This window comes from Pseudomonas sp. NPDC087598 (genome assembly GCF_044743525.1).
Taxonomy (GTDB): Bacteria; Pseudomonadota; Gammaproteobacteria; order Pseudomonadales; family Pseudomonadaceae; genus Aquipseudomonas.
Window position 1 is genome coordinate 1 of the sequence record NZ_JBIUWQ010000035.1, and the last position, 55,989, is coordinate 55,989.

The window sequence follows — 55,989 nt, forward strand, 5'->3', positions numbered from 1 at the left end:
TAGTGTGGGGTTTCCCCATGTGAGAGTAGGTCATCGTCAAGATTAAATTCCGAAACCCCAATTGCGAAAGCAGTTGGGGTTTTGTTTTGCCCGTAAAAAAGTTTTGCTTACGACAGCGAACAAATTTGCACAGTTATTTTCGAATCAGAACACTAGAATAGTCCCACCTTTTTCGGAGCCAGAGCCTTTATGTCAGAGTCGGTTGACGCCCCTGGGCTGTCAGATTTACCGCTGGAAGACTTGGTGGCCTGTCACGAGTGCGACCTGCTGATGCGCAAGCCAACACTTGCTCACGGCGAAAAAGCCCTCTGCCCACGCTGCGGTTACGAGCTGTACGCCCATCGCCATAATGTGGTGCAGCGCAGCCTTGCCCTGGTCATCGCGGCATTGCTGTTGTACATCCCTGCAAACTTTTTACCCATCATGCAGCTCAATATCCTCGGGCAATCCTCGCAGGACACTGTCTGGAGCGGCGTGCTCGGGCTGTTCAACACTGACATGCAGGGCGTTTCGATCGTCGTATTCCTGTGCAGCATGGCGATACCGCTGCTCAAGTTGCTCTGCCAGTTGTTCGTCTTACTGACGATTCGCTTCAATGTCGGCCGCAGCTATGGTCTGTTGCTCTACCGCATTTACCACCACCTCAGAGATTGGGGAATGCTCGAGGTCTACCTCATGGGCGTGCTGGTGGCGATCGTCAAACTGGCGGACATGGCGGCGATCACCGTCGGCCTTGGCCTGGTGTGTTTCATCGGTTTGTTGTTGATTCAGGTCTGGCTGGAAGTGGTGATGTCACCGCATCAGATCTGGCAGGCGTTATCGGGGGAGGATGCTCATGCGGGCGATTGATGCGGGCATTCTGATTTGTACTGAATGCCACGAATTGAACAGGCAAGAAGAGGACGGCGACGGACAAACCTGCACCCGGTGCGGGGCACTCGTTCACGCGCGCCGTCCCAATAGCCTGGCCCGAACCTGGGCCCTGCTGATCACCGCGGCAATTATCTATATTCCGGCCAATGTCCTGCCGATCATGACTGTCAGTTCTTTGGGGCAGGGTGACCCGAGCACCATCATGTCCGGCGTTATCCAATTGGTGCAGCACGGGATGATTCCGATTGCCGCCGTGGTGTTCATCGCCAGTATTCTGGTGCCGACCTTCAAACTGGTCGGCATAGCTCTGCTGCTGTTCTCGGTGCAACGACGCCAGCCGTTGTCTGCGCGCCAGCGCATCTGGATGTACCGCTTTATCGAGTTTATTGGCCGTTGGTCGATGCTCGATATTTTTGTGATCGCCATTCTGGTGGCGGTCGTCAACTTCGGCCGGCTTGCCAGTGTCGAAGCCAATCTTGGCGCCATCGCCTTCGCCACCGTGGTGATTCTGACGATGCTTGCCGCAGTAACTTTCGATCCCCGACTGATTTGGGATAACACGGAGTCGGACGACGACCATGACTGATTTGCCCGTAGCGAAAACCCGACCGGCCTCGAACTGGTCTGCCATTTGGGTACTGCCTTTGATCGCACTGATCATCGGTGGCTGGCTCGGCTGGCGTGCCTACTCCGAAACCGGTATCGAGATCCAGGTGCGCTTCGAAAGCGGCGAAGGCATCCAGGCCAACAAGACCGAGGTCATGTACAAAGGCATGTCGGTCGGTAAGGTCAAGGCGCTCAAGCTCGACGATGAGGGCAACTCCAAGGGAGTGATCGCTACCGTCGAGATGAATAAAGACGTCGAGCAATACCTCAAGACCAGCACGCGCTTCTGGCTGGTCAAACCGAGCGTGACCCTGGCCGGTATTACCGGGCTGGAAACTCTGGTTTCGGGCAACTACGTAGCCATCAGCCCCGGCGAAGGCGAGCCTGCGCGCAAGTTCAAGGCGCTGGCCGAAGAACCGCCGCTGTCGGACTCCAAGCCTGGTTTGCACTTGACCATCAAGGCTGATCGTCTCGGTTCGCTAAGCCGGGGCAGTCCGGTGTTCTACAAGCAGATCAAGGTTGGCCAGATCAAAAGCTACGTGCTTTCGGAAGATCAAAGCACTGTCGAACTCAAAGTGTTCATCGAGCCGACCTACGCCAAACTGGTGCGCAAGCACACGCGATTCTGGAACGCCAGCGGCATCAGCATCGATGCCAACCTGTCCGGCGTAAAAGTGCGCAGCGAATCGCTGGCAAGCATTGTCGCCGGCGGTATCGCCTTCGCTACGCCGGAGAACCGCAAGGACAGCCCACCCACGGATCCAAGCCTGCCGTTTCGTCTCTACGAAGACTTCGATGCGGCCGCTGCGGGCATTCGCGTGAAGGTCAAACTCAGTGACTTCGAAGGATTGCAGGCCGGGCGCACCCCGGTGATGTACAAAGGCATTCAAGTCGGCAACATGAAAGCGCTGAAAGTTGATCCTGACCTGAACAGCGCCACTGCCGAGCTCACCCTCGATCCATTGGCAGAAGACTACCTGGTCGATGGCACTCAGTTCTGGGTGGTCAAACCGTCGATTTCCCTGGCCGGTATCACTGGCCTGGAAGCCTTGGTGAAGGGTAACTACATCGCCGTACGCCCGGGCGACAAAGGTGCGGCCCCGAAACGTGAGTTCGAGGCCCGGCCAAAAGCGCCGCCGCTGGATCTGCGCTCACCGGGCTTGCACCTGGTGCTGTTCACCGATGCGCTCGGCTCTATCGATGTCGGCAGTCCGATTCTGTACAAACAGGTCAAGGTCGGCTCGGTGCAGAGCTACCAATTCTCCAAGACCAAAAAGCAATTGGTCATCGGCGTGCACATCGATAAGGAATACGAAAACCTGGTCAACGCTTCGACGCGTTTCTGGAACGTCAGCGGTATCACCCTGACCGGTGGCTTGACCGGCGGCATTCAAGTGAAGAGCGAATCGCTGCAGACACTGATGGCCGGCGGCATCGCCTTCGAAACGCCACAAGCCAAGGCGCCGTTGCAGAAGCGTATTCCGCGCTTCCGCCTGTTCGCCAACCATGATGAGGCCAATCAAAAGGGCGCGGTGGTGACGATCAAGGTTGATCGCGCCGACGGTTTGCGCAGCGGCACGCCGGTTCGCTTCAAGGGGCTGGATGTCGGCAAGATCGAAAGTGTTGATCTGACTGACGATCTGCAATCGGTCATCCTCACGGCGCGTATTACTGAGGTGCCGGAAAAGATTGCCCGGGTCGGCAGTCAGTTCTGGGTGGTCAAACCCGAGTTGGGCCTGATCAAGACGGCGAACCTGGAAACCCTGGTGACCGGACAGTACATCGAAGTCCAGCCAGCGGCGAAGAACCTTGGCTCGCAGAAGAATTTCGTGGCTTTGGCCAATGCACCGGAAGTGACCAAGCAAGAGGCGGGTTTGAGTCTGGTATTGAGCGCTGCTCGTCGTGGTTCGCTGAAACCGGGTGTACCGGTGACTTACCGCGAGATCACTGTGGGTAAGGTTACCGGCTACGAATTGGGTCAGACCGCCGACCGGGTGTTGGTGCACATTCTGATCGAGCCGAAATATGCGCCTCTGGTGCGCAGCGGCAGCCGTTTCTGGAACACCAGCGGTGTCGGTTTCGATATCGGCTTGTTCAACGGACTGACGGTGCGCACCGAGTCGTTGGAAACGGCGATTCAGGGCGGGATCGCTTTCGCCACGCCTGACGGTGAGCGCATGGGCAACCCGGCGCGGGCTGAACAAACCTTCCCGCTGTTCGACAAGTTCGAGGACGAGTGGCTGACCTGGGCGCCGAAGATTTCACTCGGTAAATAGTTCTGTGGTGTCTGAAGTGAAGCCATCGCGAGCAGGCTCACTACTACAGGGGAATGCATTCCAACTGTAGGAGTGAGCCTGCTCGCGATAGGGCCCGCAAAATCAGTACAAACCCCAAGCCATAAAAAAGGGCCGCGATCCCATCAGATCGCGGCCCTTTTTTTTGCCTTCAGTTAACGCCGATCAAACCGCATCCAGCTCCGGTTCATCCGCCTCAACATTGACGGTCGCCTTCACCACATCATGGCGGCGGATGTATTTCCAGTCCGCCTCATCGATGTAGATCCCGGCCGGGCCGCTGCCGCCTTCCAGGTCGATGGCGACACTGGCGCAGACTTGCGGTTTCACACTCGCCAGAATCGGCACGAAGCCCAGTTGCAGGCTGGTTTCCAGCAATGCCGCCTGGTTCTTCTCGTCGATGTCCGCAGCCTCGTCGAGGTAGTACGGCAGACGTACGCGACCGGCAAGGTCGCGGTCCATCAAGTGCAGCAACAAGTACATGTTGGTCAGCGCCTTGATGGTCATGGTCGTACCGTTGGATGCCGCGCCATCGATGTCGGTGTGGATCACCGGCTGACCGTTGACCTTGGTGATCTCGAACGCCAGTTCGAACAAGTCCTTGAGGCCGAGCTGGTTGTGGTTTGCCGCCACCAGCCGTGCCAGATATTCCTTGGCCTCTTCGTTCTTGTTGTCCTGCTCGGCGCTCTGGCTCAGGTCGAACACCGACAGGGTTTCGCCTTCTTCGTACTGACCGGCGCTGTGGATGATCTGGTCGATGTGCTTGAGTGCTTCTTTATTCGGCGCGAGGACGATGCGGAAGCTCTGCAGGTTGGAGACCTGACGCTTGTTGATCTCGCGGTTGAACAGCGCCAGTTGATGTTCGAGGCTGTCGTAGTCGCTGCGGATGTTGCGCAGGGTACGCGCGATATCGGTGACCGCCGCGCGACGGGCCTTGCCCAAGGTCAGCGCTTCATCGGTGCGGTGTGCGTACGCGTTGATCAACAGTGACAGACGGCGCTCCATGTCGTCCTCGCTGTCGAACTTGGCCACGCCTTTCAGACGCACCTGCGCGTAGAGCGCTTCGATCTGGCCATCGGCACGCAGCAAGCCTTGCCAGCTGTCCTGATAGTCGTTGAGCAGCGGCAGCAGGTTGTCCATCGAATCGTCAACCGGATCCATGAATGGCGTGCCGAACGGCAGATCCGCCGGCAGCAACTGACGGCGACGCAGGGCGTCGTCGAGGGTGCGTTGCTTGGCTTCCATGTCGGCGATCTGCCGACCGACCAGTTGCAGCTTGGCCGACAGTTGCTGGACGCGCTCGGTGAAGGCATCGCTGGAGCGCTTGAGTTCGTCCTGCGCGCCTTCCATCTGCGCCAGTTGCTCGAGCTTGTCACCTTCTTCAGCACTCAGGGTTTGAGTGCGGCGGAAGTCTTCCAGGGCTTTCTGCGCGTCCAGCACTTGCTGATACAGCGCTTCGGTCTGGGTCTTGCTCGCGGCGCGGTCGGCAGCGACCGCCTGTTGGGTTTTCAGTTGCTTGAGCTCTTTTTCCAGACGCTCTTTCTGATCGCGCAATGCGGCGCGGTCGGCCAACGCTTGCAGGGCCGGCGGCTCGATGTGCGAGATGTCGATCGACAGGCCCGGGACTTCGAAACGCTCGCCCTTGAAGCCATCAAGAATCAGCTCGACCGATTTCACCCACTCGCCATCGTCGTCGAGGGTGATGCCGTGTTCGCCCAGCGGCAGGCTGAACAGTGCGCTGTTGAACAGGCGCATCAGGCGTTCGACGTCCTGTTGCGAAAACTCTTCGCGCAGGCGGGCGTAGCTGTTGTTGTCAGCGTGATCGAGTTGCTGCTTCACCGACTTCAGGCGTTTTTCCAGATCGCGCAGGCGCTCTTCCAGATCCTCGGCGCTGAATTGACGCGATTGCGCCAGGGCACCGGCCAGTTCGTCGTGGGCATCTTTGGCCGCGAGCAATTGTTGCTCCAGCACTTTGACGTCGTCGACCAAAGCAAAGCGATTCTTCAGGACCGACAGTTCGCCGAGCCAGCGCTGGATGCCGGAAATTTCCCGTTCCAGACGCATCAGTTCTTGAGTGCCGCCGCGTTGATCGTTTTGCAGGCTGTCCTGCTCGCCACGGTAGTGGTCGGCCTGAATCATCAGCTCTTCCTTGCGCGCACTGGCGTAGTCCGACCAGGTGCCGAGCAACGAGTCGAGCAGCGGCGACAGGCGATGCAGTTTGCCGCGCAGCACGTCGCGCTGTTTCACGCCGTTGGCCAAGGCCTCAACCAATGGACCGGCAGCGACCAGCGAGTTGTAGTCCTGTTCCATCCGACGCACATCGCGGAAGGCTTCTTCGCAGGCGGCGATGTAATCGACGCTGCCGGAACGCAGGCTGTGTTCGAAGGCATCAAGGAACAACTGCTTCAACTTGGCCGCAGTGATTTCGCGCATGTGCAGCAGGTTGATAAACAGCGCACGGAAAGTCTTCAGGCTCTGCTCGCTGGTGGAACGCAGCGGGATCAGTGTCAGGTCCAGTGGGATCGACGTGTGACCGCCGACCAGCAAGCGACGCAGTTCATCAGGCTTGAGTTCGTAGGCTTTCAGGCCTTCTTTTTCAAGGTTACTGAACAGCTCTTTTTGGCGCAGGCAGGTGTCGTTCTTCTGGTAATGCGCCAGATCGAGCTTGCCGGCGTAGGCGAAGAACTGGTGACCGAAACCACCGCCCGGGCCGCGACCAACCACGCCGATTACGTGCGGGCCGTGGGGCAGGTTCACTTCGACGAGGATGTAACTGGTGTCGGAAGCGAAGTAGAAACGCCGCGATTGTTCAAGGCTGTACTTGCCGAAACTCATGTCCGACATGCGCGCCAGGATCGGGAACTGCAAGGCGTTGATCGACGCCGACTTACCGAGGTTGTTCGCGCCGTAAACCGACAACGGTTCTTCCAGCGGGAACAGGCCGAGGCTGTAACCGGCGGTGTTCAAAAGGGCGAAGCGGCGGATGCCGTAGCGTTCCTGGCTCATGCGTCGGACTCCTGTTCTTCGGCAATGGCGCGAGCCAGTGCGTCTTCTTCGCTTTCCTCTTCAAACTCGGAGAGATCGAGCGGATCGTCGGTTTCGAGGAATTTGGCTTCGGCGGCTTCGTCGATCAGCACTGGCGCCGGCAGCGGCAGAACGCTGTGCACGCTGGCCGCCAGATCGCGGTCTTGCTGCACCGACAGGCACACATCGAGGAAACGGTGCATCGGCGGCAGGAAACGATACACGCCATTTTCTTCGCCAGCGAAACCGAGTTGAGTCATGCGGCGCATGATCTTTTCTTCGAGTTCTTCAACGGTTTGTACTTCGGCCTGAATGAACAGATCGCGGTATTTTTCCAGCAGCGATGGCAATTCTTCACGGCCAAGGCTGCCGCCATCGAGCACGGCGATCGGGTCGCGGCCCTGATCAGCCAGATGTTCAACGAGAATAAAGGTGAACAGCGCCAGACGCTGGGCAGTCTTGTTCACCGCCGCAGCGGCCATGTCCGGGACGAAGTAGTAGAAGCCACGAGTGTCGCAGACCAGTTCAAAACCCAGCGCCTTGAACAGCGTGCGGTATTGATCCTGGAAGTTCGACAGTTGCGCGTACAGCTCCGGGTCGCGGCGGCTGACGTGGTAGCCCTTGAACAACTCGCGGAAGATCGGCGCGAGTTGCGACAGTTCGGAAAGATCAAGTTGCATTTGAAGTACCTGCAGAGAGGGCGCTCGCAGAATCCTCGGCGGCACTGGCGCTGGCCGAGAGCAGGGCGAAGGAGCGCAGGCTGACCTGATGCTCATGAGTGTGGTATTCGCGGCGTTCCAGACGCTCGCGCTTGAAGCGTTTTTCCCGCGACAGGCGCGAGAACCAGTAGAGCAATTCGTCGGTAGCGCCGTCCGGTTCCTGCTCCAGCAGCCAGGTCATCAGGTCCGGCATCGGCAGCGATTCTTCGCAACGGTCGACCATCTCGCGCACGGTGCGTGGCGCACGTGGGGCTTCGCCTTTCTGCGTTTTGTGAGCCTTGGGGAAGCGCGCCGGTTTCGGCTCGAAACGCGCCAAGGCATAAACGTAGGCTTCGACCTGACTGGCGCTGCCGAGGAAGGTGCTTTGCGGGCGGGTGAACAGCGGCATCGCGGCTTGCGGTACGGCATCAATGCCTTTGCGGCGAATCGCTGCCAACGCCAACGCGGCGCCACGGGTCACGGCGTTGTGCCGACGCGCTTCTTCACGCAGCGGCAGCAGCAGTTCACGGGCATGACGCAGGGTCAGTTGCGCGCTGGTCTGCATTTCGAGGATGCGCGCATGGGTGCGCAGCAACATGTCGTCGTCGACCAGATGGCCGAGGCGCTGCTGTTCGCTGAGCATCTTCAGCAATACGGTTTCGACCTTGCGCACACCTTGTTCGAAGGCGCCGTCGGCATTGACCAGATCGATCATCGGCTCGACGTATTCGTCCCACGTCGCCAACACTTCGGCGTAGCGCTGGCGCAGCGGAATCTGCCGGTCGCTGGTCTTCGCGCGTTCGGCTACAGCCACCAGTGCCTGTTCGTCGTTGTCGAGTTTCTTCAGCACGTCGCGCACGCGCATGTCGAGCAAGCGCAACTGGCGGGCGAGGTCGTGGCCGTCGCGGATGTCGAACGCGTCCTGAATGTAGCCGGCCAGACGCTCGAGGTGACGCAGATAGGCTTCGATTTCCAGGCACAGGCCCAGCCGGTGCTCCCTGCGCAAGTAAGCGAGGAAGTCGTGAATCTGCGCGTTCAGCTCGAAACGGTTCGGGCTTTTCGCCACCGGAATCAGAATATCCAGGCGAATCCACACGTCGAGCAGGCTGGTGATGTCCTGCGGCGTGCTGTCCAGTTGTTGGGCGGCCAGTTGCGAGCGCAGTTCGTTGAGGCTCAATGTGCCTTGGTCGAAGTGCTCACACAGTGGCTCAAGCAGTGCCCAGTGTTCAGCGAGGGCGCGCAAGACGCGCTTGGGTTCGATCATCGGAATGCCCGGCTGGTTGGCAATGAAAAGCGGCGATTGTACTGCATCACGAAGGATGCGATTCACTCTCGGGACGGACTGTCGCTTTTCTCCCTGTGGAAGACGTTGATCAAGTCTATCGATCAACAACGGGCGATCTTGAGCGAAGGGCGGTAGAATCAGCGCACTTCAGTTATCCACAAGTGGCCGACCCTTGCTTATCGAGTCCCGCCGCCGCGCCTATTTGAACGCCATGCAGGTGGTCAACTGGCTGCCGCGCACCGAATTGCCTTTCGCCGCGCCGTCACGGCCCGAGCTGCTGGACATGCCCGAGCCCGAGGTAGAGGCGCAGGTTATGCCCGCGCCTCAGGCTGAAACGCCCGCGCAGCCTGCCGCGCGTCCGAGTGAACGGCCGAAGATCGAAGTGCCGCGCCCTTCGCCGGCGAGTACGCAAACCAACGCCAAACCGGTGGAAGAGGCCGACGGCACACCCGTCGTGGCCAAACCGGCACCGGTGCCGCCGCCGCGTTTCGCCCTGCAATTGCTGCGCACCGGGCGTTGTCTGCTGCTGGTCGAGTTACCCACAGGTGAACCGTTCCAAAGCCGCGATCCCGCCTATTTGCTGCTTAAAGACATGTTGCGCGCCGCCGGTCTGCCGGATGCGCCGCAAATCGTCGGCGAGCCCGTGCGCTGGCCTTGGCTCAATCGCGGCACCATGGACCAAGGTCCGGAGGCGGCGCGCGACTTCGTCCAGGGTTTCCTTTCGGTACAGATGGAAGCGGCGCCGTGCGCCTGCCTGTGGCTGATCGGCCTGCCGGCGGTGCGCTTTGCCGGTGAGGCGGACGCCGAGGCGTTTAATCGTGAATTGCAGATCGAAGGTCTGGGCTCGGCCTGGGCCATTCCCGGTCTGGAGTTGTTAATGGAAGAGCCACAGCGCAAAGCCGCTGTGTGGCAAGCCATGCGTCGGCTGATGGCGCGCTGGAAAGAATCGAATGAGTGAAGCTGTATCGTTCCGCCCGATGACCGAGGCGGACCTGGACGCTGTATTGAAGATCGAATACGCGGCGTACAGCCATCCGTGGACTCGCGGCATTTTTCTCGATGGGCTGGGTAAATACCAGATATGGCTGATGTTCGAAGGTCAGCAGCAGGTCGGTCACGGCGTGGTGCAGATCATTCTCGATGAGGCGCATCTGCTGAATATCACGGTCAAACCGGAGAATCAGGGACGTGGGCTGGGGCTGACGTTGCTCGAGCATCTGATGTCGCGAGCGTATGCCGCCGAGGCTCGGGAGTGCTTTCTCGAAGTGCGTGACAGCAATACCGCGGCGTTCAAGTTGTATGAGCGTTATGGCTTCAACGAGATTGGCCGGCGTCGGGATTATTATCCGGCTGTTGGTGGGCGTGAAGATGCCGTAGTCATGGCCTGTACCCTGGTTGATTAGAGCTAAAAGCATCGCGAGCAGGCTCACTCCCACACTGGATTTGATTCGCACACAAATTTTGTGATCAATCCAAAAAACTGTGGGAGCGAGCCTGCTCGCGAAAGCGTCCTGTCAGGCGGCGGAGATCAGCGGTTGCCGTCCAGCGGATCCCGCCGCGCCAGCTCTGCCTCATCCAGGCCATTGCCGCCGCCGATGTCATCCTCGTCGACAATACTCAAATCCCAATCCGCCTGATTACCCTCGCCGATTTCTTCGGCATCCCGGGCGCCATCCTCATGGATCAAGGTTTCCGGGCTCATATCATCGTCAGTCGGCTCATGATCACTGACCGAAGCTCCGGTCATGCCCGCCTCGCGCACACGTTCATTGGGCATCAACTGTTCGCGTTCACGCTCGGGGATCTCATCGCCAATCTTCGCGCTGGGCTCTTCGTCGTCGAAATCCAGTTCGTGCACCGATCCCATGCGGTCTTCGTTATCATCGATGGGCTCCGGTTGCACCGCATCGTAAGGGCGTCGTGAATCAGTCATGGCAAATCCTCATACTGTGGGCCTTACTAGGTGGACTCACCGGGCACACGAGAATTCCAACGAAAACACTTGCGATCCTTTCGTGACCCCGACGGGTGGTCGTCTGTCATACCTGCGCATCTTTCTTGAGGCCTTACACATGCACGACTTACAAGACCTGATTGATAACAACGAGCGTTGGGCTGACGCGATCACCAAGGAAGACCCGGATTTCTTCGCCAAACTGGCGCGCCAGCAAACGCCTGAATATCTGTGGATCGGCTGTTCCGACGCACGGGTGCCGGCCAACGAAATCGTCGGCATGTTGCCGGGCGATCTGTTCGTACACCGCAACGTCGCCAACGTGGTGCTGCACACCGACCTCAACTGCCTTTCGGTGATCCAGTACGCGGTGGACGTGCTCAAGGTCAAACACATTCTGGTCACCGGGCACTACGGTTGCGGCGGTGTGCGCGCATCCATGCAGGATCGCCAGTTCGGCCTGATTGATGGCTGGTTACGCTCGATTCGCGACCTGTACTACGAAAAACGCGAAGAACTGGCCAAGTTGCCGACCGAAGAAGAGCAGGTCGATCGCCTGTGCGAACTCAACGTGGTCCAGCAAGTGGCCAACGTTGCCCACACCAGCATCATTCAGAACGCCTGGCATCGTGGACAGAGCCTGTCGATCCACGGCTGCATCTACGGCATCAAGGATGGCCGCTGGAAAAGCCTGAACACGACCATCAGTGGTTTCGAGCAACTGCCGCCGCAATACCGTTTGCGTCCGGTAGGTGCGTTGTAACCCGAGTTTGAAAACGCTGCTCAACGCAGGCCATGCCCTCGCCAGCGTTGTAGATAATGCTGACCTTCAAGGGTCGGTGGTTCGTTGTAACCGGTGATCCACCCACGGCAGCGCGAAGAACCGCAACCGCAGGCGAACTGGCGCAGCAGTTTGTCTTCGGTGGCGGTGTAATCCATGGTCAGCCGCTCGCCCTTGTGGATATCTTTCACTGCCCACAGCCAGAGTTCGCTCATGTCGAGAAACACGTTCGGGTCGCAGGCGTGTTCGAGTAATCCACAAAAGCGTGGATCGTAGATATGGATGCCGGTGAGCAGTTGTCGGGTCTGGCGACAGCGGTAGGGCAGCAGTTGTCCCGAAACCCGGCACATCCGGCTGTTACGCAGAAACTCCCGGCGCGCCGCGATCCCTGTAGGGGTGGCCTGCTCATCGTGGAGGACTTCAAAGTCGGCGCGGGCAGGAAAACCCAGACGTACGGGCAGCCCGGCAAAAGGGTAAATGCCTTCGGTATCGCGAGGTGCGGATCCTGCAAACGCTTGGCTATTCATAACAATCCCTGTCGGAAGATGTTGCGACTCCCTTGCTCTGACGTCCTGTCAGATCTGCAACATGGATGCTTGGATCCAATCCTGTCGTAAAGATAATGCCCGGTCTACTGTCAGATCTGACAGGCGAAATAGACGCTTTCCCGCGTCAGTGATGACTGACGCGGGAATGGCGTTTGAGTGGTTACAGGTGCGGAGCGGGCACAGCAGCTTCTGGCATCGGCGCCTTCAACTGCTGCAGTTGCGCCTTGATCGGCGTGGTGGCGCATTTGGCGGCGGCCTGTTCCTGCGTCAAGTTGCGGATCGAGGTGTAGAACAGCTCGCAGGTTTTGGCTTTTTGCGTGACCTGCCAGGTCTGCGTGCAGTTGTTGAGGGTGGTCTGCGCATCGCTGCTCGGCCTGCTGCCCATATCGGCCTGCCAGCAGGCGGCGCTCAAATCCTGGCCCATGACTTTCAAGCCTGCGGCATCAGCCTTGGCCTGGGCATCGTCGCCGGTGTAGCTTTTGGGATCGGCGGCGTACCAGATGTAACTCGGATGGTTCGATCCCAAAACCGGCACGTTCACGCCCGCGCTGGGGCTGATGGTCGCCAGGCCCAGTACGTTGACCGTCGGCCCATATTGCTGCTTGATCCAGTTTCGTACTGGCGCGCCGAAAGCCACCATCGGCAGTGTCTTGCCGCTGGAGGTCTGGCTGAATTGCTTGACCAGCGTGGTCTGGTAGTCCTTGAAATAGTCATAGACGCCTTCCAGATCACTGCCGGCATTGGACGGCGCAGCAATCGGGGCGATGTCGATGATGGTCTGAAACGCCGGGGTCTGCTCGGCGGGAATGCCATTGACCGTCAACAGCGTTGCCCAACGGTCGGTGGTGTTCGAGCGCAGGTAATCCTGAGCCTGGGTCAGCGAGTAATCCGGCGGGAAGTGCAGCAACTCGACGCTTTTGCGATTCTCCAGAGCCATGCCCAGCGGCAGGAACAGATACCAGCTGTACGCCCATTTGCCGTCGGCGTTGAGTTTGCTGGCGCCGGCGTAAGCGAGATCACCGGCATCAAGCAGTGCGGACAGCGGTTTGTCGTATCCGGCCGGCACGCCGCTGATTTCGGCGTAGAGCTGGTCGTTATCGTTTTTCACCAACACCTTCGCATTGGCATAACCGTCGCGTTGCACGCTCTGGCTCAGGTAATGCGCGACGGTCTGCTCCAGCGTCCAGTTGCGAAAGCAGATCACGCTGCAGTTGTTGGGGTAGGCGAAGAGGCGGGTGACGCGTTCGGTGCTGCCCAGTTTCAAGTCGACATCGGCGTGGGCGGCCGCGCTCAGTGTGAGTGCGGCGAGGGCCAATGCAGTGGGGGCCAGCGTTGTGGGAATAAGCCCTGCGAGTTTGAACATGCTCAGATCCTTTTCAGCGTGGGTTCCCCGCGTATCGGGGGCGCCTCATAGTGGATCAGCTGTGTTTTACAGAGAAGCCGTCATTCGCAGTTTTTTGCGCCAACGCGCAGGGCTCATTCTCAGGCTGGAAAATGCAGGGCGTTGGTCAGATCGCCCATGGGTTTCTGGCCGCGGGCAATCATCGCGTCATCGCGCTGCTTGAGGCCGTTGAGGGTCTCAAGCTGGAACACCCGGGTGATCAGCCGCAGGATCGACGCCGTGTCGTAAACCGTGTGATCCACCGTGCCCTTGCGCGCAAACGGTGACACCACCAGGGCTGGCACCCGCGAGCCCGGGCCCCAGCGGTCGCCCTTGGGCGGCGCGACGTGGTCCCACCAGCCGCCGTTTTCGTCGACCGTGACGATCACCACCATGTTTTTCCATTGCGGACTTTCGCGCAGCACCTTCAGCGCACGGACGATGTGCCGGTCACCGGAGGCGACGTCGGCATAACCGGCGTGCATGTTCAGGTTGCCCTGCGGTTTGTAGAAGCTCACGGCCGGTAGCTTGCCGGCCTCGGCGTCGGCGAAGAACTTGTTGGTACTCGACTCGTCACCCAAACCGGCGTCGCGCAAGCGTTTATTGCGCTCGTTCGGGTTTTCCGGGCCTTGCTGCTTGAAGTAGTTGAACGGCTGGTGGTGATACTGAAAGTTGGGGATTTTCGGAATGCCACCGGAATCCTTGTACTGCTCCAGCGTCGCCTGCCATGCACCGGCATACCAGGCCCAGTCGATGTTCTTCTTCGACAGTTTGTCGCCGATGTGTTCGTGGGTCTGCGGCACCATGACGTTGGGCAGGTCCGGTTTGGAATACGCCGGGCGCTCCGGGTCACGAATCCAGGTTGGCCAGTAGGGCGGGGCGAGGGTGTTGACGCCAAAACCGTCCGGGGTCAGCGCACTTGGGCCGAATTGCGGCGGGCCGGTCATGGCGCTGGCCGGAGATTGCTCCAGCGGCTTGAGGCGCGGATCGGCCGGATCAGCGCTTTGCAGCGCGGCGATCTGCGACTTGGCGACCGAATTGGCAGCGTCAGGATAGAACGGCGCGGTGGCGCTGATCAGGTATTGGTGGTTGAGGAACGAGCCACCGAAGGCGCCCTGGAAGAAGTTGTCGCACAGCACGAATTCCTGCGCGACGTCCCACAGACGCAGGGAGTAACGGCTCTGCGCATAGTGGCCCATGGTCAAACCACCGGCGTCGGCCCAGGCGACGAAACCGTCATTCTTGCCGCCGTTGATCTGCATCTGGTTCTGATAGAACACATGCCACAAATCGCGAGTCACCAAGCCGAACGGCAAGTCTTCACCGTTCGGACCTTTGAGGGCGAACGGTGCGTTGGGCAGGTTTTCCTGAAACTGTGTGGCACTGGGATAGGTCACGCCATCGAGGGTTTGCGGGCCGATCTGCAACACACCGCCCCAGGCGGGCGGCAAGGTTTGCAGCACGCTGCCGTCGCGGTCGCGTTGTTGGTAGTCGGCAGGCTTGAGCGCCGACAGCGGTTTTTCGACACCAGGGAAATCACCGAACAGGTTATTGAAACTGCGGTTCTCGGCGTAGATCACCACCACGGTTTTCACCTGATCGTGCAGGGCTTTGTCCAACTCGGTCGGGGAAAGCGGACGCTCGACCGGCTTGCCGGGAGGATCGCCTGCATGACTGCACCCCGCCAGCGTTGCGCCCACTCCGAGCACCGCGACACCCCCGAGAAAGCGGCGACGACTGGTGTCGGTGGGGTTATCGGAAGCAACGGAGGGTGCGTCGGTGCCGTCTGTATCGTCGATCATGTCTCAGCCCGTTTTGCTTAAATGTTTCAATATGTTTCGGGCGGACGCTAGCAAGGAGATGTGACGGTTGGGTTACAAGTGGTGCGGTGTTTACTGCTCTCAAGCGCTGCTAGACTGGCGCTACATTGAATCTGGCAGGGGTAAACCATGAAGCCTTCCATTGCACTTGATTTGCAGCGATTAGCCGTTCGCGAGGTTGTCGGCCGCTTTCGTGTGGCAAACCCCCGTGTTTTCGGTTCGGCATTGTTGGGGACAGACACGGACGGGAGCGATCTCGATCTGTTGGTTGATCCGCTGCCCGGAGCCACCCTGTTTGATCTAGGTGGTCTTCAAGTTGAGCTGGAGGACTTGTTGGGCGTTACCGTTGACCTGCTGACGCCGGGAGATCTCCCGCTGAAGTTTCGTCAGCAGGTTCTTGATCAGGCCCGTCCCGTATGATCGAGAACAGGCTCGGCGACTACCTTGACCACATTCGCCAAGCCGCGAGTGATGCTTTGATTTTTGTCGAAGGCTTGAGTAAAGAAGAGTTCGCCGACGACAAGCGCACGCAGCAGGCGGTCATCATGAGTCTGGTTATCATTGGTGAGGCGGCAACCAAAGTGATGGATCGATATCCTGAGTTCACCGCCCTGAATTCGCAGGTTCCATGGCGTGCAATGCGCGGAATGCGCAATCGGATAGCGCATGGCTACTTCGATATCAATCTGGATGTGGTATGGGAAACAGTTCAGGTCGCTTTGCCTGAACTGCTTCAGGTCCTTCCCACTGAAAAAAGCTGATTGCACCTGCACTGAAACAAATGCAATTCCATCAATTTACGGCATCACCGGCGGTGTATACGCCAGCGTCGTCCCCAGCGCCCATAGCAACAGCAGCACCAGCGGCGTGTGCACCAACAGTTGCACGAACGAAAAGCCGATCAGATCCCGCGCCTTCAGGCCAAGTACGCCCAGCAACGGCAGCATGTAGAACGGGTTGATCAGGTTCGGCAGCGCTTCCGCTGCGTTGTAGATCTGCACCGCCCAGCCGAGGTGGTATTGCAGATCGTTGGCGACTTGCATCACGTACGGCGCTTCGATGATCCACTTGCCGCCGCCGGACGGAATGAAGAACCCGAGAATCGCCGAGTACACGCCCATCAGCAGCGCATAGGTGTCGTGGGACGCGATGCTGACGAAGAACGTCGAGATGTGGTGCGCGAGGGTTTGCGCATCGGCGCCTTTGACGGTGGTCATCAGCGCGGCGATCGAGCCGTACAGCGGGAACTGGATCAGCACACCGGTGGTGGTCGGCACGGCACGGGCCACGGCATCAAGGAAACTGCGCGGACGCCAGTGCAGGAGTGCCCCGAGCATGATGAACAGGAAGTTGTAGGTATTGAGCCCGGAAATCGCGGTGATCGCCGGTTTGGTCGAAAACTCGTGGAACAGCCATCCCGCCGCCAGCAGCACCAGCACGATGATCAGCAGCGGACTGTGTTCCAGCCATTCGCCCGGCCGGGTGCGCGGTTGCAGTGGCGGCAGGTTGAAGGCCGGGTCGATGCCGCAGGCCTTGGCGTCGCGCGCGGAGTTCGGCCCGGGCGCGGTGGCGTAGGCGATGATGATCGAAACCACGATCAGCGCCAGCAGCATGACGCCGGATTGCCAGAGGAAAATCGTTTCGGTGAACGGAATCACCCCGGTGATCGACAGAATCGACGGCGGCAGGCTGGCGGGGTTGGCCTGCAACTGCGCGGCCGACGAAGACAGACCCAGCGCCCACACCGCACCAAGGCCCAGATAGGCCGCGGCACCCGCTGCGCGATAGTCCATTTTCAGATCGGTGCGTCGGGCGAGGGCGCGGACCAGCAAACCGCCGAACACCAGCGACAGGCCCCAGTTGAGCAGCGACGCGACCATCGAAATCAATGCGACCCAGGCCACGGCGGAGCGGCCGTTTTTCGGAATGCGCGCCAGGCGATCAATCAGTTTGACAGCAGGTGGCGAGCTGGCGACCACATAACCGCCAATCACTACGAAAGCCATCTGCATGGTGAACGGGATCAGGCTCCAGAAGCCGTCACCGAAGGCCATCGCGGCATCCGTAGGTTTGGCGCCCATGGCCAGTGTGGCCAGTGCAACGATAATGACGGCCAACGCGGCGAAGACCCAGGAGTCGGGAAACCAGCGTTCGGCGAAACTTGAACAGCGCAGGGCAAAGCGCGCAGAGCGGCTATCTTCGATATCAACGGCCACGGGAGTACCTCGGATTTTTATGGTTATTGTGGTCCGCGGAAACAATCGCTCATCTCGACATCGCAGAGATTCCCTGTGGGAGCGAGCCTGCTCGCGAAGAGGTCGGCACATTCAACATCGAGGTTGCCTGAACTGACGCTTTCGCGAGCAGGCTCGCTCCCACATGGGGTTCACTGCGGTTGGCCGGCGTTGGCGTCGTCCCGCTGGACAGGCCTCAACAGTAAATCAAGCGAAGACGATTTGTGAGCAGGTTTTGCAAAACCATGACTATGGTCTAACGGGTTGTCCATCCGGCCATTTGCGTAGACCATGGGCGCCTTGGTTTTTTGCCTGCCAGAGTTCTTTGCCATGACTGCCCAAACCACGGCCAAACCTGCGCCGTTCAGCCGCTCCGACTACAAGACCCTCGGCCTTGCGGCCCTTGGCGGGGCGCTGGAGATTTACGATTTCATCATTTTCGTATTCTTCGCCCTGACCCTCAGCCAGTTGTTCTTCCCGCCGGAAATGCCTGAATGGCTGCGCCTGCTGCAAAGCTTCGGGATTTTTGTCACCGGTTATCTGGCGCGGCCGCTGGGCGGGATTCTGATGGCGCATTTCGCCGATCGCCTCGGGCGCAAGAAAGTCTTCAGCCTGAGCATCCTGATGATGGCGCTGCCGTGCCTGCTGATCGGGATCATGCCGACCTATGCCCAGATCGGTTACTTCGCGCCGCTGCTGTTGCTGGCGCTGCGCATCCTGCAAGGTGCGGCGGTCGGTGGCGAAGTGCCGAGTGCCTGGGTGTTTGTCGCTGAACACGCGCCAACCGGGCATCGCGGTTATGCCCTGGGCTTTTTGCAGGCCGGTTTGACCTTCGGTTACCTGATCGGCGCGCTGACCGCGACGTTCCTCGCGCAAGTCTTCACCCCGGCGGAAATCCTCGATTACGCCTGGCGCTATCCGTTCCTGCTCGGTGGCGTGTTCGGTGTGATCGGCGTCTATCTGCGCCGCTGGCTGAGCGAGACCCCGGTGTTCATGGCCATGGAAGCGCAACGTGAAGCGCGGGTCGAACTGCCTTTGCGCACGGTGCTGCGCGAACATCGGCTGGCGATGCTGCCGGCGATGTTGCTGACCTGCGTGCTGACCTCGGCGGTGGTGGTGTTCGTGGTCATTACGCCGACCATGATGCAGAAAACCTTCGGCATGACCGCCAGCCACACCTTCGCCCTGAGCGCCTTGGGCATCGTTTTCCTCAACATCGGCTGCGTGATCGCCGGTCTCCTGGTCGATCGCATTGGCGCCTGGCGCACGGTCATGCTCTATAGCCTGCTGCTGCCGCTGGGCATCGCCGTGCTTTACGGCTGCTTGATCATGGGCGGCAACTGGGTCGGGTTGGCCTATGCCATCGCCGGTCTCGCTTGCGGGGTTGTCGGCGCGGTGCCGTCGGTGATGGTCGGCCTGTTCCCGGCGCGCATTCGCGTGTCAGGCATCTCGTTCACCTACAACATTGCCTACGCCGCGTGGGCGAGTATTACGCCGTTGTTGCTGATCGGCCTGATGCCGTGGAGCCCATGGATCTGCGTAATATTCTGCGCGGTGATGGGCGTAGTGGGCATCCTCAGTGCGGCGTATTTCGGCTCGCGGATGCCGCGCACGGGACAGTGTCGGGTGGCCGGAACTGCCTGATGCGCTGAGCCAGAACTATTTTTGACTGACGAGTCTCAAGTGCTCTTCAGAAATGCTTTTCAAGGCCGATGGTTAGGCTGCATACCCGCTTTCTACCTGCCATCGGTGCTTTCCCATGTTCAACAAACGCTTGAAGCAAGAGCTGGCCGCTCTTCGTGAAGAACTCTCCAGCCTTCTGCAAGTGAAGGAAAGCCTGGAAAGCGAGATGCTGGTACTGAACCTTGAGCCGGACGGCCGGATTCAGTCGGTCAACCAGAACTTCCTCAACGAAATGTTCTACAAGAACCAGGACCTGATCGGCCGCGCGCTTGAAGACATCGTCCCGGCCCATGTGACGTCCGACGAATTCCACCTGCGTTTCAAGAACGCCATGACTCGCGGCGAGCATTTCGCCGGGGCCGTGCGCCTGTTGCGTGGCAACGGTGAGGAGGCGTGGTTGCGCTCGATCGTGCAGCCAGTGCGCTCTTCGGACGGGCGAATCAAGCATATCTCGTTGTTCGCCAGCGACCTGACCCGCACCATCGAAGCCTCCCGCGAGCACGAAAACCTGATCGGCGCACTGGTGCGTTCCACCGCCCTGATCGAGTTCGACCTCAACGGTAACGTGCTGAACGCCAACGATCGCTTCCTCAGCGGCATGGGTTACAGCCTGGCGCAGATCAAGGGCAAACATCACCGCATGTTCTGCGCACCGGAGGAATACAACAGCGCCGAGTACCAGAACTTCTGGCGCCGCTTGAACAACGGCGAATTTGTCGCCGATCGGTTCAAACGGATCGATAGCCATGGTCGTACCGTGTGGCTGGAGGCGTCCTACAACCCGGTGGTCGATGCCAACAACAAACTGTACAAAGTGGTGAAGTTCGCGACAGTGATCACCGATCAGGTCAACCGCGAACAAGCCGTTGCCGATGCGGCCAGCATTGCCTACAGCACCTCGCAACAAACTGACAGCACGGCGCAGCGTGGTACCACCGTGGTGACTGAAGCGGTCAACGTGATGCGCGACTTGTCGCGGCACATGCAGGCCGCCGGTGAAGGTATCGAAGCACTGAACGAGCAATCGCTGGTGATTGGCACCATCGTCAAAACCATCAGCGGCATTGCTGAACAGACCAATCTGTTGGCGCTCAACGCCGCGATCGAAGCCGCCCGAGCAGGCGAGCAGGGCCGCGGGTTTGCCGTGGTGGCCGACGAAGTGCGGCAACTGGCCTCACGCACTAGCCAGGCGACCGAAGAGATTGTCGGTGTCGTGCGGCAGAACCAGGAAATGGCGCGTAACGCCGTAGCGCTGATGACCGACGGCAAGCTCCAGGCCGAGCAAGGGCTGGCGCTGGCGGCGGAGGCCGGGACGGTGATCGTCGAGATTCAGGATGGCGCGCAGAAAGTCGTGAATGCCGTCGGCCAGTTCGCCAATCAACTCTCCAACTAATCTCCACCGATCCATTGTGGGAGCGAGCCTGCTCGCGAAGGCATCAGTTCACTCAGCATTGCTGTTGACTGACACACCGCTTTCGCGAGCAGGCTCGCTCCCACCGAATCTGTGTTTCTTCAGTGACAGCGCTACAATCGGCTCCTTTTCCCCGGAGCAGAACCCCATGAGCGATTCCCACCGCCGCCCGGTTCCCCTGAACAAAGCCTACCGCCTGCTCAATCACGGGCCGACCGTGCTGGTCAGCGCCGCCCACGATGGCCAGCGCAACATCATGGCTGCCGCGTGGGCCATGCCGCTGGATTTCGAACCGCCGAAAGTCGCGGTCGTCCTCGACAAATCCACCTGGACCCGGCAGCTGCTCGAAGCCTCCGGCACCTTCGTCCTCAACGTGCCTTGCGTCGATCAGGCCGACATCGTGCAAACCGTGGGCAATACGTCGGGACTGGAAATCAACCAAAACCAGGGGCAAGACAAGTTTCAGGTGTATGGCCTGCAGACCTTCGCCGGCGAGCAAGTCGAGGCGCCACTGCTCGACGGTTGCGTTGCCTGGCTCGAATGCCGCTTGCTGCCCGAGCCGCGCAATCATGAGCAATACGACCTGTTCCTCGCCGAAGTCATCGCTGCCCACGCCGATGAACGTGTGTTCAGCGAGGGGCGTTGGCATTTTGAAGGGCACGACGGTTTGCGCACCTTGCACCATGTCGCGGGCGGGCATTTCCTGAAGATTGGTGATGCGGTGGATGGCAAGACGTTAGTGATTTGAATGGTCGTTGATGGCAAAACATTGCCGGATGTTGCAAGGTGGAGGGCATCGTCGAACCCATCAGGCGCATGCTCCCATGGATCTTTCCTTTTCGAGTTATCTGGCACCGTTGCTGTCGCTGGCCCTGTTGTGGACGGTGGCTGTGGTCACGCCCGGCCCGAACTTCTTCAACATCGCGCAACTGGCGGTCAGCCGTTCTCGCCGACATGGCGTCGTCGCGGCGCTCGGCGTGGCCAGCGGAACGGTGTTGTGGGGACTGGCGGGCGGCTTGGGTATTCAGTCGCTGTTCAGTGCCGCGCCGACGCTATACCTGAGCTTCAAGATTGCCGGCGGCTGTTACCTGATCTACCTCGGGCTCAAGCAGTTCAAGCGCAAGGCACCGATTGTTGCCGGCACGCTGGATGACTCGGAGCAGACATTGCTCGGCGCATACGGCCGGGGCTTTCTGGGCAATATGACCAACCCTAAATCCGCAGTGTTCGTCGCCACCATCTTCGCCACCGCCATGCCGGCCCACATCCCGCCGTTGTTGCTGGCACTGGCGGTGCTGACCATGGCGACGCTGTCGTTCAGTTGGTATTGCAGCGTGGCGCTGTTCTTCGCCAGCCGACGGATCGCCAGTGTTTACGAGCGGTCACGGCAGTGGCTGGATCGGTTCGCGGGCGGTTGCTATCTGTTGTTTGGTGCGCATCTTGTGGCCAATCGCTGAGGCCGCTTTTACGGCCTCGGCAACTGCCTCAAGCTTTCAACGGAATGTACAACTCGACCACGCTGCGCGGGTCCATCGGGCCGAAAAAGCGCTCGCCGCAGTACTCGAACTCGATCCCTTCGGTGGGAGTCATGCCAGCGGCAGGCAGCCATTCGCTGTAGGCGGCGCGAAAGGTTTCCGGCAGCGTCGTGACGGTGCCGTGGTGTTCGACACGAGCGTACCGACGAGCAGGTATCTGCAACTCGACCATGCCTGAAACCAGTGGCGCATCGAGCCCCACCGGCAGGCCGGCGACGTAGCGCCATTGCCCGTCCTCCAGTGGCTGGCACACGCCGAAAGTCCCGAACGGTTCGTGCAGTCGGTCAATTTCCTCTTCTCGCGGTACAAACCGCTGCCACATATCGGCGATAGTGCCTTCATCCCCCTGCTGCCAGGTCATGCCCATGATGCGCAGGGCAGGGTAGTCGACCCGTTCAGGCGTTTGCATGGCCGGCAACGGACGATCAGGTTGCGCAAGATAGCGGGTCAATTGTCCCAAGACGTTTTCACTGCGCTGGATATCGGCCTTCAATTGTTGCGCATGCTGTTCGAGCGCTTCACGCAGATTGATGACACTGTCCAGCCCGCCGTTGGCGGCCAGCAGCCGAATCTCTTCCAGCGCCAGACCCAGTTGTTTAAGCCAGATGATCCGCCCGAGGGTAACGATCTGTTCCGGCCGGTAATAGCGATAGCCGTTGTCGCGCCCGGTGGCTGCCGGACTGAACAGGCCGATGCTGTCGTAGTGGCGCAAAGTCTTGGTGGTGAGCCCGTGGCAGCGGGCCATTTGTCCGATGGTAAACATGAAACCTCTCCTTTTGGCTGCTTGGGCGCAACGGTAAAGCTTGCCCCAAGGGCAAACTCAATCCCTTGACTGCTCCAACCGTAATTTGATGACTTCGGTCGGGCTACAGCGCGCAAAGTGCCTGGCTTCGTACGCTTCGATCAAAGTGATCATGGCCTCGAAGTAATCACCTTCAGGAGTGCCACGTTCCGGTTCATTGTCGAAAAGCGCTGAAATATATTGCAGCACGGCACGGTAGTCTTCTTCGGTATGAAGCATGTTCATGGATTACGCCATTTCGGCGGGCTATGACTGCGACTTGTCGTGACCTCTCACTCGACCTTTGGCTGTGAGAAAAATCCGATGCCTGTACGGGCATCGGATTTTTTATGCGCCGCAGTAATTACGCCTCCGGCTGAACGTTATCCAGCGCCTGATTCACCGCCAGTTCACTCAGCATGACAATTTGCGCGATGCCCAGCGCGGTCTTGCGGTGCGCGGTATCCAGTACGGCGGCAAAATTGTTGAGCATTTCGGTGACCGAACTCAACGTTTCGCTGGCATTGGCCAGCAACGATTCGGTGTCGTACACCGGGTTCGCGAGGTACATCGGTTCGTATGGACGATCGGACGCAATGAGGTGAGCGGTCGGTTTGAGGTAGTGGTCGAGGGCGCGGTCGGCCGCTTCGTTGAGTTTTTTGCTGTCGATGGAGGCGTAGGGGGAGGTTGGGTCGGTATTTGTTTCGGGGGGATTGGGTGTTGGTTTTTTCATGGTGTTCTCCGATCAGGATTGGAGCTGGCCGATTCGGTTTCCGAACGAATAGGTGGCAGCTGTGCGCAGGTTGGAAACCCGGGGAACGGAGAACCCGGTTGACCCGAAGGTCTCCCACGCACAGCCGCCATAACGGAGTGCACACCATGAAGGTGCGCAAGGATACGTTATGAAAGGAGCTTGTGCGCTCGGTTCTACTCGGGGTTTCCAATCCCGGCCGCTGAATTGGCAGCGACGAGTACAGGCTAGAGAGCTGACGTCCGACGGACAACCTGAAAACCTTGTGGGACGGTTCTGTGTTTTTCCTCACATGTTTAAACATTGAAAACCTGCCCGGCGGATAAGCAAGGCCCTGTACTCGTTGTTCACCCAATAAAAAAGGCCTACCTCCCGGTAAGCCTTTTCTGTTCACTGCGTAGCCTCAATCCCCCAACGCTTCCCCTTCACGCCGTGGATCCGCACCACCTGCCAACGACGCTTTCCCCTGCGCATCCTTGACCCGCACGATGGCCTGGGTGCCGCTGGTCATATCGATCTCGTTTACCGCATGCCCTTTGTCCTTCAGCGCCTGAATCAGCGCCGGGCTGAATTGGCCTTGTTCCAGTTCGGTCGGGCCGTTGCGGCTGCCGAAGTTGGGCAGGCTGATGGCGCTTTGCGGGTCGAGGTTCCAGTCGAGCAGGCCGACGGTGGTTTTCGCCACGTATTCGATGATCTGCGAACCACCCGGTGAGCCGACGCTGGCGAGGAATTCGCCGCTGTTGCGGTCGAAGATCAGCGTCGGCGCCATCGACGAGCGTGGACGTTTGCCGGGCTCGACGCGGTTGGCGACTTTCTGGCCGTTCTCTTCGGGGATGAACGAGAAGTCGGTCATCTGGTTATTCAGCAGAAAGCCCTGAACCATCAAGTGCGAGCCGAACGCAGCCTCGATGGTGGTGGTCATCGACACGGCGCCACCGAGGTCATCCACCGCGACCACTTGCGAGGTCGAGATGCGTAGCGGCGAGCGGTCCGGCGCGTAGGCCACCTGCACGCCTGGCGGTGTGCCCGGTTTTGCGCTGCCCATGCTGCGTTCGCCGATCAGGCTGGCGCGACTGGCGAGATAACCAGGGTCGACCAGGCCTTTGACTGGCACCGGTACGAAGTCGGTATCGGCGACGTATTGCGCGCGGTCGGCGTAGGCCAGACGTTCGGCTTCGGCAATCAAATGCACGGCTTGCGGATCTGGCTCAATGCCGGCCGGTTTGTCGGTTTTCACCGGTTTGAGTGGTGTCAGGGAAAGGCGCGGATCGCGGGTTTCCAGCGCCTGCAAAGTGCCGAGAATCTGCGCCACGGCGATGCCGCCCGACGACGGTGGCGGCATGCCGCAGACCTGCCAGCGTTTGTAGTCGGTGCACAGCGGCGCGCGTTCCTTGGCCTGATAGTGCTGCAGATCGTTCAGCGACAGGCTCCCCGGGTTGGCGTGGCCCTGAACCTTGGCGACGATTTCTTCAGCAATCGGGCCTTTGTACAAAGCGTCGGCGCCTTCGTTGGCAATGCGTTTGAGCACCGCGGCCAATGCCGGGTTTTGCAGACGCGTGCCGACGGCTTTGACGCTGCCATCGGCGTTAAGGAAGTATTTGGCCATGTCGGGTGACTGGCGGATCACCGGGTCTGATTCCAGCAACGAATGCAGGCGAGGCGAGATCGCAAAACCTTGCTCGGACAGCTTGATTGCCGGTTCAAACAGCTTCGCCCATGGCAGGCGACCGTGTTGTTTATGCGCCATCTCCAGCGCACGCAATACGCCCGGCGTACCGACCGAACGACCGCCGATCTGCGCCTGCGGGAACGACATCGGTTGGCCGTCGGCGCGCAGGAACAGTTTCTCGGTAGCACCGGCCGGCGCGGTTTCGCGCCCGTCATAGGTGCGCACCTGTTTACCGTCCCACAACACGATCATCGCGCCGCCGCCGATCCCGGACGATTGCGGCTCGACCAGCGTCAGCACCGCTTGCATGGCAATTGCCGCATCAATCGCCGAACCGCCCTGACGCAGCATCTCGCGACCTGCCTCGGCAGCGAGCGGGTTGGCAGCGGCGGCCATGTGTTTGCTGGCGTGGCGGGTTTGCAGATCGGTGCGGTAACCGGAAGCGGCTTCCGGTGCCAACGGCAGGGTCGAGGAGGGAGGGGCGTTGCACGCGGTGAGGGTCAGGGCGCTGATGATCAGCGTCAGGGCTGGCAGGCGAAAGCGGCTCAAGGGCAAGGCTGAAAACACGCGGGCTCTCCGTCCGTGGGATAAAAGTCTGAGGGACTTTATCGACCGCTCGGTCGCGACGCAAACCGGCGGGCATTTTTGTCTTTCTTTTCGGGGCGGATGTTCGCTAGGGTCAGCGTCAAAGCCATCGAACTGAAACAAGCCCCTGTGGGAGCGAGCCTGCTCGCGAATGCGGTGTGTCAGCCAGCCTGAATGTTGAATGCGAAACCGCTTCGCGAGCAGGCTCGCTCCCACACATACAAGATCAACAAGAGGCCGAACATGCACAGCGAGTTCCCCACCGAATCCAGCTACCGCGATCAACGCGAACAGTTCATCACCGCCGCCAACGCCGCCGGTGCCACGCTCACGTCGTACGCACATCCACGTTGCGGGCCATTTGGCGAACCGTTGAGCACCGACGTCGCCATACTCGGCGATCCACAGGCCAAACGCCGGCTGGTAGCGCTCAGCGGTACCCACGGAGTCGAGGGCTATTACGGCTCGGATTGTCAGATCGAATGGCTGAAAACCTTCGAACCCGGTTCGCTGCCCAAGGATGTCGCGGTGGTGATGGTTCACCTGATCAACCCATGGGGCACGGCGTGGTTACGCCGGGTCAACGAAGACAACATCGACCTCAACCGCAATCACCTCGATTTCACCGGGCCGTTGCCGGATAACCGCGCTTACGCCGCGCTGCATGAAATCTATGCATGCACTGATTTGAATGGCCCCGAGCGGAAACGCGCCGATGCCATGCTCGATACGCAGATCAAAGAACACGGCTGGCCGGCGGTGATGTCGATTGTCGAGGGCGGTCAGCACAGCCATCCGGATGGACTGTTTTATGGCGGTCGTGCGCCGAGCTGGTCGAATCGCATGTTGCATCAAATCATCGATGCGCATGTGGCTGGCGCTGAAACCGTGATGTGTTTCGACCTGCACACTGGCGCCGGCGAGTACGGGCATCCGATGTTGCTGACCATCACCCAGGCACCTTATCCGGCACTCGCGCAAGCGCAGGCGATTTACGGCCCATGGCTTTACACACTGCACACCGGCGCCGAGACCTTGAGCGAAACCGGTGTGGCGGCGACGGCCACCGGATACACCTCCCAGGCGTTGCTCAATGCGTTGCCCGGCGTGCGACTAATGCCGTTCGTGATCGAGTGCGGGACGTATCCAGGGCCGGATGTGCATCGTTATTTGCGCGATGACCACTGGTTGCATTTGCACGGCGATCCATTGGATGCGGAAGGGCGTGAGATCAAACTGAAGCTACTGGAGCAGTTCTATCCGGCTGATCCGGACTGGCGCGCAATGGTCGGTTTGCGCACTCGGCAGATTTGGGCGAAAGGGTTGGCGGCCCTATCGGTAGAGATTTTTGAATAGGTCAGACATAGCCCTGTGGTGAGGGGATTTATCCCCGATGGACTGCGCAGCAGTCCCATTCATTTGCACTGAAGAGAGGGGGGCGCTGCGCACCCCATCGGGGATAAATCCCCTCGCCACGGGTTCGGTGTTGTCTCAAGGTATAAAAAGCGCTTATTGCTTAAATCCGGGCAGGCCATGTGCGGCACGCCACTCTTTTATGGTTTCGGTGATGCCTTCAGGGGTGCAATCAGCGCCATCCTCCGGCCAATAAATCAGGTCAGTACCGGCGGGATGCTCGGCGAGTTCACAGAATTTATCCAATAGATCCGCCAACACCATCTCTGGCGTGCCATCCCCATTAGAAGTGAATATTTCCTGCAATAAGCTAATGAATTGCTCTTCGGTGTAATCAGTAATTTTATTTGCCATGAGGTTGATTCCGGTGAACATCTATATGGTTTTTTGGGGTGCTAACCCTTAAGTTTTCGATGTCATACACAGCACCACCTTCCGATACCCATACAACGTGATGCAGTTCGTAAGTTTTTCTTTTACCCGCAGCATCTTGATACCGGGCATGAGGCGCGCTGCCACTGCGCATAAGCGCGATATTCTGCGGTTTAAATTGCTCAGCCAATTCTGGATCATTCACAACCTCAATCCAAAACGCCTTTCTGAAGGCATCAAAGCTTGAAAACTCCCGCCCCCTCAGCCTGTCCGCAATCCGTGTCGGAATCGGCGCACCGATCCCCGTTCCCGCCCCAGCAAGCCATATCCCCGACACATCCTCTCCAACCCCCGTCACTGTGCCCGGCGTCAGTCTGGCCGGTTTCGAAAACACCACATACAGCGACTTCAACCCGGTCTCTGCCGGGAACACGAGAATACAATCCTCGGCAGTTATGTCCTCGCCGGGCAGGCCTTCTATCTGGCTGTCGGTGTTCTGCGCGATCGGATGAACAAGGATCGTGTTCAGTTGTTCGCCGTGTTCGGGATACACCAGCGGCGGCATTGCACCGAGTGGCCCGCGTTGCGGCGTCCACAAAATCGTGATGCCGTTGAGCTTGGCCTCCATGGCGGTCTTGTCGCTGTTCCACTCGACTTTGACGGTACGCACCGAGTCATCGCCCGAGGCGCCGGTGTGGATGCCGTAGACCTGCATGACCCCTTCGGCGTCACGCCGGAACTGGAAGCGCACGCGGGTGGTGGCGCGGGTCATGCGGCGTAATTCGTCATCGGTGTGCAGCGTGCCGTCGCCCATTCGGGTCGGCAGCATCCCGAGGATGAACACGCTGGCCGGCCCGCCCGCGCCGCGAATTGCCCAGTTGAGGCGTTGTTGCAGAATCCCGCCGCCGGCTAAACGGCCCAAGGCCAGATCGGCACCTATCGCCGTCGCGACAGCGGTGCTGGCTGACGGAAAGAGCATGGCCCCCGCGACCATGATCTTGCCGAAGTTGGCGGCAGATTCAGGCAGCGTACCGGCGTCCGTTCGGCACCAGTTACCCGGCGTGCAGGACTTGGCGAACACTTGATCTTCGCGGGGCTTGGGCGTTGGCCATTCATCCTTTTCGATGTACACCGGTTCCGGTGCTTTAGGCACATGCCACGAGGCCCATGAAGTGCCACCGTTGTAGCGTCTCCAGAGCCAGTCAACTTCGAAGAGGAATTTGAATCGAGCCACGACAACTCCCTGTATGGCTTTGAATCGAGCCAGGGAAGCTTGTCGGTCAGTGGGGATTTCGGGCAAACCGCAGGGGTGAGTTTTATGCGCCTGGATTTACGAAAAATCCAATTCGTACTTGGATCGAATCCGTTTCCTACAGCGCTCTCTCGGTCTGTTGATTTGGCGATTGATACAGATGAACCAGCGGTGTTTCGCGCTTGTAGTCCTTCGGTTTGCATGGCGGGGCAGTCTGCATTTCTCCTACAGACTTTTCAGGTCGACAACTTACGCGCCTTTACCTGAGGATGTTTTCTGTTGTTTTTTCCAGGATGGATTTCAGATGAAATGGATGAGTCCGTTGCCATTCAACTCTATTTTCAGTCGGCCATTGTCATGAGCATTTCCAACGAGGATCGCGATTTTCTGGTGGCGATGGGCAGTCGCATTGCTCACTTACGCACCGTGCACGAGATCACACAGACGCGGTTTGCACGGGCTTTAGGTCTTTCCCGGCAGACCTTTCAGGGCTACGAGGAGGGCACGCGCAGCATGCCGGTCACGACGCTGGTGAAGATGGCATTTGCGCTTCGCGTGCCTGTTGAAGACCTGCTCGGGGTTCCCTCGTACACGGAGAAGCCCAGACGCAGTTTGACTTCGACGTGGTATCGACGGCTGCAGTCCATCAATGAGCTTTCGAAGGTCCAGCAGAAGGTCATTGCGCAGATGCTCGACGCCCTGATCGCACAGGCAGCGACCAAAACGAGCAACGAAGAAAAAGAAGTTTGAAGTAACCCGAGGAACGCGGAGCCAAGGTGCGACAACACCTTGGAGTAACAGATTGCCGAGACTTTTCTCGAGGCATAAAAAAACGGCCTACCTTTCGGTAAGCCGTTTTTAGTACTTGGTGGTACACAGACATTTGAACTGGATATTTAACGTGCTGTTTTTATTGCTTATTTTTATTTTAATCTTTTCATGGGATACACCGGGGGATACACGGCGCTGTCTGCTGGGGCATTTCTGGCCCGTTTCACGCTGACTTAAAAAGCCGTCGAGTTTCGCTACTCCGCCCCCGACGAACGGTATCGTAATCGTGATAGCCGCCAGTGCAAAGGTATGGTCATTACCACCACTCCTTTGATGGAACAGTCCAAAGTGGCCGATTATCTCGTTCCTCACTTTGGAGGGGCCATCGCCACACTTTCGCGGCGATGGTGCGGGCGCCGTGCGGCCGTTCTACCACACCGACGCGTTCTTGCCATTCCCCGCGCCAGCACCACCCCGGATCAGGGTAGTGGTTGTTCATGGGGTGTTTCGCGAAAGGGTGTTGTCCGGGATTCTCCGTAATAGCCTGGGTTCCCATTCCGGTATGGCAGGTGCTGCGATGACCTGGGATGATCAGAAGAAAAGATCGGCGTATGGCAGATAACGATGGTTCATCGACCGCTCAGATGAACTCGGTAATGTTGGCCACTCGACTCCTCAGCATTCGTTTCCGCAAAAAGCCTTTTACCTCGAGCGAAAGCTCACTCCAATCGAGCAGCTCTATGTTGGCGGTGGTGTAGCAACCCTTAGCTTTCATCGCATTGTAGTTTTCTCGCTTAGTCACGATATGGACCTTCTCCATGAGGTATATCGCATCGATGAATTCCTGGCAGTTTTCGCCTTCCGCCATATGACGCCCAATTAATTTTGTTAGCTCGTGCTGAATCCTATGGAAATGCTCTAACACAAGCTCGCCTTCCAGATTGGCCAGCGCGGCGCTCGAGACTTTGCCAGTAAACATACAAATCCGCCGTCTCAGACCTGGCCCGATGATGTGTGTATAAATGCCTCGAACGGCGGTCGGATTGAAGGCTCCGCTTTTAGCGGCGTACATCATGACGTCGTAACATTTGGTGAGCGTATCGTTGAGCGTTAGTGGTGAGGCCATGGCATTCCCATCGTCATGAGCAGCTGCTTTCATTTGAGCCTTAGTGCCTTCTTTACGTTGATGCAGAGGTCCATCTGGCAGATGGCGGAATATATCTGGTACCTACAGGCGCATTTCCCTGATTACTCGCCTTGGCTCGATTCCCCGCGAAAGGGCGCGCCTGGCGTCCTTGGTGAGTTGGTCGAGTGCTTGCTCCTCGAATACCGCCGCCATTGCGCTGGCCTTCCTAACGATCAGCAGCGCCAGCTCCGGCGGAAGCACCATCTTGTCGGCGGGTAGATAATCACAGTCAATGACGGACACGGCTCTATCCTCGGTACGCGGTGGATGCTGGCGCCGGAATGAAGCCGGGGCCAGCAGATGACCTGCAGATATTACCAGCGGAACGTGAGCAACTACCTGGAAACCGGGGGTTGGCCAAGCTGGCAAGTCGACCAGCTTCCGCTCCAGGGTGAACAGCTCGTTCGCCACCTGCTCCGACCTGCTGTCAGGTCGCCGGAAGCCCCGGAAAATACTTGACGAGCACCAGGCTCCAGCACGCCACCGTTAACGCTGTAAGCTGCGCATTGCTTGGGCTGCGGGCAACTTGCCCGTGTTCTGTCGTCGGAAATCCGTCTAGGGCCTGTCTAGTATTGCCTGGCGCGCTAAGCATTTTTCTGGCCCGGTATTTCACCGCCCCATCGCGCCAGGATATTGATTGAGCACCCACCTTGACGGCTGCCCCCCGAATTTTAGACGGGGCTGGTGCTGGTCAGGCAGCCCGAATGCTCGCAAAGCCTTGGCCTGCTTGGCTTTGAGCGTTCCCACTGCTGGTGGTGCCAGATAAATCCGTCAAGACCTGTCAAGAATTTCGTCAAGGCTGGTCAAGGATTCGGCTCTCGGAGCCGCCCGCCAAGGGTATGCCCAAAATTCTGGACGTGGTGTGTATCTGGACTGCTACGCCGATCTGTCGGATTCCTTGATCGCTGGGGCTCCCGGCCTGAATCGGGTTGCGTGCCGCGCCGCGATCCGTCCAGAGCTGTCCAGAATTATTTGCCTCCTCACGTCTGCCCCAGGCTGCCGGCGGCGGTCAGCTCAGCAATGCCCTGGCGAATGAACACTAGATTCTCGTCGAGTGTTTCAAGTGCGCCGCGAACGTTGTTGGCAATGTCTGCCGATCCGCGCTGCTCGACCCAGTTGTAAAGCGGCGCCCAAGGCGAGCTGGTTCTGATTGAGGCGGTCGAACAGGTTAGCGATGAGTTTGGTATCCGTCATGGTGGTTTCTCCGTGTTTCGAAAGAGCGTAGCACCGGCGCCGTGAATGCCTGGAATCACCTTTACTTGGTTTGCGTCTTCCGGCGGGAAAGTGCCCTGGCGATGTGATACGGGATTTCCCCGCATCTAATGCGTGAGCCCAGCCCGCAGGGGCCGCTGCGGGTTCTCAGGCGGCCACGCTCGCCGAATCCGTCTCATGCCTGTCTCACATTCGTCAGCGATTCGGTAAAGGCCGGGTAAAAGTAGGAGGGCCGAAAGCGCCGTATTCGTCTGGGGTCTGTCAGGGGTATCAGCGGCCACGGTGCGCTTGTTTGACGGGGTGTCCACGCGATAAGCCTCAGACGCCCACCCGGCGTGGTTTTGGTCTGATGTCTGTCTTGCATTCCGTCAAAGTGTGGTCAAAGTAAATGCCGGCACCAGCGTGTTGGGATCTACACGGTGAGCTGAATTCAACACTCAATGCTGGCGCGATCGTGCGTGCCTTCCAATCGAACCCGCGTCGTGGGTTTGGTCTGGGCTTGGCCAGGTTGCCAGTGGAAACCACTGCAAAACCCTGGAAACCACAGTGGAAACCAGCGCCTGGCAACCATAACTTTTGATAACAGGCTGGCGGGCTGGTTCGCACCAGGTTCGCGTAAGAGGGTGCGAACCAGAAGTGCGAACCTCAGTGCGAACCTGCTGCCTGTACGCACCCGAGTGCGTACCAACCGTGCGTACTGAGCTGCGTACTTCCTGTGCGCAATTTGCGCAGTTATTGCGCAGTCCAGAGGCCGTTGCTGAGGCTTGAGTATCTGCGGGCCGCCATGGGCATCACGCGGCCCAATGCGTGAATATGCTGCGTGAAGGGTGCGTGAAACCTTGAAGGGGGAAGGCTTCGCGCATTGACCTGATGCGCGACGGACGTGCGCGACGAACTGCGCGAAACACGCCGCCGGAACTGGGCGCCAGCCTTCCGTGGGGTTGTTCTGCAAATTGGTCATTGATGGTGGTCACCGTGTTTGGTCACTGCCCGGGTATCCATCTTGGATCGACGTCAACCGTGGATACCTGGGTGGATACTGGTAGATTTCGACGCAAAGCTGCCTTTCATTAGGGCCTGCTAACGGCCATTAGCGCACGTTCGATCACGGATTACGTTACAAGCTTCGACTGCACTAGCGCTATGCCGTTTAACGCTCCGCGACAGCACTGACTTATTGCTCGCGGGTTGAGTGACCAAGGGGCATTGAGCCGAGTTTCTTTCTTCGCAGAAGAGTGTGCGTGTCCCGACCGAGATACCGTTCAGACAAAGTCTCAAAGCGTAATGTCATCTGTAATCAGCCATTAATTGCAGTGAGAAATTTCCTACAGCCAGAACGGCTAATTCCTTCAAGTAGGGTTAGCTAGGCCCGCCACTATAGCCATCTTCGAGTCTGCAAAGCGGTTGATGAAGATGGTCTCACCACGTGTTCTGGTAATGGAAAACCACAGTCCCCGGCGCAGCGCTCTGGTCAATATGTTACGTCGTCTCGGAGTAAGGGAGGTGTTGCAAGCCAGCACCAGCGAACAGGCGATGATCCTTATGCAGCGAACCGGCGGCGTGGATATTGTGCTGTGCAACCTGGGGAGCAAGAGTTCTGAGCAAGTGGAGTTCCTGCGCTATGCCAGCCAAATCGGTCTGGTGCAGGCCGTTGGATTGTCCAATGAGATGCGTCCGGAGCTATGTCGGGCCTTGAGCCACATGGATTTTTTTTCGGGTGTACAACTACTTGGCATCCTGAGTACCCCGTTGCAGCCACAAGCGCTGGATCGCTTGCTTAAGCGCTATCGGTCGGTACCGCCGGCACCGCTCAAACCTCCGGCGGGGGCACCGCTGCCCAGCGAAGAAGAGATACGCCTGGGCTTGGCCCTGGGCGAGTTCCGCAGTTGGTTCCAGCCCAAGCGGATGATGAACGATGGCAGTCTCGCTGGCGTGGAGGCTTTGGCGCGCTGGGAACATCCTTCCCGTGGTTTATTGTTGCCCAAGGATTTCCTCGCGGCGGTGCTGGCTTATGACCTGATCGATGAAATGTTCAAGCAACTGCTCGAACAAGGCCTGAAATTGCTCGCCGTGCTGCATCGGCAGGGCTCCGAGCTGGAAATGTCGTTCAACTTGCATGCTTCGCAACTGGCCCGCCATGGTCTGATCGAGCATATCCAGGGCGCACTGCAACGCTACGGCCTGTGCGCTTCGGTGTTGGTGTTCGAGCTGGCTGAAAACGGCTTGCTGGACTTGCAATCTCCCACCCAGGAAAACCTGCTGCGCCTGCGCTTGATGGGCTGCGGCTTGTCGATCGATGATTTCGGCGTGGGTTTCTCGTCACTCAAGTTGCTGTGCCAATTGCCGTTCAACCAGATCAAGCTCGATGGCGACCTTATCCGCACCTTGAATGAGCCGCGTAGCCAAGCCATGGTCGGCAGCACTCTGGCCCTGGCCCGGTCGCTGGACATGAGCCTGGTGATTGAGGGCGTCAGCAGCCGGCATATTCGTGATGCTCTGATCAGCCTCGGTTGTGAAGTGGGCCAGGGGTTTTTCCTAGCCCGGCCAATGACCGGCCACGACCTCCTGCATTGGCTGGCGCGTGAGGATGTACAGCCGGTAACTTCGCCGGTGTGTTAGGCGGCAAAACCTCAGAATTTTCCTACACTTCAGTCGTGTTCGTGTAACTTGAGCGACGCGTCGGCTGGTCGTTTATCCATCGTTTTGCGTCGACCGAAGCCTTCCGGCGCGCCTTACAGGAGGTTACATGTATACCGCTTTGGTTGTGGATGACCATCCCTTCATTCGCTCGTCCGTCAAGATGCTGCTCAGCCAGGTTCAGTTCGAAGTCGTGGCCGAAGCGGATAACGGCGCAGATGCCGTGCAATTGGCACGCGAGCATGTGCCCGACCTGATCATTCTCGACATCGGCATGCCCAAGCTCGACGGCCTTGAGGTGCTTAACCGAATCGCGTCCCTGCGCCTGCCGAGTAAAATCCTGATATTCACCTCGCAGTCGGCGCTGTTCTATTCAATGCGCTGCATGAAAGCCGGTGCGGCAGGGTTTATTTCCAAGACCAATGACATGGAGGAAGTGACCAAGGCGATCAAGGCGGTGATGGACGGCTACACCTTCTTTCCCAACCTGGCACACAGCTCGGTACGGCGCAGTGATCTCGAGGCCACGGACCACGAGTTGATCCAGAATCTCTCTGACCGTGAACTGACGATTTTGCAACAACTGTCCCAAGGGCTGACCAACAAGGAAATCGGCGACGCCATGCTGATCAGCAACAAGACAGTAAGCACATACAAGACTCGCCTGATCGAAAAGCTCAACGTCAAATCGGTGGTGTACCTGGCCGATTTTGCCAAGCGTAATAACCTCATCTGAATGAACACTTTTCTTCGACACGGCTTGCTGGGCCTCCTGTTGCTCGGTTCCCTGGGCAACGCCCTGGCGGCGCCGCAAATGCTCAAGCTGCACGGGCGCTCCGACGTCAGCGACTACAGCGTGGGCCTGGACGAGGCCGACTGGGGCTGGCTACGGAGCAAGGGCACGCTGGTGTTGGGGTCTTCGGCGCCGGACTACTCGCCGTTCAGCATCACCAGTAACCGCCACGATTACGAAGGTTTCACAGCCGACTACGCGCAGTTAATGGCGCAGCTGCTGCACGTCAACGTGCGCGTGCAGCGGTATGCCTCGCGCAATGAGGTGCTGGCGGCGCTCAAGTCTGGCGACGTCGATATGCTGGGCAGTTCCAACGGTTTTGAGGCAGCGGACGCGGAGCTTCAGCTGTCTGACGCCTATGCAGAGGACCAGCCGACCCTGGTCAGCCGGGTCGGCGACAGCCAGAACCTCGACCCCGAACTGGCCGGCAAGCGCGTGGCAATGCTTTACCACTACCTGCCACCCAAAACCGTGGAAGACTTTTATCCCAAGGCCACCCTGCAGCTGTACCCGTCCACCCTCAGCGCCATAGGCGCCGTGGCGTTCGGCCAAGCCGATGTGTACCTGGGGGACGCGATCAGCGCCAATTACCTGATCAACCGCAACTACCTGAACAACGTGCAACTGGCGGACTTCTCTCGCCTGGAAGTCAGCAACTTTTCGTTTTCGGTAAAGCGTGATAACACGCGCCTGCTGCGGATTATCAATGCGTCACTGGCGGCGGTCCCGGTTACCGAGCGCCAGACCATCCTGCGCCGCTGGAGCGCAGGCGGAGCAAGCATGCCTGGTCAGCATCCGTTACATTTCAGCGTCAGTGAGCAGCGTTGGTTGGACAAGAACCCACGGTTGCGGGTGGCGATTGATGAAGGCTTCCTGCCAATGTCGTTCTACGGCGCCGACGGCGAATTTCGTGGTATCAGCGCCGACGTCCTGGCCAAGGTGGCCCTGCGGACCGGCTTGAAGTTTGATATCCAGCGGGTGAGTTCGGTGCGCGAGATGATCGACTCCATCACCAGCAACGAGGCTGATCTGCTGATCACCATTACCCCAAGCGAACAGCGCGAAGCGGTCCTGCGCTTTACCCGCCCGTACCTGGCCACGCCGTTTGTACTGGTCAGTCGTACTACGGCCGGCAGCCCCAGTACCCTAGACGATATGCATGGCAAGCGACTGGCGGTCATCAGCGGCGACTCCAGCCGCGACATGCTAACCGAGCAATACCCGGACATCCGCCTGGTGGATGCCGACAGCGCCCATGACGCGATGGAGAAAGTCGCCAATGGCGAGGCTGATGCAGCGGTCAACTCGCTGATCACCGCACGCTATATGATTTCACGGCAATACCGCGATCGCTTGCGTATCACCAGCACCGTGGGCGTTACCAACTCGCGTATGGCCTTTGCTACGGCCCGCGGCTCGCTGGAACTGTTCTCTATCCTGGACAAAGCGCTGCTCAGCATCGCCCCCGAGGAAATGGACGAACTGACTAACCGCTGGCGCAGCGAGGTGGTGGTGGGCGACAGCTATTGGCTACGCAACCGCAGCGCAATCATTCAGGGTTTCGTGATTGCCGCCGTGTTGCTGTTGATTGCCTTGGGCTGGATCGCCTACCTGCGGATGCTGATGCGCAAGCGCAAGCAGGCCGAGCAGGCGTTGAGCGACCAGGTTGAGTTCATGCGGGTATTGATCAACGGCACACCACACCCGATCTATGTGCGCGACCGCCAGGGCAAGCTGCTGATCTGTAACAGCGGTTACCTGGAAGTGTTCAACGTCGAGCGCGAGCAGGTGATCGGCAAGACCGTATTGGACGGTGTACTGGGCGATCGGGATGAGGCCGCCGCGTATCACCGTGACTACCTGCAGGTGATGGAAAGCGGCGAGGCGCAGTTGCAGGATCGCAGCTTGATCATGCCTGATGGCCGAGTACTGACCATCTACCACTGGATGCTGCCGTACCGCAGCAGCACGGGGGAAGTCAGCGGCATGATCGCCGGCTGGATCGACATCAGCGAGCGCCAGCGTCTGCTGGAGGATGTCCACGCCGCCAACCGCGCCAAGACCACTTTCCTGGCGACCATGAGCCATGAAATCCGCACGCCGATGAACGCGGTGATCGGCATGCTCGAACTGGCGACCAAAAAAGCGGACCAGGGCGTGATGGATCGCTTTGCGATTGATGTTGCCTCCGGCGCGGCGCGCGGCCTGCTGGACCTGATTGGTGACATCCTGGACATCGCCCGGATTGAGTCCGGGCGTTTGTCCCTGAACCCGGAGCGCGCCAACCTGCGGGAATTGCTGGAGTCGGTGGTGCGTATTTTCGAGGGCCTGGCGCGCCAGAAACAGCTGCAACTGCAGTTGGACCTGGATGCCGGGGTCAATTGCGATGTATTGATCGACCCGCTGCGCTTCAAGCAGATCGTCTCCAACTTGTTGAGCAACGCCATCAAGTTCACCGCTCACGGGCAGGTGCGTTTGAGTGTGCGAGTGGAGGCGGGCAGGGAGCAGTTGGGGGTGAGACTGCAGGTGCAGGACTCGGGCATCGGCATTTCTGAAGAAGACCAGAAAAGCCTGTTCAGCCCCTTCACCCAGGCCAGCAACAATGACCAGTCCGTGCGCAGCGGCTCCGGCCTGGGCCTGGTGATCAGCCGCACCCTCTGCGAAATGATGGGCGGTCGGCTGAGCCTCAACAGTACGTTGGGCAAGGGTACACGCATCGATGTGAGGCTTGACCTGACCACGCTTGAACCGCTGGAGGACATCGTCCCGACCGAGGACGAGCCTGCGCTGTCGAGCCATGCGCTGAATATCCTGGTGGTCGATGACTACCCGGCCAACCGCCAGTTGCTGACACAGCAGCTCAACTACCTGGGGCACAGGGTCGAGGATGCTGAAGATGGCGCCCATGGACTGCGCAGTTGGCGTAACGGGCAGTTCGATGTGGTCATCACCGACTGCAACATGCCCTTGATGAACGGTTACGAACTGGCCCGGGCGATCCGCGCCGACGAAAGCGCCCGTGGCTTGACTCCCAGCCTGATCCTGGGGTTCACCGCCAATGCCCAGCCAGAGGAAAAGGCTCGCTGCCTGGCAGCTGGAATGGACGATTGTCTGTTCAAGCCCATCAGCCTCAAGGACTTGAGCGCACGCCTAGCCGGCCTGGCGACGGAGCAGGGGAGTGCCCCCCCCGGATTTTCCGCAGATGACGATATCGACCTTACCAGCGTTGAGCATCTGGCCGGCGGCAACATTGCTTCGATCAAAAGCCTGTTGGGCGACCTGGCCGCCAGCAATGAACAGGACATGGCGCGCCTGATGCAGTTGTTTACTCGACACGACTTGCAAGGCCTTGCCGACCTGGCTCACCGGGTCAAGGGCGGCGCACGAATCATCAAGGCCCAAGGCCTGATTCGCTGCTGTGAAGACCTAGAGACCGCCTGCAACGGGCTGGACTCTGCGCAATTGACCGAGGCTGTGGATGCTCTGCATCAACAGATGGAACACCTCGGCGAGCGATTGGAGCGCTATCTGGCCTGAGCCATCGGTAGGAAATTTCCTACAAGAACGCGGCACCGTTCGTACGTAGTCCACTCCCCCCAACACCGATACTGAGCCTCGTTGAACGGCCCCACCGACCAAGCGGACCGGGCCCTGCAACCTGATTGAAGCCCAACCGGGCTTCAGACTTTCCTCATTATCTGGATTACGTTATGAACAAGTTTGCGCTCAAAGGTCTGTTTGCCGCTGTCGTCCTCGCCGCTGGTTCCCAAGCTGCCATGGCCGCTGACGGTGAAATCAACTTCGTCGGCAGCGTGACCGACAACACCTGCCCTGTGGTCGTGACTGACCTGAACGGTTCGGCCGGTGCCGGCGATGTGGGTCTGGGCGATGTGCCTGCCACCTCCCTGGCGACCGTCGGCGCAGTTGCCGGTGGCGGCGCGTTCACCCTGACCATCGACACCACTGCTCCTGGTTGCAGCGTTACCGGCAAGAGCGCTGTGGTCAAGTTCCTGTCCCTGAGCGGCACTGCCGGTGCCAGCGGCCAGTGGATCGGCATCAGCCCGGACGCCGGTCACGCCACCAACGTTGCGGTACAGATCAAGGACGCCACCGACAAGGACGTGCAACTGGGCCTGGAATCGGCTCCGTACCTGGACCTGACCCAACCGTTGCGCTTCACCGCCAACTACATCGCCACCGGCACTGCGACTTCCGGCCCGGCCAACGCCAAGGCTGCGTTCACCGTCGAGTACCAGTAAGCCCTGTTGATGCGCCGCTGCAGCGTTGATGCGCGCAGCGGCCATCCCCTCGCTCACGGCAAGAGGATGATCGAAATGAACGTTTCCCCCTTCAAGAAAGCATCGGCTCTGGCACTGTTGCTCAGTACTGCACTGCTCAGCACGGCCAGCCAGGCCGGCGTGATGCTCGGCGGCACGCGGATCGTGTTTGACGGCAACAAGCGTGACGCAGCGATCACCGTCAGCAACACCACGGCGCAGCCATACATGGTGCAGACCTGGGTCAACACCGAAGCCGATGACATGACCACCGCCACGCCCTTCGTGTCCACGCCACCGCTGTTCCGCCTGGACCCGCGCAAAGAGCAAATGGTGCGTATCCAGAAAGTCGCCGGCAACCTGCCGACCGACCGTGAATCGGTGTTCTATTTCAACGCCCAGGAAATTCCGGTCGCCAGCGAAGGCAATGCCAATACGCTGAAGATCGCCATGCGCACCCGCGTCAAATTGTTCTATCGCCCAGCCGGACTCAAGGGCAATGCGATGGAGGCACCGTCGAAACTGACCTGGAGCCTTACGCAGGAACAGGGTAAGGCAGTGCTGGTGGTCAGCAATCCGTCGCCGTTCCACATCTCGTTTATTGGTGTGACCGCAAAGTCCGCAGAGCAGAGCGTCGAGGTCAACGAGCCGACGATGGTCGCGCCGATGAGCAGCCAGCGTTATCCGCTGCCGGGTTTCAAAGGCACCACGGGTGAGGTGGCGTTCTCGGCCATCAACGACTACGGCGGCTACAGCGAGCCGCAGACCGTGCCACTGAACCGCTGATTCCTTTTCTTTCTGTAGATGTTTGCGCGTGCCACGGCTGTGGCGCGGCGGCCGGGTATTGCCATGCGAATCGATAACTCCTTCAGCTTTAGTCGTTTGCCCTTGTGGGTCGCCGTGGCGGCCGCCTGTGCCGGTGAGCTGGCCCTGGCCGGTGAGCCCGCCAAGTTCGATGCCAGTTTCATGCATTCGTTTGGCGGCACCGGTGCCGGTCCCAACCTCGACCTGGATGCGGTGGCGAACAGCGGCAGCATCGGCCCCGGGACTTACCCGGTACTGATTCGCTTGAACCAGAGTTTTTTCGACCGCCGTGACATGACCTTCATCAAGGATGAGCAGGGCAGCGATGTGCGTGTATGCCTGTCCGAAGCCTTTCTCAGGGAGCTGGGTGTGAAGCTGGATGCATTTAAAGTGCCCGGCGAAACGCTGCCCGCGTGCATCGACCTGACGGCGCTGATTGAAGGCGCCTCGGTGACCTTCAACGCCAACTATCTGGCCCTGGATATCAGCGTGCCGCAGATCGCCCTGACCCGGGATGCGGCCGGCTACGTGGCGCCCTCGGAATGGGACCGTGGCATCAATGCCGCGATGCTCAACTACCAGTTTTCCGCCGCGCAAACCAACAGCGACGCCCGCGGCACCGGCAACCAATACAACCTGTATGCCACGGGTGGTTTTAACCTCGGCGACTGGCGTTTTCGCTCCAGCTCATCGTTTCGCCAGGACGATGAAGGTGGCCGCAAGTGGCAGCGCAGCAATACCTATGCGCAGAGGGACATCACGCCACTGAAGGCCACGCTGACGATGGGCGAGAGCTTCACTCCCGGTGATGTGTTCGACAGCGTGCCGTTTCGCGGCGTGCAACTGGCGTCGGACATGGGCATGTTGCCAGACTCGATGCAGGGCTACGCCCCAGTGATCCGCGGCATCGCCGAAACCCAGGCCAAGGTGGAAGTACGCCAGAACGGCTACTCGCTGTACACCACCTACGTGGCGCCGGGTGCCTTTGAGATCAACGACCTCAACGCCGCCTCGGGCAGCGGCGACCTGGAAGTGATCATCACCGAAGCCGATGGCCGCGAACGCCGCTTCACCCAGCCATACGCGACCCTGGCCAACATGCTGCGGGAAAATACCTGGCGCTACAGTGCGACGGTGGGCGAGTACAACTCGGCCAACGGTGGCGAGCGGCCGATGTTTACCCAGGCGTCGCTGGCCTATGGCTTGCCGTTCGACCTGACGCTGTACGGTGGCTTTTTGGGGGCAGATTTTTACCGTGCCGGTGTGGTGGGCGTGGGCAAGAGCCTGGGCAGTATCGGCGCCGTGTCGATCGACGTCACCCAGGCCCAGACTGACGTGCCCAAGGCCGTCACAACCAAAGGCGAAAGCAAAAAAGGCCAGAGCATCGGCCTGCGCTACGGCAAGGCATTTGAAAGCGGTACCTCGGTGCGCTTCGCCGGTTACCGCTATTCCACCGAAGGCTATCGCGACTTCAGCGAAGCCGTGGATTTGCAGCAACCCAACGACTACAGCCAGTTCTCCAAGCGCAGCAAGGTCGAGGCCAGCGTCAACCAGGCCCTGGACAACTACGGCTCGCTGTACTTGAACCTGAGCAAGCAGAACTACTGGGGCTCCTCCCGGGAAGACAAGCAGATGCAGCTGGGTTTCAACACCCAGTACAAGGGCGTGACTTATGGTGTGTACGCCAGCAAGACCCTCACTGACAACTTCGGCGAGAACAACCAGGTGGTGTTTACCGTGTCCATGCCCCTGGGACAAACCCGCAGTACCGGCACGTTCAGCGTTACCCGCAACAACGACGGCAGCTTGGATCAACGGGCCGGCCTCAGCGGCCGCGATGGCAACCTGAACTACAACGTCAACGCCAACCGCGTGGAAAACACCGGCAACAACGGTTCGGCGCTGCTTGGCTACCGCGCACCGTTTGCCCAGTTGGGCGCTGGTGTGAGCGTCGGCTCGGGCTACCGGCAGACGTCGGTCAGCGCGGCGGGCTCGGTGCTGGCCCATGGCGATGGCGTCGAGTTCGGCCAGACCCTGGGCGAGACCGTGGCGCTGGTGGAGGTCAAGGACACGCCGAAGGTCGGCCTGCTAAATGCCCCGGGCACCCTGACCAACGACAAGGGTTACGCCCTGGTGCCGTATGTCACGCCGTATCGCAAGAACCGCGTGGCCGTGGACACCAGCGAGCTGGAAACCAACGTCGATATCGCCGAAGGCGTGACCAACGTGGTGCCGCGTCGCGGTGCGGTGGTCAAGGCGGTATTCGCCGCCAGCCGTTCGGAAAAAATACTGCTCAACGTACGGCTGCAGGACGGCTCGCTTTTACCTTTCGGCACCACCGTGCAGGACGACCAGGGCGCCAGCGTCGGCGTGGTCGGCCAGGCCGGGCAAGTGCTGTTGTCGGCGGGCAAAGGTGTCACCTACACCATGAAATGGGGTGGCAAAGCCGCGCAGCAGTGTGAAATCAATTTGGATATCAGCAGCACGCCAGCCACCGACGGTTATCGGGTGATGGACGCTGTGTGCGTAGGAGTTCGTCCATGAAACAGATAGACAAGTGGAAAAAACGCGTGCTGTTGAGCGCGCTGGCGGTGGCACCGTTTGCCCTGTCAGAGATGGCGTTGGCCGACTGTGCGTCTACCAGCGCGACCCAGAGCGTACACCCCATCGGGGATGTGTACATTCCTCAGGATGCGCCGGTGGGGTCAACCATCGGGCTGGTCAAGTACACCCGCTTCCCGATCATCAACTGCACGACGACGGTACCGTTTTCAATCCAGGCCAACATGCTCGGTGCCAAGTTACCCGCGGTCACCGCCGCCATTGGCGCGGTGCAAGGCAGCCAATTGTACGCGACGAACATACCGGGGATCGGGGTAGGCGTGGTCAACGAAAGCCGCCCCAGCTTTCTGTGCCGGACCTCCGGCAACTGGTACTTCCCGCTGACGTACGTCGGCTGCAATACCGGTGGTTTCGCCTCCAATACCAATAACAGCCTGATCCTGATCAAAACCGGACCGATCCCGGCAGGCGTCAATGATTTTGGGAACCTGCAGGTTTACACCGTCACGATCAACAACAACGGTACGCCGTTCGACTGGATCGACGGTCGCCTGACCGGCAGCGTGACTGTGGCCGGCTGCAGCATGCCCGAAGGCGTGGGCAGCATCATCGACGTTCCGTTGAACAACTGGGAAAAGCGCGTGTTCAACGGTCCCGGCAGCGTCACGCCCACCGAAGGGTTCAACATCGCGCTCAACAACTGCGTGGCCGGGACCTATGCCGGGAATCCTACCTGGAACTATTTCCGCGGCAACAACGCGAACATCCGCCTGGACGGCGCCAAGGGCTCGACGATTGTCGACGCCAGCCAAGGCGTGCTCGGTCTGAACAGCGAAGCCACCGCCACAGGCGTCGCCGTGCAAGTGCTGAAGCAGGATGGGACCCCGCTGCCACTGGGCGTCGACGTGCCGATCATGCCGGTCCAGGACGGCAATACCACTTTGCAGTTTGGTGCGCGCTACATCCAGACCGCAGGCGACTCCACCGGGCCACAGCCTGGCATCGCCAACGCCACCGCCAATTTCACCATTACCTACAAATAGGAACGACCCCATGCAACGTTTTACCCGTCGCTTCATGGCTGCTTGCGTACTGTCCACCGTGGTTGCCAGCGGTGCAGCAATCGCCAACGATCACCCGACCATCCGCGCCATGTCCGGTGCCGAGCAAATCACACAATTGCCGGCCGCCAAGACCGCGCTGATCGTGATCGACTTCCAGAACGAATACTTCACCGGGCGCATGCCGATCCCGGACGGTGCCAGCGCGCTGGCGAAAGCCCGTGAGCTGATCAACTATGCCGATAACCACAAGATTCCGGTCTACCACGTGCAACACGTGTCGCCGGCCGGCGCTGCGGTATTTGCCATTGATGGCGAGACCGTGAAATTCCACAAGGACATGCAGCCGCGTCCTCAGGATCACGTCGTGCAAAAGAACACCGTCAGCGTATTCGCCAGCACTGACCTGGCCGCACAGCTGAGCAAGGCCGGGATCAATACGCTGATCATCAGCGGTCTGATGACCCACGCCTGTGTCGCCGGTGCAGCCCGTGATGCAGCGCCACTGGGCTTCAACGTAATCGTGGCGTCCGATGCGTCCGCCACCCGTGCGATCACCCGCCTCAATGGCCGGAGCGTCGACAAGGACGCCTTGCATCAATCGGCACTGGCCGAAGTCGAAGACACCTTCGGCGACGTGATGACCACCGAGCAGATCATCAAGCTGCCCGTGCGCTAAATCGCTGCAACCCGCCCGGCGTCACACCCGGGCGACCTTATTCCTTTCAGATGAGCCGACTTCAATGACGAGTTTTCCCATACGCGTGCTGGTTCTCGAGGATCATCCTTTTCAACGTGCCGTCGCAGTGAGCATGTTGCGCCAGTTGGGTTGCCGCGAGGTCTTCGAGGCAGTGGACGGCTTACACGCCCTGGCTGTGTTGGATCAAGTGGGCGCAGTGGACATTGCCCTGTGCGACTTGTGCATGGAAGGCATGGATGGCCTGGAGTTTCTTCAGCAGGTGGGAAATTCCGGACTGGTAGGCTCAGTGATTATCAGCAGCTCCCTGTCGGCCGATGTGCGCCGAACGGTGCAGCAGATTGTTTCGTTGCTGGGTTTGGAAATGCTCGGTGACGTCGGAAAGCCGTTGCAGGCTCACACCCTGGAGAATTTGCTAAAAAAGCGCTCCAGTGGCCCTGGTGTCGCGCCGCCCAACGTTGCGCCGGTGCGTCTGGCCAGCGATGAAGAAGTGCGTTGGGCCCTCAACGAACAGCAGTTGCAGGCCTGGTATCAGCCCAAGGTTGACATGCATACCGATGACGTCTGCGGCGTTGAGGTGCTGACCCGCTGGGTGCACCCGTTGCGCGGAATACTGTCGCCGGCGGTGTTCATGCCGGTACTGGAGCGTTGCGGTCTGCTCGATACGCTGTTGTTCATGCAGATGAACCAGGCCCTGAGCTTGCAGCGCCTGGCAAAAAATACTGGGCTGAAGCTCGACCTTTCGTTCAATCTCCACGCCAGCCAGTTAACCAACAGCAACCTGACGGCGGTGATCAAGGGCATCCTGTCCCTGCACGAAGCAGCGCCCGCCAGCCTGACCTTCGAACTGACCGAAAACGGACTGCTAGAAGCCCCGGCTACCAGCCTGGAAACCTTGGTGCGCCTGCGCATGATGGGCTGCAAATTGTCCATCGACGACTTCGGCGCCGGATTCTCGTCTTTGCAGCGCCTGTGCCAGTTGCCGTTCAACGAGATTAAGCTCGACGGTGAGTTTATTCGCACCTTGCTCCGCGAACCGCGTTGCCAGGCGATCGTCAGCAGCACCCTGGCATTGGGGGAGACCCTAGGTATGTCAGTGGTGGTGGAGGGCATCGAAACCGAGGAGCAGCGAGAGGCGTTGCTGGCGATGGGATGTACTCAAGGGCAGGGCTATCTGTTCGCCCGGCCGATGAGTGATGTGGATTTGCTCCGCTGGTTACCGGCGGCGTCGAAAATTGATCGGCAATCCTGATTTGCCCTTTCCTTTGACGGATGGTAACCAGGCGGGGTGGTTACTTTTAGTGGTTACCAGAGTGGTTACAAGCGACCATCTAGGCGGCCAACGAAGCAGACGATTTGGTCTCAGTGAGACCATATCGTCTGTCTCAAAACGCGACAAAACCGCCCGGAGGCGGCCCTATCTTTTCATTACAGCGTGGTGGGGAGAATATCTAAAACACCGTCACCGCTCGTTGATATGCGGTAGTTTTTTACTTTCCCGTCCGTGACGATTGCCTCTCGCTCTTGCCTGGCCGCACCCATTCCGCAGATACCGCTTCCTTGGTAGGCCGCACCGACAACAACAGACCCTGCTAGGACGTGGAGGGCAACCCTCTCTCCGGGCTTGAGTAGTGCCGCGACTTTCCCATCTACGAAAAGGCCCACCGAGCAAAGACTTCCCGTATGGCCAGAGTCTCTGGTTACCGACAGTGTGCCGGTACCTGGGGAGCTCGTCTGATATGCGAGAACCCTTTCAGGAGGTACCGCAACAGCGGTTTTCGTGGGTACCGGAGAAGTAGCACAGCCGGCCATTAGGGCAACCAGGGCGGCAACAGCGGTAATTTTCAGCATGAGATCTCCTTTCCATGAGGCGGCCACTTTAGCACCGCCACAGGGGGCCTACATCTGGTCTTCTGCGTAGATCTCAGCGCTGATAATCGCGCCGCCCCATCGGCGTTCGCCGATGCAGAGCGGAACCGGGTTGCCGGATGCCGTGGTGTTCTTGGCGCTGCCGAAGGCGTAGCCGGGCGTGTTCTCGGGCGCCGCGCTGGTCTTCAGACCGCCGGCCTGAGGGCTGAGCATCTGAATTATCCCGCCGATGGACATTGCTGCGCCTGCCGAATACAGAAAAGGTGACGCGGCAGCGAATGGGGTGAAAGACAGCACGTATGCTGCTGCAATCAATATCCCGCCAACAATGGTTTGAAGAGAGCCTGCGCGCTTACTGCCGGTGATCACGGGCGCAATGATGATGTCGCCTGCGCCCTGGAAACCCAGCTCCGTCTCTCCGACATTCTTCTTGCCCACGAACACTGCAAACTCCAGACCTCTCGACTTGGCGTTGGAGATAAATCTCTCGAGCCCGGGGATCTGCACGCATAAGGCTTTTATGGCTTCCGCCGGCGTGCGGACGGCGAGCGGGTAAGACTTTCCGAATTGTCGTAACTGCGCGCAGAGCCTGATGTTTCTCATTGGGGTGTATTCAATCGAGAGTGCGGCCATGATTTGTTTCTCCTACTTGTCGCTGGTGGTGTGGGTTGGTACTTCGGCGCCGATCTGAATGGCGAGCATCATTCGGGATGCCATGGCGTCGTCACGGATAGCTTTTTCGCGGCGAGGGTCTGGGTTCCACGCCCAGCAATGAATCGCTTGGTAGGCGCGAGCCCCACGGAATGTTCCGCGTAGCAGGTCGGCCGAGATCCTTCCCTCGTCCTCTGTAAAGAATGGCCCGTCGATGGTCACCTTCTGCCCCTCACGAATGTGTTGCACTTCCCAGACGAGGTAGCCGCCATTCATGTTTGGGGCGACGGCAAAATCCGTGATCTTGCACGCCTCGGCGAAGTGCTCCCGGTGTGTGGGCGCCTGGCCCGTTGTGTTGCTGTCTTGGTCCGTCATGTTTCCTCTATGCGCGGTTGGCGCTGGTCATGGGCTGGTGCCCGGTGGTGTTGCTAGGTGTCGCGCCACGTTTTCGTGATTCGCAAAACGTGGCGCGGAAAATGGTCAGTTGCTGACGATGCTCAGGGCTGGCGGCAGCTTTGGGCCGAACGGCGCACCAGGGGCGAATGGGTCGGGCAACTGATCTTCTGGGCATTCCCTGATGAACCTGATCAGGGCGGCGTGGCAGGCGCGATACAGCGGGCCACCGGCGCCCCATTCGTGGCTCTTGCGGTCGGCGCTGTCCTCCAGTTGTGATAGGTACGCCACTCCGCGAAGGCTGGTGTCACCGTCTGCGCTGGCCCGATCGCGATGTACTGGGTTGACGCCGAGCAGGTCGCACATCTGGTCGAAGCCCAGCGCCTGCGCCAGCCACTCACGGTCGAACATTAGTGATTGGCCAAACCCAGCGAGTGCGCTCCACGCTCCGCTGCGGGTGGCCTCCTGGTGTTCGCGGGCCTGCTCCTCCAATTCCGCAATGGCCTGCCGGGTGAATGGGAGAAGCGCTTTCAGCTTTCCCGCTTGCCGGCGTAGGGCTCGCCGTTCACTGCGGATAACGTCGAGCTGGTCAGCAATGGCACGACAGATTCGCCGGGTGGTGATGAGCTGAGTGGCGGTGCTGATGCCGGGTTTCATACCGATGTTGCACAAGCGGGTGATAAGGCTGGGCGTCATTGGTGCGCCTCCATCGGTGTGGCGTCGTAGCTGGTGCGCAGGTCGGCACCAGCCGTGCAATGGCGGCCGGTGGGTGCGTAGCAGCTCCGACAAACCATGATGTGGTTGAGGTAGCGGTCACGGGCTTGTCGCCACTCAGGTGTGGCAGTGGCAGCGCTTGCGTGTGGGCTCGTGATGAGCCGTTGAGTGCGCTCGACAGGGCTGGCCAGGACCAGGCGCGGGCGAGGCCGGCTATCCACTTTTGGCGAGTCGACTCCGGCGATAGCTGGCGGCATGTGATTGAGCAGACCGGAAAGGAGGCTCATGCCGTCACCTCGTCCCGATCACTGCTGATCCAATGTTCCTGTGATTTCAAAAACACCGGCAACAGCGGCAACAATGGCAACAGCCCCGTAAACCGTAGCCTCCAGGCGTTGCCGATGCTGCCAAACTGTTGCCACCGGTTTTTTACCGGCAACAGTGATAACCAAATGAAGGGAAAGTGCGGGTCTCTTATGTTGAAAATAAGGTGTGCGTTGCCAGTTGTTGCCACTTTTTTTATAGGGTGGCAACGGCTGTAAGCCACACCACACAAGGCCGTTGCCGGTGTTGCCACTGTTGCCAGTGATTCTAGGTTCCTGTGAGCTTGGGCAATCTGGATTGCTGGTCTTTGAGTGACATTCATACGCCACCGCCTTCACGATCCATGATGTCTGGATCGATCACATAGAGACGAGCCTGGCCACCACCAGGGAGGCGGTAGTTTTTGGTTTTACGCTCGTTGTCACGGCGTGCGAGGACGTTAGCGCCCTCCAAGGCTTTAATGATGCGAGACAGGCCATAGCCGTGCGCCGCCTCGATGAGTGCCGGCTTGTTGAACAGGTACAGGCGGTTGGTGCCCACCAGCTCCCAGTAACCGGCTCGGTTGAACACCTTGGTGTCAGGCGTTTGATCGTCGACATCTGAAAAGCGGCTGCTACCGTGGCGATCGATAAAGTCCAGGATGCCGGCCAGGATCTGTCGATCCTCTGCATTGCCACTACCAACCCGGCTGAGCCACTCGCCGTACAGCAAGCGGCAGTCGGCAAGGGCGGTACCCGGCACCCAAGGCAGCAGGCCATACGCGATTGCCATTTCACCGGCCAGTGCGATCACTGCAAACCGATCGGCTACGCGTCCGGCCTGGGCGTTATCTTCCACAAAGCTGGCGCGTACCCCAGCGAAGTCTTCCAGTAGGCCGGCCCGGTCGTCGCTCTCGATCAGCTTCTCGACAAAGGCTGGTCCAAGGTAGCCGTGGTGGGCTCCGACCGCCACGGTGAGCTGCCGGTGAAAGTCCGCTCCCTCAAGCCCATGTAATTCGTCGAAGGCCCGGTATGTGCGTGTACCGGCGTTAACGTCGACCATGCGCAACTCGGCGCCAGCGTGGGCGGCATTACCGGATATGGCCGCGTGCTCAGAGAGTGAGCGCTCGCCGCTGGAGAGTGTCAGCAGGCGCCAGCTCAATTTAGCGCGGCCTTCGCGCTCACGGGTCATGGTGCCCTTACCCTGGCCGTTGGCGAGGGAGTACGCCATTTCCTGTACGCGCTTGGGGTCGGCGCGTTTGATCTCATCCAAGGGCAGGATGGTGTCATTGCGGCTCGATGCCTCGATCTCCAGGCCGCCCTTGGTCATGTCCCAACTGGCGGCGAACACACCAGGATCGCCCCATACCGACGATCCGATCAGTTGCGCCAGTGACTTGCCGCTCGAGCTATCGCCCACCAGGTGAACACCACCACCCAGTACTCCCACCAAACTCAGCAGCGGGCCAGCCAGTGAGCAGCCGATCGCCAGTGTCAGTACCGGATTGCCTGTGCACTTGGCGGCCACCTCCGATTGCCACAGCTCCAGCTCGCCGCGCCGGCTGAAAAGTACCTGAGCCTTGTTGCTGGCCTGGTACCGCACATTGGCGCTGCCGATGGTTCGCCCAGGCAGAACGAACGCACCCGACTCATGCCAGCCAGGCCGGCTGGTGGTGGCAAACACTTCTGCCGGATGCTGGTCGAGGAGGTACTCCATGAACGTACCGCGTTTCTTGAGGGCAATGATGACGCCCATCCCGAACAAGGCGCGCCGGGCGTCCTCGCCGCTGCCGCCGAACACCTCCATGGCGATGATCCATTCCTTGATGCCGCCCTCTGTGACCAGGCGCAGCAAACGGCCTTCGCTGCCATCGTCGCTGTTGGTGGTGCGGGCGACGACGGAGACGGGGCTGGAGATCCACTCATCAGTGATAGGCCGGTCGCCGGTATCGCCCTCGGCGTCGTCCTGGTCGGCGGCGGCGCGCTTGAAGCTATGCCAGTAAACGCCCGGGCGCAGCTTGCGGCCTTTCTCATTGATCACCCAATGCTCATACACCGCCCAGCAGGGGCGATCTGGCGCAATGGCCGCGGCGTCCGGCCGAAGGTTGATCACGTTAGTGTCAGTCTTGGACATGGGCGAGTTTCCAGTTGGCGAGGTCGTTGAAGTCGGTGAGGTCCTCGGGAGCGCCTTCCGGCCATTCAGGGAAAGCCACTTGGCCACCCACGGTCGCCGCCGCTGCGTTTGCCGCTGCGCGCCCCGGGTTGCCATCGGTGAGTCGGTCGTCGTCGCCAGCGATGACGATTGGTTGGCCCGGGTAGCGAGCGCGAAGGGCGATCGCCGCCGGGAGCAAGTTGCCCGCGTTCATGGCAGCGGCAACGACATAGTCGCCGTGCTGGTGGAGGCTGGCGGCCGTCGCCCACCCTTCGCAGATGCAAAGCACAGAACCTGGCTCGATGATGCCCAGCGGTGAATAGGTGCCCTTGATCCGGCCGCCGAACAGGAAGCGCTTCTCGCCGTCCGGAGTAATTCGTTGCAGGTTGACCAAGCGCCCATCCAGGTACAGCGGAATCAACAGGTCATTGCCACGTTGGCGCAGGCTGTAGGAGCGAACCGCCTTGGCGACCAAATACGGATGGTCGGGCGCGGCCCGGCGCGCATTGCGCCACCAGTGATTAGCCTTCTCGGCGGCCTGCTGCTGGCGCCGGTGTTGCTCGTCTTCGCGCTGGCGCCGGGCCTGGTCAACTCGCTCGCGGATCTGGGTCACTTCGCGGGCGTTCGCCGGTTCGCGACTACACCAGGTGCTGGCGCCGCCGGCTTTCCAACTGCCGAAAGCGCCGGATGCAATGCCGTCCAGGTACAGCACATACCAGCCGTTGAGCGAGCCAGGCTTATCCTCTGGCACACGGAACCGGTGGATTGCACCGTCGGGCACTGGTAGCCAGTCGAGAGGGCCATAGACGGCCTGGAGCGCATCACGGAATTGGATCGTTGCGTCTGTCATGCGGCCCCCTTCGGCGGGGTAAACCGCTTGGCCAAGCTCTCCAGTTTCTGAGTCAGGCGCTCCAGCTCATTGCAGTGGCGGCCTTGGTCGCCCTCTGAGATTCGTAGCTCCAGGAACCCGACCAGGGTTTCCACCAGCAGCGTATAGCTGGCGCTGTCGATATGAGCGCCAGCCGCGGGCGGGCCGCCACTGCCTTTGCGCTTGATTGGAGTCACGTCACCCATGACTGACCTCCCGGCGATCAGCGCCAGCAAAAGCCCGGCAAACTTGACCATTGTTCACGCCGTGCCAGTGGGTGATGTCGTCGATCCCGTCAACCAGGCAGGCCGTCACCTGAGCGTCAGCACTACGCATAACAACGCGCCCACACTCAGCGTCGGCCTCACTTAAGAACGGCCCTAGCAAAGCCTTGGGCACCTTCGGGTGGGTGACGTAAAACAGTTCAGTGGCTTTTTTCAGGCAAGCCGATCCCGTCGACGCAGATGCGCCGTTTTGAATTTTCATGCTTAACCTCTTAGGTCAGGGCGTCGGCGCTGCGCGCCAGTACACGGCTGCTGAAAGCAAAACGTGAGGCTGATAAATAGGATCGAGGGTGAGCGCGCTGGCTGGTTCATAGGGCTACCCCGCGGTACGGCTGATCGCCGCCCAGATCGTCCGATCCGAACAGGGCTTGATTGACGGCTTTCCGCCTCTCAAGCATGCGGTCATGTTCCTGATGCGTGCCGATCTCCGCCGCCACCCAATCAGGAAGCTCCTTGCGCCGGCGCATTTCGTTGAGGTGCGTCCACCAGCGAGTTGCGTGACGTCGCTCTGCGGCGATGAACTCGGCCAGCGAGGCGCTTTGTTCGTCCAGTAGGTAATGGGGCAGCGGCAGCGGAGAAGTTGCTGCCGGACTGCTCGTGTTGCTGGTCTCGCTGACGTTGATCATTCCGCACCTCCGGAATGCTCCAGCTTGCGAACGATGGTCATGTGGGCGTTGTAGCGGGCAAGTCGAACTGAAAGTGATGAGTTTGCGCGGAGGGCGCTAAGGGCCATGCGGCGGTGAGCAAGTGCGCGAATTGCGGATGGAATGAGGGCGTGTTTCATCGGTGTAGCTCCTTCTGCTGAGGAGCTGCCACGTTCGTTACCAAGCGAATGGGTGGCAGCTGTACGCAGGTTGGTAAACCGGGGCAAAAGGAACCCGGCAGGCACGAATGCCTCCCACGCACAGCCGCCATAACACGTAACTGCGGGCACAAAAAAAGCGCCTGCAATCGTAATGGGGGCGCTGTTGCGCCTTTTGCTGATCGGGTTACCAAGCCCGGTCGCTGAATTTGCAGCGACGGGCAAACCATACCGACGACCACGACTGCTTGCAACAAAAGTTATCGACCGTTTATCGCTGATCATGAGCATAGCTGTCATGCGGCATCACTCCGAAGGTGCTTGGCCGTCAGGCTTTGGACGTAGCGCAGTAGGGATGCTTTGCGGGCTGCGAAGTCCTTGCCCTGGCCGATCAGCAGCACGTCGCGGATCTCGATCAAGGTGACCAGCACCAGCTCATGGGCGCTGAGCTCATCGCGATTGCGGCCGGCGAATTGCCCGGTGATCGCCTGGTTGATCAGTTTGGCTTCGTTGATGAAGTGGTGGCGCTGGGGAGTCTTGCCACTCTCCTCATGAGCGATTGCCAGAGCCTCACACAGACCGCGATAGCCGACGGCCGAGTGTTGCCGCGACTGCTGCCAATTACCTTGATCGCTGCGTACCAAGGCGTCGATCTGTTCGTCGCACCAGATTTCAAAGTCCACTGATAGCCAGCGGGCGAACTTCACTGCCAGCTTGGGGTGGAGCCAGGTGCCGCTGGTGGAGGTGTTGCCGCGCCGGGTCTTCACCAGAGTAATGTGTGATTTCCCCACATTACTTTTCTCCATGCGCTCAGACAACCGCTCGATGTATTCCTTGGTCGAGTCGAGGCGCAACCATTGCGCAGGCTCTTTGCCAAAGCGCTCCGCTATCTCTGTCGCATGGAGCCAGCCATCAGCATTGAAGCGCACTGCCTGGCCTTCGTAGTCGAAGGGGATGATGCGGGCACTCATGCTGTCACCTCCGCCGGCGAGTTGCTGCTGAGGTAGTAAAGTGCCATACGTTGATGGGGGCGGCCTTGATCGTCGTTCAGAGTGAGACGATGAGTCAGGATTTTGTATCCGAGGCCGCGTAATTCATTGACGCGGGCACCAAGACGGATGATGTTCAGTTCACGGATAGCGGTGAAGGTATCAATCGGGCCGGCGTGTAGGCGCTCCAAAAGGCGAGCGCGTTGTGCGGTTCCGCTGGTATTCTCGACGTGAGTATTTTTGTGGCTGGCCTGTTGGTCGGCCTTTTTTTTGTTCATTAGGCGGCCACCTCGCGCAAAGCGATGCGCTGGCGCACCCAGGCTTGCGCCTCAGCCAGAATCCAGCCGACAGGTGCCCCACGCGATTTGCTATCGCTCAGCGGGACTGGACGGGGGAAGGTCGGATCGTCTTTGAGGCGCTTGTAGATTGTGGGGCGGGCGTAACCAGTGATTTTCGATAGCTCACTGATGCGAATAATGACGGTGGCTGGATCAAATTGGTGGGTGGTAGTGGTTGGTATAGATTGCATGATTCTGTATCCCGAGTGATAGAGACTGATGTGTCCTCGGGAACAGATTTAAAGGTGTTGCGCCCAGCAACAGAAGTCATCGGAAAACGCGTATCTCGTTCCGGACAGGCTTCTGATAAAAGCTATTCCGGCACCGCAAATCCGGAATTTGAATCCGGAGCCCGAGAGGCATCGGACGATTCCGGAATGATTTTTTCTCATTTTGATTCCGCTTCGGCTGCTTTCCTTTCTTCCTTTTCTTTTTCCACTACTTGGCCCAAGTACGTTTCAAGCCTAGTTGTTGCCTTGATAAGACGGACAGTCTCTGAGGTGATGCTTTGCTCCATCAGTGGCTTGACCACTTTCCTAATCCGCTCTCCCATATCAACGTCTCTGTCCTCAAAGGCGATGGAGTTGGGCGGAAATAGCGCATTCGCTATCTGGTTATTCGTGAAGCGTACGCCTCTGATTTCTGCCCACTGGTACAGATCAAAAGCTGCGAGAATTCTGTACTTGTGCCACTTCTGAAAATCGTCTTCGTTGATCGGTTTTTTGAATCGCTCATTCATATCGCACCTAATTCCGGCGAGCCATACGCTGAAAGCAAGCTTGAGCGTTTCATCATCGCTATCTAGGTCTACGGTTATAGGGACGCCATGACAAAACTCTGGTGCAAGCCAACCAACCTTCTCCAGCGCCTCTTTTTTTAGCGAGCTTCCACTCTCGTAGATATCGACCACTTCATCCAGTAAATCCGAGGGGGCCTGCTTTCCTACAACGGAGCACACTTTTTTATAAAGCGCTTGCCAGGAAGGGTCTTCAGACCAAGATGCAGAAATTACGGCTAGGTCCGCTGCAATCATCGACCTCACTGGAAAAGGATCGGTGTGCCGTTCAGTTACCCCATAATCGCCAGGGATGCGGCCAGCAAAAGTTTTAAAAAAGCTCTCTTGCTTAGCTTTGTCTAAATGATTTTTCGACTTAACAAACAACGCGCGCATTTCTATGCACACACCCCATTGCTCATGCGAAAGGGGGGCTTGATAGGCTTTGTAGTCAAACCACTCTGGAATCTCAGCTCTTGCCATTGTTGCCCCCTTGTCGGGTGTCCTTGAATTTGTTTGGTGTTTGGATGGCCAAAAGTCCGCCATTCGCTCCGTTGAACTGGGGAAACAAAAATTTTACCTTGCTTGGATACTGGCTATCTAAACAGTGGTGGCACTCAGTCTATAGCTGTCTATGCGGACAAAGGAAGGTCCGCATCAGGCCCTCTTGCCGAAGTCACCTTGAACAACAACGCCGCCCGCGAGACCGTCGAGGTAGTTCGCATACCATTGCATCATGGTTGTGCGCTGCGGTAGGTACTGAGCCTTGTTGTAGATGCCAGCAACGCCGGGTTTTTTGTGTGATAGCTGGGCCTCAACGTGGTTCTCGTCGAAGCCGTTCTCGTTGAGCACCGTCGAGGCGATATGCCGGAAGCCGTGCCCGGTTTGCCGGCCCTCATATC

At 59.4% G+C, this 55,989-nt stretch carries 53 protein-coding genes and 4 pseudogenes (1 of these 57 only partly in view); 24 read left to right on the forward strand and 33 right to left on the reverse strand.

What is annotated here, in order from left to right; genetic code table 11:
* The first annotated feature begins 189 nt into the window (after nt 1-189).
* The 3 genes from ACIOWE_RS18705 to ACIOWE_RS18715 are packed head-to-tail and all read left to right on the forward strand — an operon-like array spanning nt 190 to nt 3,755.
* A complete protein-coding gene (locus tag ACIOWE_RS18705; RefSeq protein ID WP_201236797.1) occupies nt 190-849 on the forward strand; it encodes a paraquat-inducible protein A in 660 nt (219 codons plus the stop codon).
* A complete protein-coding gene (locus ACIOWE_RS18710) occupies nt 836-1,459 on the forward strand; it encodes a paraquat-inducible protein A (protein ID WP_201236798.1) in 624 nt (207 codons plus the stop codon). Before ACIOWE_RS18705 ends, ACIOWE_RS18710 begins: the two co-directional genes overlap by 14 nt.
* Nucleotides 1,452-3,755 (forward strand): MlaD family protein, encoded by a 2,304-nt coding sequence (locus ACIOWE_RS18715; RefSeq protein ID WP_401394299.1) that lies wholly within the window; start codon nt 1,452-1,454, stop codon nt 3,753-3,755. Before ACIOWE_RS18710 ends, ACIOWE_RS18715 begins: the two co-directional genes overlap by 8 nt.
* A gap of 183 nt (nt 3,756-3,938) precedes the next feature.
* Here the strand turns inward: ACIOWE_RS18715 and mksF are convergent, their stop codons facing one another.
* The 3 genes from mksF to mksB are packed head-to-tail and all read right to left on the reverse strand — an operon-like array spanning nt 3,939 to nt 8,759.
* Nucleotides 3,939-6,779: an Mks condensin complex protein MksF gene (gene mksF / locus ACIOWE_RS18720; protein WP_401394302.1), complete on the reverse strand. Its 2,841-nt coding sequence runs from the start codon at nt 6,777-6,779 to the stop codon at nt 3,939-3,941.
* On the reverse strand, nt 6,776-7,477 hold the full coding sequence (mksE, locus tag ACIOWE_RS18725; RefSeq protein WP_122595506.1) for an Mks condensin complex protein MksE: 702 nt from the start codon (nt 7,475-7,477) through the stop codon (nt 6,776-6,778). Before mksE ends, mksF begins: the two co-directional genes overlap by 4 nt.
* Complete coding sequence (gene mksB, locus ACIOWE_RS18730; protein ID WP_401394306.1) at nt 7,467-8,759, reverse strand: Mks condensin complex protein MksB; 1,293 nt, start codon at nt 8,757-8,759, stop codon at nt 7,467-7,469. Before mksB ends, mksE begins: the two co-directional genes overlap by 11 nt.
* A 232-nt stretch (nt 8,760-8,991) precedes the next feature.
* On the opposite strand from mksB, the gene ACIOWE_RS18735 reads away from it, so the two are divergent.
* Together ACIOWE_RS18735 and rimI are read left to right on the forward strand one after the other, a co-directional pair.
* Nucleotides 8,992-9,738, forward strand: coding sequence for an energy transducer TonB (locus ACIOWE_RS18735; RefSeq protein ID WP_401394456.1), 747 nt, complete (start codon nt 8,992-8,994; stop codon nt 9,736-9,738).
* A complete protein-coding gene (gene rimI / locus ACIOWE_RS18740) occupies nt 9,731-10,183 on the forward strand; it encodes a ribosomal protein S18-alanine N-acetyltransferase (RefSeq protein WP_007961522.1) in 453 nt (150 codons plus the stop codon). Before ACIOWE_RS18735 ends, rimI begins: the two co-directional genes overlap by 8 nt.
* Before the next feature lie 125 nt (nt 10,184-10,308).
* On the opposite strand, the gene ACIOWE_RS18745 is transcribed toward rimI, so the two are convergent.
* Nucleotides 10,309-10,713 carry a serine kinase/phosphatase gene (locus ACIOWE_RS18745; RefSeq protein WP_401394308.1) on the reverse strand — a complete coding sequence of 135 codons (405 nt, stop codon included), beginning with the start codon at nt 10,711-10,713 and terminating at the stop codon, nt 10,309-10,311.
* Nucleotides 10,714-10,852: 139 nt separating this feature from the next.
* Here ACIOWE_RS18745 and can point away from each other — a divergent pair, with 139 nt between their 5' ends.
* On the forward strand, nt 10,853-11,497 hold the full coding sequence (gene can / locus ACIOWE_RS18750; RefSeq protein WP_003228196.1) for a carbonate dehydratase: 645 nt from the start codon (nt 10,853-10,855) through the stop codon (nt 11,495-11,497).
* Nucleotides 11,498-11,517: 20 nt separating this feature from the next.
* Here can and ACIOWE_RS18755 read toward each other — a convergent pair whose 3' ends face one another.
* From ACIOWE_RS18755 to ACIOWE_RS18765, 3 genes are all read right to left on the reverse strand, one after another.
* A complete protein-coding gene (locus tag ACIOWE_RS18755; protein ID WP_401394311.1) occupies nt 11,518-12,042 on the reverse strand; it encodes an SET domain-containing protein-lysine N-methyltransferase in 525 nt (174 codons plus the stop codon).
* A gap of 181 nt (nt 12,043-12,223) precedes the next feature.
* A complete protein-coding gene (locus ACIOWE_RS18760; RefSeq protein ID WP_401394314.1) occupies nt 12,224-13,426 on the reverse strand; it encodes a hypothetical protein in 1,203 nt (400 codons plus the stop codon).
* A 119-nt stretch (nt 13,427-13,545) separates the two neighbouring features.
* Nucleotides 13,546-15,246 (reverse strand): acid phosphatase, encoded by a 1,701-nt coding sequence (locus tag ACIOWE_RS18765; RefSeq protein WP_401394317.1) that lies wholly within the window; start codon nt 15,244-15,246, stop codon nt 13,546-13,548.
* A 147-nt stretch (nt 15,247-15,393) separates the two neighbouring features.
* On the opposite strand from ACIOWE_RS18765, the gene ACIOWE_RS18770 reads away from it, so the two are divergent.
* Together ACIOWE_RS18770 and ACIOWE_RS18775 are read left to right on the forward strand one after the other, a co-directional pair.
* Nucleotides 15,394-15,684, forward strand: coding sequence for a nucleotidyltransferase family protein (locus ACIOWE_RS18770; protein WP_401394320.1), 291 nt, complete (start codon nt 15,394-15,396; stop codon nt 15,682-15,684).
* Nucleotides 15,681-16,025: a DUF86 domain-containing protein gene (locus ACIOWE_RS18775; protein WP_401394323.1), complete on the forward strand. Its 345-nt coding sequence runs from the start codon at nt 15,681-15,683 to the stop codon at nt 16,023-16,025. The genes ACIOWE_RS18770 and ACIOWE_RS18775 overlap by 4 nt, the downstream gene beginning before the upstream one ends.
* A gap of 36 nt (nt 16,026-16,061) precedes the next feature.
* On the opposite strand, the gene ACIOWE_RS18780 is transcribed toward ACIOWE_RS18775, so the two are convergent.
* On the reverse strand, nt 16,062-17,480 hold the full coding sequence (locus tag ACIOWE_RS18780; protein ID WP_201228493.1) for a TIGR00366 family protein: 1,419 nt from the start codon (nt 17,478-17,480) through the stop codon (nt 16,062-16,064).
* Nucleotides 17,481-17,828: 348 nt separating this feature from the next.
* On the opposite strand from ACIOWE_RS18780, the gene ACIOWE_RS18785 reads away from it, so the two are divergent.
* The 5 genes and pseudogenes from ACIOWE_RS18785 (at nt 17,829) to ACIOWE_RS18805 (ending at nt 22,049) form a co-directional block, all read left to right on the forward strand.
* Entirely contained in the window at nt 17,829-19,142 is a 1,314-nt protein-coding gene (locus ACIOWE_RS18785) for an MFS transporter (RefSeq protein ID WP_401394326.1), read from the forward strand.
* 205 nt (nt 19,143-19,347) lie between these two features.
* Nucleotides 19,348-19,986: pseudogene (locus ACIOWE_RS18790) on the forward strand (PAS domain-containing protein); the annotation flags it as partial.
* A gap of 150 nt (nt 19,987-20,136) precedes the next feature.
* A pseudogene (locus ACIOWE_RS18795) lies at nt 20,137-20,574 on the forward strand (methyl-accepting chemotaxis protein); the annotation flags it as partial.
* A 166-nt stretch (nt 20,575-20,740) separates the two neighbouring features.
* Nucleotides 20,741-21,340 carry a flavin reductase family protein gene (locus tag ACIOWE_RS18800; protein ID WP_401394329.1) on the forward strand — a complete coding sequence of 200 codons (600 nt, stop codon included), beginning with the start codon at nt 20,741-20,743 and terminating at the stop codon, nt 21,338-21,340.
* Nucleotides 21,341-21,416: 76 nt separating this feature from the next.
* Nucleotides 21,417-22,049 carry a LysE family translocator gene (locus ACIOWE_RS18805; RefSeq protein ID WP_401394331.1) on the forward strand — a complete coding sequence of 211 codons (633 nt, stop codon included), beginning with the start codon at nt 21,417-21,419 and terminating at the stop codon, nt 22,047-22,049.
* 28 nt (nt 22,050-22,077) lie between these two features.
* Here ACIOWE_RS18805 and ACIOWE_RS18810 read toward each other — a convergent pair whose 3' ends face one another.
* The 4 genes and pseudogenes from ACIOWE_RS18810 to ggt form a co-directional block, all read right to left on the reverse strand.
* Nucleotides 22,078-22,890, reverse strand: coding sequence for a GyrI-like domain-containing protein (locus ACIOWE_RS18810; RefSeq protein ID WP_401394334.1), 813 nt, complete (start codon nt 22,888-22,890; stop codon nt 22,078-22,080).
* Between the two features lie 66 nt (nt 22,891-22,956).
* Nucleotides 22,957-23,154 (reverse strand): annotated as a pseudogene (locus tag ACIOWE_RS18815) (transcriptional regulator); the annotation flags it as partial.
* 118 nt (nt 23,155-23,272) lie between these two features.
* A complete protein-coding gene (locus tag ACIOWE_RS18820) occupies nt 23,273-23,641 on the reverse strand; it encodes a DUF6124 family protein (protein WP_401394337.1) in 369 nt (122 codons plus the stop codon).
* Between the two features lie 421 nt (nt 23,642-24,062).
* Nucleotides 24,063-25,895: a gamma-glutamyltransferase gene (gene ggt / locus ACIOWE_RS18825; protein WP_401394340.1), complete on the reverse strand. Its 1,833-nt coding sequence runs from the start codon at nt 25,893-25,895 to the stop codon at nt 24,063-24,065.
* A gap of 261 nt (nt 25,896-26,156) precedes the next feature.
* Here ggt and ACIOWE_RS18830 point away from each other — a divergent pair, with 261 nt between their 5' ends.
* On the forward strand, nt 26,157-27,269 hold the full coding sequence (locus tag ACIOWE_RS18830) for a DUF2817 domain-containing protein (RefSeq protein ID WP_401394343.1): 1,113 nt from the start codon (nt 26,157-26,159) through the stop codon (nt 27,267-27,269).
* Between the two features lie 153 nt (nt 27,270-27,422).
* Here the strand turns inward: ACIOWE_RS18830 and ACIOWE_RS18835 are convergent, their stop codons facing one another.
* Complete coding sequence (locus ACIOWE_RS18835) at nt 27,423-27,680, reverse strand: bacteriocin immunity protein (protein WP_401394346.1); 258 nt, start codon at nt 27,678-27,680, stop codon at nt 27,423-27,425.
* Nucleotides 27,670-28,932, reverse strand: coding sequence for an S-type pyocin domain-containing protein (locus tag ACIOWE_RS18840; RefSeq protein ID WP_401394349.1), 1,263 nt, complete (start codon nt 28,930-28,932; stop codon nt 27,670-27,672). Before ACIOWE_RS18840 ends, ACIOWE_RS18835 begins: the two co-directional genes overlap by 11 nt.
* 327 nt (nt 28,933-29,259) lie before the next feature.
* Here ACIOWE_RS18840 and ACIOWE_RS18845 point away from each other — a divergent pair, with 327 nt between their 5' ends.
* Complete coding sequence (locus ACIOWE_RS18845) at nt 29,260-29,700, forward strand: helix-turn-helix domain-containing protein (protein ID WP_401394352.1); 441 nt, start codon at nt 29,260-29,262, stop codon at nt 29,698-29,700.
* 661 nt (nt 29,701-30,361) lie between these two features.
* On the opposite strand, the gene ACIOWE_RS18850 is transcribed toward ACIOWE_RS18845, so the two are convergent.
* The 3 genes and pseudogenes from ACIOWE_RS18850 to ACIOWE_RS18860 form a co-directional block, all read right to left on the reverse strand.
* Nucleotides 30,362-30,880 (reverse strand): hypothetical protein, encoded by a 519-nt coding sequence (locus ACIOWE_RS18850; RefSeq protein WP_401394355.1) that lies wholly within the window; start codon nt 30,878-30,880, stop codon nt 30,362-30,364.
* A 69-nt stretch (nt 30,881-30,949) separates the two neighbouring features.
* A complete protein-coding gene (locus ACIOWE_RS18855) occupies nt 30,950-31,150 on the reverse strand; it encodes a hypothetical protein (protein ID WP_401394357.1) in 201 nt (66 codons plus the stop codon).
* 737 nt (nt 31,151-31,887) lie between these two features.
* Nucleotides 31,888-32,101: pseudogene (locus ACIOWE_RS18860) on the reverse strand (hypothetical protein).
* A 1,521-nt stretch (nt 32,102-33,622) separates the two neighbouring features.
* Here ACIOWE_RS18860 and ACIOWE_RS18865 point away from each other — a divergent pair.
* From ACIOWE_RS18865 to ACIOWE_RS18905, 9 genes are all read left to right on the forward strand, one after another.
* Nucleotides 33,623-34,738, forward strand: a complete 1,116-nt coding sequence (locus tag ACIOWE_RS18865) for an EAL domain-containing protein (protein WP_401394360.1) — start codon at nt 33,623-33,625, stop codon at nt 34,736-34,738.
* 127 nt (nt 34,739-34,865) lie between these two features.
* Nucleotides 34,866-35,492, forward strand: a complete 627-nt coding sequence (locus ACIOWE_RS18870; protein WP_401394363.1) for a response regulator — start codon at nt 34,866-34,868, stop codon at nt 35,490-35,492.
* Nucleotides 35,493-39,086: a transporter substrate-binding domain-containing protein gene (locus ACIOWE_RS18875; protein WP_401394366.1), complete on the forward strand. Its 3,594-nt coding sequence runs from the start codon at nt 35,493-35,495 to the stop codon at nt 39,084-39,086.
* A gap of 173 nt (nt 39,087-39,259) precedes the next feature.
* Nucleotides 39,260-39,808: a fimbrial protein gene (locus ACIOWE_RS18880; RefSeq protein WP_401394369.1), complete on the forward strand. Its 549-nt coding sequence runs from the start codon at nt 39,260-39,262 to the stop codon at nt 39,806-39,808.
* Nucleotides 39,809-39,883: 75 nt separating this feature from the next.
* Nucleotides 39,884-40,612 (forward strand): molecular chaperone, encoded by a 729-nt coding sequence (locus ACIOWE_RS18885; RefSeq protein WP_401394372.1) that lies wholly within the window; start codon nt 39,884-39,886, stop codon nt 40,610-40,612.
* Nucleotides 40,613-40,675: 63 nt separating this feature from the next.
* A complete protein-coding gene (locus ACIOWE_RS18890) occupies nt 40,676-43,174 on the forward strand; it encodes a fimbria/pilus outer membrane usher protein (RefSeq protein WP_401394375.1) in 2,499 nt (832 codons plus the stop codon).
* Complete coding sequence (locus ACIOWE_RS18895) at nt 43,171-44,235, forward strand: fimbrial protein (RefSeq protein WP_401394378.1); 1,065 nt, start codon at nt 43,171-43,173, stop codon at nt 44,233-44,235. Before ACIOWE_RS18890 ends, ACIOWE_RS18895 begins: the two co-directional genes overlap by 4 nt.
* Before the next feature lie 10 nt (nt 44,236-44,245).
* On the forward strand, nt 44,246-44,932 hold the full coding sequence (locus ACIOWE_RS18900) for a cysteine hydrolase family protein (RefSeq protein ID WP_401394381.1): 687 nt from the start codon (nt 44,246-44,248) through the stop codon (nt 44,930-44,932).
* 64 nt (nt 44,933-44,996) lie between these two features.
* The gene (locus ACIOWE_RS18905) at nt 44,997-46,202 is read left to right on the forward strand and encodes an EAL domain-containing protein (protein ID WP_401394384.1); all 1,206 of its coding nucleotides are present in this window, start codon (nt 44,997-44,999) and stop codon (nt 46,200-46,202) included.
* Between the two features lie 176 nt (nt 46,203-46,378).
* Here ACIOWE_RS18905 and ACIOWE_RS18910 read toward each other — a convergent pair whose 3' ends face one another.
* The 16 genes from ACIOWE_RS18910 to ACIOWE_RS18985 all read right to left on the reverse strand — a co-directional run.
* On the reverse strand, nt 46,379-46,801 hold the full coding sequence (locus ACIOWE_RS18910; RefSeq protein ID WP_401394386.1) for a hypothetical protein: 423 nt from the start codon (nt 46,799-46,801) through the stop codon (nt 46,379-46,381).
* Nucleotides 46,802-46,849: 48 nt separating this feature from the next.
* Nucleotides 46,850-47,452: a tail assembly protein gene (locus tag ACIOWE_RS18915; RefSeq protein WP_401394389.1), complete on the reverse strand. Its 603-nt coding sequence runs from the start codon at nt 47,450-47,452 to the stop codon at nt 46,850-46,852.
* A 12-nt stretch (nt 47,453-47,464) separates the two neighbouring features.
* Nucleotides 47,465-47,845 carry a hypothetical protein gene (locus tag ACIOWE_RS18920; RefSeq protein ID WP_401394392.1) on the reverse strand — a complete coding sequence of 127 codons (381 nt, stop codon included), beginning with the start codon at nt 47,843-47,845 and terminating at the stop codon, nt 47,465-47,467.
* A gap of 105 nt (nt 47,846-47,950) precedes the next feature.
* The gene (locus tag ACIOWE_RS18925; protein ID WP_401394395.1) at nt 47,951-48,559 is read right to left on the reverse strand and encodes a hypothetical protein; all 609 of its coding nucleotides are present in this window, start codon (nt 48,557-48,559) and stop codon (nt 47,951-47,953) included.
* 301 nt (nt 48,560-48,860) lie between these two features.
* Entirely contained in the window at nt 48,861-49,223 is a 363-nt protein-coding gene (locus tag ACIOWE_RS18930) for a hypothetical protein (protein ID WP_401394397.1), read from the reverse strand.
* Nucleotides 49,220-51,013: a DUF927 domain-containing protein gene (locus tag ACIOWE_RS18935; RefSeq protein WP_401394400.1), complete on the reverse strand. Its 1,794-nt coding sequence runs from the start codon at nt 51,011-51,013 to the stop codon at nt 49,220-49,222. Before ACIOWE_RS18935 ends, ACIOWE_RS18930 begins: the two co-directional genes overlap by 4 nt.
* Nucleotides 51,000-51,881, reverse strand: coding sequence for a toprim domain-containing protein (locus ACIOWE_RS18940; protein ID WP_401394403.1), 882 nt, complete (start codon nt 51,879-51,881; stop codon nt 51,000-51,002). The genes ACIOWE_RS18935 and ACIOWE_RS18940 overlap by 14 nt, the downstream gene beginning before the upstream one ends.
* Entirely contained in the window at nt 51,878-52,105 is a 228-nt protein-coding gene (locus ACIOWE_RS18945; protein WP_401394406.1) for a hypothetical protein, read from the reverse strand. Before ACIOWE_RS18945 ends, ACIOWE_RS18940 begins: the two co-directional genes overlap by 4 nt.
* A complete protein-coding gene (locus tag ACIOWE_RS18950; RefSeq protein ID WP_401394409.1) occupies nt 52,098-52,385 on the reverse strand; it encodes a hypothetical protein in 288 nt (95 codons plus the stop codon). Before ACIOWE_RS18950 ends, ACIOWE_RS18945 begins: the two co-directional genes overlap by 8 nt.
* A 106-nt stretch (nt 52,386-52,491) precedes the next feature.
* Nucleotides 52,492-52,809, reverse strand: coding sequence for a hypothetical protein (locus ACIOWE_RS18955; protein WP_401394412.1), 318 nt, complete (start codon nt 52,807-52,809; stop codon nt 52,492-52,494).
* Nucleotides 52,806-52,967 (reverse strand): hypothetical protein, encoded by a 162-nt coding sequence (locus tag ACIOWE_RS18960; RefSeq protein ID WP_401394414.1) that lies wholly within the window; start codon nt 52,965-52,967, stop codon nt 52,806-52,808. The genes ACIOWE_RS18955 and ACIOWE_RS18960 overlap by 4 nt, the downstream gene beginning before the upstream one ends.
* Nucleotides 52,968-53,281: 314 nt before the next feature.
* Nucleotides 53,282-53,956, reverse strand: coding sequence for a KilA-N domain-containing protein (locus tag ACIOWE_RS18965; RefSeq protein ID WP_401394417.1), 675 nt, complete (start codon nt 53,954-53,956; stop codon nt 53,282-53,284).
* Nucleotides 53,953-54,252, reverse strand: coding sequence for a helix-turn-helix domain-containing protein (locus ACIOWE_RS18970; RefSeq protein WP_401394419.1), 300 nt, complete (start codon nt 54,250-54,252; stop codon nt 53,953-53,955). Before ACIOWE_RS18970 ends, ACIOWE_RS18965 begins: the two co-directional genes overlap by 4 nt.
* Nucleotides 54,252-54,503, reverse strand: coding sequence for a helix-turn-helix transcriptional regulator (locus ACIOWE_RS18975; protein WP_401394421.1), 252 nt, complete (start codon nt 54,501-54,503; stop codon nt 54,252-54,254). The genes ACIOWE_RS18970 and ACIOWE_RS18975 overlap by 1 nt, the downstream gene beginning before the upstream one ends.
* A gap of 197 nt (nt 54,504-54,700) precedes the next feature.
* Nucleotides 54,701-55,570, reverse strand: coding sequence for a DUF6387 family protein (locus ACIOWE_RS18980; RefSeq protein ID WP_401394424.1), 870 nt, complete (start codon nt 55,568-55,570; stop codon nt 54,701-54,703).
* Nucleotides 55,571-55,744: 174 nt separating this feature from the next.
* Nucleotides 55,745-55,989: the 3' portion of a tyrosine-type recombinase/integrase gene (locus tag ACIOWE_RS18985; protein WP_401394427.1), read on the reverse strand. It continues 997 nt past the right edge of the window; 245 of the gene's 1,242 nt are visible here — the last part of the coding sequence; its start codon lies off the right edge, out of view; it ends in the stop codon at nt 55,745-55,747.

What these genes read in the sequence shown, in the direction of transcription:
- ACIOWE_RS18915 (WP_401394389.1), bottom strand. Translation starts at nt 47,452, where the DNA reads ATGGCCGCACTCTCGATTGAATACACCCCAATGAGAAACATCAGGCTC.
- ACIOWE_RS18835 (WP_401394346.1), bottom strand. Translation starts at nt 27,680, where the DNA reads ATGGCAAATAAAATTACTGATTACACCGAAGAGCAATTCATTAGCTTA.
- ACIOWE_RS18810 (WP_401394334.1), bottom strand. Translation starts at nt 22,890, where the DNA reads ATGTTTACCATCGGACAAATGGCCCGCTGCCACGGGCTCACCACCAAG.
- ACIOWE_RS18770 (WP_401394320.1), top strand. Translation starts at nt 15,394, where the DNA reads ATGAAGCCTTCCATTGCACTTGATTTGCAGCGATTAGCCGTTCGCGAG.
- ACIOWE_RS18980 (WP_401394424.1), bottom strand. Translation starts at nt 55,570, where the DNA reads ATGGCAAGAGCTGAGATTCCAGAGTGGTTTGACTACAAAGCCTATCAA.
- ACIOWE_RS18870 (WP_401394363.1), top strand. Translation starts at nt 34,866, where the DNA reads ATGTATACCGCTTTGGTTGTGGATGACCATCCCTTCATTCGCTCGTCC.
- ACIOWE_RS18800 (WP_401394329.1), top strand. Translation starts at nt 20,741, where the DNA reads ATGAGCGATTCCCACCGCCGCCCGGTTCCCCTGAACAAAGCCTACCGC.
- ACIOWE_RS18765 (WP_401394317.1), bottom strand. Translation starts at nt 15,246, where the DNA reads ATGATCGACGATACAGACGGCACCGACGCACCCTCCGTTGCTTCCGAT.
- ACIOWE_RS18930 (WP_401394397.1), bottom strand. Translation starts at nt 49,223, where the DNA reads ATGAATGTCACTCAAAGACCAGCAATCCAGATTGCCCAAGCTCACAGG.
- ACIOWE_RS18955 (WP_401394412.1), bottom strand. Translation starts at nt 52,809, where the DNA reads ATGATCAACGTCAGCGAGACCAGCAACACGAGCAGTCCGGCAGCAACT.
- ACIOWE_RS18925 (WP_401394395.1), bottom strand. Translation starts at nt 48,559, where the DNA reads ATGACGCCCAGCCTTATCACCCGCTTGTGCAACATCGGTATGAAACCC.
- ACIOWE_RS18920 (WP_401394392.1), bottom strand. Translation starts at nt 47,845, where the DNA reads ATGACGGACCAAGACAGCAACACAACGGGCCAGGCGCCCACACACCGG.
- ACIOWE_RS18880 (WP_401394369.1), top strand. Translation starts at nt 39,260, where the DNA reads ATGAACAAGTTTGCGCTCAAAGGTCTGTTTGCCGCTGTCGTCCTCGCC.
- mksB (WP_401394306.1), bottom strand. Translation starts at nt 8,759, where the DNA reads ATGATCGAACCCAAGCGCGTCTTGCGCGCCCTCGCTGAACACTGGGCA.
- ACIOWE_RS18900 (WP_401394381.1), top strand. Translation starts at nt 44,246, where the DNA reads ATGCAACGTTTTACCCGTCGCTTCATGGCTGCTTGCGTACTGTCCACC.
- ACIOWE_RS18875 (WP_401394366.1), top strand. Translation starts at nt 35,493, where the DNA reads ATGAACACTTTTCTTCGACACGGCTTGCTGGGCCTCCTGTTGCTCGGT.
- ACIOWE_RS18960 (WP_401394414.1), bottom strand. Translation starts at nt 52,967, where the DNA reads ATGAAACACGCCCTCATTCCATCCGCAATTCGCGCACTTGCTCACCGC.
- ACIOWE_RS18845 (WP_401394352.1), top strand. Translation starts at nt 29,260, where the DNA reads ATGGATGAGTCCGTTGCCATTCAACTCTATTTTCAGTCGGCCATTGTC.
- ACIOWE_RS18885 (WP_401394372.1), top strand. Translation starts at nt 39,884, where the DNA reads ATGAACGTTTCCCCCTTCAAGAAAGCATCGGCTCTGGCACTGTTGCTC.
- ACIOWE_RS18705 (WP_201236797.1), top strand. Translation starts at nt 190, where the DNA reads ATGTCAGAGTCGGTTGACGCCCCTGGGCTGTCAGATTTACCGCTGGAA.
- ACIOWE_RS18760 (WP_401394314.1), bottom strand. Translation starts at nt 13,426, where the DNA reads ATGTTCAAACTCGCAGGGCTTATTCCCACAACGCTGGCCCCCACTGCA.
- ACIOWE_RS18935 (WP_401394400.1), bottom strand. Translation starts at nt 51,013, where the DNA reads ATGTCCAAGACTGACACTAACGTGATCAACCTTCGGCCGGACGCCGCG.
- ACIOWE_RS18735 (WP_401394456.1), top strand. Translation starts at nt 8,992, where the DNA reads ATGCAGGTGGTCAACTGGCTGCCGCGCACCGAATTGCCTTTCGCCGCG.
- ACIOWE_RS18805 (WP_401394331.1), top strand. Translation starts at nt 21,417, where the DNA reads ATGGATCTTTCCTTTTCGAGTTATCTGGCACCGTTGCTGTCGCTGGCC.
- ACIOWE_RS18785 (WP_401394326.1), top strand. Translation starts at nt 17,829, where the DNA reads ATGACTGCCCAAACCACGGCCAAACCTGCGCCGTTCAGCCGCTCCGAC.
- mksF (WP_401394302.1), bottom strand. Translation starts at nt 6,779, where the DNA reads ATGAGCCAGGAACGCTACGGCATCCGCCGCTTCGCCCTTTTGAACACC.
- ACIOWE_RS18745 (WP_401394308.1), bottom strand. Translation starts at nt 10,713, where the DNA reads ATGACTGATTCACGACGCCCTTACGATGCGGTGCAACCGGAGCCCATC.
- ACIOWE_RS18905 (WP_401394384.1), top strand. Translation starts at nt 44,997, where the DNA reads ATGACGAGTTTTCCCATACGCGTGCTGGTTCTCGAGGATCATCCTTTT.
- ACIOWE_RS18970 (WP_401394419.1), bottom strand. Translation starts at nt 54,252, where the DNA reads ATGAACAAAAAAAAGGCCGACCAACAGGCCAGCCACAAAAATACTCAC.
- mksE (WP_122595506.1), bottom strand. Translation starts at nt 7,477, where the DNA reads ATGCAACTTGATCTTTCCGAACTGTCGCAACTCGCGCCGATCTTCCGC.
- ACIOWE_RS18820 (WP_401394337.1), bottom strand. Translation starts at nt 23,641, where the DNA reads ATGAAAAAACCAACACCCAATCCCCCCGAAACAAATACCGACCCAACC.
- ACIOWE_RS18950 (WP_401394409.1), bottom strand. Translation starts at nt 52,385, where the DNA reads ATGAAAATTCAAAACGGCGCATCTGCGTCGACGGGATCGGCTTGCCTG.
- ACIOWE_RS18850 (WP_401394355.1), bottom strand. Translation starts at nt 30,880, where the DNA reads ATGAAAGCAGCTGCTCATGACGATGGGAATGCCATGGCCTCACCACTA.
- ACIOWE_RS18895 (WP_401394378.1), top strand. Translation starts at nt 43,171, where the DNA reads ATGAAACAGATAGACAAGTGGAAAAAACGCGTGCTGTTGAGCGCGCTG.
- ACIOWE_RS18910 (WP_401394386.1), bottom strand. Translation starts at nt 46,801, where the DNA reads ATGCTGAAAATTACCGCTGTTGCCGCCCTGGTTGCCCTAATGGCCGGC.
- ACIOWE_RS18945 (WP_401394406.1), bottom strand. Translation starts at nt 52,105, where the DNA reads ATGGGTGACGTGACTCCAATCAAGCGCAAAGGCAGTGGCGGCCCGCCC.
- ACIOWE_RS18755 (WP_401394311.1), bottom strand. Translation starts at nt 12,042, where the DNA reads ATGAATAGCCAAGCGTTTGCAGGATCCGCACCTCGCGATACCGAAGGC.
- can (WP_003228196.1), top strand. Translation starts at nt 10,853, where the DNA reads ATGCACGACTTACAAGACCTGATTGATAACAACGAGCGTTGGGCTGAC.
- ACIOWE_RS18940 (WP_401394403.1), bottom strand. Translation starts at nt 51,881, where the DNA reads ATGACAGACGCAACGATCCAATTCCGTGATGCGCTCCAGGCCGTCTAT.
- ACIOWE_RS18830 (WP_401394343.1), top strand. Translation starts at nt 26,157, where the DNA reads ATGCACAGCGAGTTCCCCACCGAATCCAGCTACCGCGATCAACGCGAA.
- ACIOWE_RS18775 (WP_401394323.1), top strand. Translation starts at nt 15,681, where the DNA reads ATGATCGAGAACAGGCTCGGCGACTACCTTGACCACATTCGCCAAGCC.
- ACIOWE_RS18975 (WP_401394421.1), bottom strand. Translation starts at nt 54,503, where the DNA reads ATGCAATCTATACCAACCACTACCACCCACCAATTTGATCCAGCCACC.
- rimI (WP_007961522.1), top strand. Translation starts at nt 9,731, where the DNA reads ATGAGTGAAGCTGTATCGTTCCGCCCGATGACCGAGGCGGACCTGGAC.
- ACIOWE_RS18715 (WP_401394299.1), top strand. Translation starts at nt 1,452, where the DNA reads ATGACTGATTTGCCCGTAGCGAAAACCCGACCGGCCTCGAACTGGTCT.
- ACIOWE_RS18890 (WP_401394375.1), top strand. Translation starts at nt 40,676, where the DNA reads ATGCGAATCGATAACTCCTTCAGCTTTAGTCGTTTGCCCTTGTGGGTC.
- ACIOWE_RS18710 (WP_201236798.1), top strand. Translation starts at nt 836, where the DNA reads ATGCGGGCGATTGATGCGGGCATTCTGATTTGTACTGAATGCCACGAA.
- ACIOWE_RS18965 (WP_401394417.1), bottom strand. Translation starts at nt 53,956, where the DNA reads ATGAGTGCCCGCATCATCCCCTTCGACTACGAAGGCCAGGCAGTGCGC.